Origin of the sequence: Azospirillum sp. OGB3, from assembly GCF_014192915.1 — a bacterium.
In the GTDB taxonomy this organism is placed as follows: domain Bacteria; phylum Pseudomonadota; class Alphaproteobacteria; order Azospirillales; family Azospirillaceae; genus Azospirillum.
In genome coordinates this window covers 56125-111385 of sequence record NZ_JACHYN010000012.1, presented here as the reverse complement: position 1 = coordinate 111385, position 55261 = coordinate 56125, and the positions used below count along the sequence as shown (strand labels likewise).

At 69.9% G+C, this 55261-nt stretch carries 54 protein-coding genes (2 of these 54 running past the window's edge); 20 read left to right on the top strand and 34 right to left on the bottom strand.

Going from position 1 to position 55261, the window contains the following annotated elements; all coding sequences use genetic code 11:
• On the top strand, positions 1-382 hold the final stretch of the coding sequence (locus FHW79_RS21985; RefSeq protein WP_014200239.1) for a replication initiator protein A. The gene continues 581 nt to the left of window position 1, outside the view; 382 of the gene's 963 nt are visible here — the last part of the coding sequence; its start codon lies beyond the left edge, outside the window; the stop codon is at positions 380-382.
• A 10-nt stretch (positions 383-392) separates the two neighbouring features.
• Here FHW79_RS21985 and FHW79_RS21980 read toward each other — a convergent pair whose 3' ends face one another.
• On the bottom strand, positions 393-1274 hold the full coding sequence (locus FHW79_RS21980) for a LysR family transcriptional regulator (protein WP_183180886.1): 882 nt from the start codon (positions 1272-1274) through the stop codon (positions 393-395).
• 114 nt (positions 1275-1388) lie between these two features.
• On the opposite strand from FHW79_RS21980, the gene FHW79_RS21975 reads away from it, so the two are divergent.
• Positions 1389-2429: a putative sulfate exporter family transporter gene (locus FHW79_RS21975; RefSeq protein WP_183180885.1), complete on the top strand. Its 1041-nt coding sequence runs from the start codon at positions 1389-1391 to the stop codon at positions 2427-2429.
• Here the strand turns inward: FHW79_RS21975 and FHW79_RS21970 are convergent.
• Positions 2422-2652 carry an Ada metal-binding domain-containing protein gene (locus FHW79_RS21970; RefSeq protein WP_183180884.1) on the bottom strand — a complete coding sequence of 77 codons (231 nt, stop codon included), beginning with the start codon at positions 2650-2652 and terminating at the stop codon, positions 2422-2424. The two genes, FHW79_RS21975 and FHW79_RS21970, sit on opposite strands and share 8 nt — an antisense overlap.
• Positions 2653-2812: 160 nt before the next feature.
• On the bottom strand, positions 2813-3349 hold the full coding sequence (locus tag FHW79_RS21965) for a hypothetical protein (protein WP_183180883.1): 537 nt from the start codon (positions 3347-3349) through the stop codon (positions 2813-2815).
• A 279-nt stretch (positions 3350-3628) separates the two neighbouring features.
• On the opposite strand from FHW79_RS21965, the gene FHW79_RS21960 reads away from it, so the two are divergent.
• A complete protein-coding gene (locus FHW79_RS21960; RefSeq protein WP_183180882.1) occupies positions 3629-4282 on the top strand; it encodes an HAD family phosphatase in 654 nt (217 codons plus the stop codon).
• Between the two features lie 97 nt (positions 4283-4379).
• Positions 4380-4577 (top strand): hypothetical protein, encoded by a 198-nt coding sequence (locus tag FHW79_RS21955; RefSeq protein ID WP_035683083.1) that lies wholly within the window; start codon positions 4380-4382, stop codon positions 4575-4577.
• Positions 4578-4648: 71 nt separating this feature from the next.
• Here FHW79_RS21955 and FHW79_RS21950 read toward each other — a convergent pair whose 3' ends face one another.
• Both FHW79_RS21950 and FHW79_RS21945 read right to left on the bottom strand, forming a co-directional pair.
• The gene (locus FHW79_RS21950) at positions 4649-5722 is read right to left on the bottom strand and encodes a GNAT family N-acetyltransferase (RefSeq protein ID WP_247884531.1); all 1074 of its coding nucleotides are present in this window, start codon (positions 5720-5722) and stop codon (positions 4649-4651) included.
• Between the two features lie 471 nt (positions 5723-6193).
• Positions 6194-6418, bottom strand: a complete 225-nt coding sequence (locus tag FHW79_RS21945; protein ID WP_014200230.1) for a hypothetical protein — start codon at positions 6416-6418, stop codon at positions 6194-6196.
• Between the two features lie 179 nt (positions 6419-6597).
• Between FHW79_RS21945 and FHW79_RS21940 the strand changes: the two genes are divergently transcribed.
• Both FHW79_RS21940 and FHW79_RS21935 read left to right on the top strand, forming a co-directional pair.
• On the top strand, positions 6598-7620 hold the full coding sequence (locus tag FHW79_RS21940) for an AAA family ATPase (protein ID WP_183180880.1): 1023 nt from the start codon (positions 6598-6600) through the stop codon (positions 7618-7620).
• The gene (locus FHW79_RS21935) at positions 7610-8467 is read left to right on the top strand and encodes a ParB/RepB/Spo0J family partition protein (protein ID WP_183180879.1); all 858 of its coding nucleotides are present in this window, start codon (positions 7610-7612) and stop codon (positions 8465-8467) included. Before FHW79_RS21940 ends, FHW79_RS21935 begins: the two co-directional genes overlap by 11 nt.
• Before the next feature lie 261 nt (positions 8468-8728).
• Here the strand turns inward: FHW79_RS21935 and xsc are convergent, their stop codons facing one another.
• The 15 genes from xsc to FHW79_RS21860 form a co-directional block, all read right to left on the bottom strand.
• Positions 8729-10504 (bottom strand): sulfoacetaldehyde acetyltransferase, encoded by a 1776-nt coding sequence (gene xsc / locus FHW79_RS21930; RefSeq protein WP_183180878.1) that lies wholly within the window; start codon positions 10502-10504, stop codon positions 8729-8731.
• A gap of 49 nt (positions 10505-10553) precedes the next feature.
• Positions 10554-10922, bottom strand: coding sequence for a hypothetical protein (locus FHW79_RS21925; RefSeq protein WP_183180877.1), 369 nt, complete (start codon positions 10920-10922; stop codon positions 10554-10556).
• Between the two features lie 52 nt (positions 10923-10974).
• Positions 10975-11940: a DmsC/YnfH family molybdoenzyme membrane anchor subunit gene (locus FHW79_RS21920; RefSeq protein WP_183180876.1), complete on the bottom strand. Its 966-nt coding sequence runs from the start codon at positions 11938-11940 to the stop codon at positions 10975-10977.
• A 13-nt stretch (positions 11941-11953) separates the two neighbouring features.
• The gene (locus tag FHW79_RS21915; RefSeq protein ID WP_183180875.1) at positions 11954-12709 is read right to left on the bottom strand and encodes a 4Fe-4S dicluster domain-containing protein; all 756 of its coding nucleotides are present in this window, start codon (positions 12707-12709) and stop codon (positions 11954-11956) included.
• A complete protein-coding gene (locus tag FHW79_RS21910; RefSeq protein WP_183180874.1) occupies positions 12706-15702 on the bottom strand; it encodes a molybdopterin oxidoreductase family protein in 2997 nt (998 codons plus the stop codon). The genes FHW79_RS21915 and FHW79_RS21910 overlap by 4 nt, the downstream gene beginning before the upstream one ends.
• Positions 15703-15805: 103 nt before the next feature.
• Complete coding sequence (locus FHW79_RS21905; RefSeq protein WP_183180873.1) at positions 15806-16714, bottom strand: CoA-binding protein; 909 nt, start codon at positions 16712-16714, stop codon at positions 15806-15808.
• Complete coding sequence (gene sucC / locus FHW79_RS21900; protein WP_183180872.1) at positions 16711-17835, bottom strand: ADP-forming succinate--CoA ligase subunit beta; 1125 nt, start codon at positions 17833-17835, stop codon at positions 16711-16713. The genes FHW79_RS21905 and sucC overlap by 4 nt, the downstream gene beginning before the upstream one ends.
• Positions 17836-17846: 11 nt before the next feature.
• Positions 17847-19274: an aldehyde dehydrogenase family protein gene (locus FHW79_RS21895; RefSeq protein ID WP_183180871.1), complete on the bottom strand. Its 1428-nt coding sequence runs from the start codon at positions 19272-19274 to the stop codon at positions 17847-17849.
• A gap of 46 nt (positions 19275-19320) precedes the next feature.
• Positions 19321-20844, bottom strand: a complete 1524-nt coding sequence (locus FHW79_RS21890) for a tripartite tricarboxylate transporter permease (protein ID WP_183180870.1) — start codon at positions 20842-20844, stop codon at positions 19321-19323.
• A gap of 24 nt (positions 20845-20868) precedes the next feature.
• Positions 20869-21405, bottom strand: coding sequence for a tripartite tricarboxylate transporter TctB family protein (locus FHW79_RS21885; RefSeq protein ID WP_183180869.1), 537 nt, complete (start codon positions 21403-21405; stop codon positions 20869-20871).
• A gap of 66 nt (positions 21406-21471) precedes the next feature.
• Positions 21472-22461, bottom strand: a complete 990-nt coding sequence (locus tag FHW79_RS21880; RefSeq protein ID WP_183180868.1) for a tripartite tricarboxylate transporter substrate binding protein — start codon at positions 22459-22461, stop codon at positions 21472-21474.
• 32 nt (positions 22462-22493) lie between these two features.
• Complete coding sequence (locus FHW79_RS21875) at positions 22494-23489, bottom strand: bifunctional enoyl-CoA hydratase/phosphate acetyltransferase (RefSeq protein WP_183180867.1); 996 nt, start codon at positions 23487-23489, stop codon at positions 22494-22496.
• A 14-nt stretch (positions 23490-23503) separates the two neighbouring features.
• On the bottom strand, positions 23504-24391 hold the full coding sequence (locus FHW79_RS21870; protein ID WP_183180866.1) for an IclR family transcriptional regulator: 888 nt from the start codon (positions 24389-24391) through the stop codon (positions 23504-23506).
• 211 nt (positions 24392-24602) lie between these two features.
• Positions 24603-25403 carry an IclR family transcriptional regulator gene (locus FHW79_RS21865; protein WP_247884530.1) on the bottom strand — a complete coding sequence of 267 codons (801 nt, stop codon included), beginning with the start codon at positions 25401-25403 and terminating at the stop codon, positions 24603-24605.
• A gap of 458 nt (positions 25404-25861) precedes the next feature.
• The gene (locus tag FHW79_RS21860; RefSeq protein ID WP_211108417.1) at positions 25862-26341 is read right to left on the bottom strand and encodes an Lrp/AsnC family transcriptional regulator; all 480 of its coding nucleotides are present in this window, start codon (positions 26339-26341) and stop codon (positions 25862-25864) included.
• 199 nt (positions 26342-26540) lie between these two features.
• Between FHW79_RS21860 and FHW79_RS21855 the strand changes: the two genes are divergently transcribed.
• The 12 genes from FHW79_RS21855 to FHW79_RS21800 all read left to right on the top strand — a co-directional run bounded on the left by FHW79_RS21855 (position 26541) and on the right by FHW79_RS21800 (position 38684).
• A complete protein-coding gene (locus FHW79_RS21855) occupies positions 26541-26918 on the top strand; it encodes a Rid family detoxifying hydrolase (RefSeq protein WP_183180865.1) in 378 nt (125 codons plus the stop codon).
• Positions 26919-26925: 7 nt separating this feature from the next.
• On the top strand, positions 26926-28077 hold the full coding sequence (locus tag FHW79_RS21850; protein WP_183180864.1) for a PLP-dependent cysteine synthase family protein: 1152 nt from the start codon (positions 26926-26928) through the stop codon (positions 28075-28077).
• Positions 28078-28154: 77 nt separating this feature from the next.
• On the top strand, positions 28155-28652 hold the full coding sequence (locus FHW79_RS21845; protein ID WP_183180863.1) for an L-2-amino-thiazoline-4-carboxylic acid hydrolase: 498 nt from the start codon (positions 28155-28157) through the stop codon (positions 28650-28652).
• 32 nt (positions 28653-28684) lie between these two features.
• Complete coding sequence (locus FHW79_RS21840) at positions 28685-29809, top strand: ABC transporter substrate-binding protein (RefSeq protein WP_183180862.1); 1125 nt, start codon at positions 28685-28687, stop codon at positions 29807-29809.
• 129 nt (positions 29810-29938) lie between these two features.
• Positions 29939-30856, top strand: coding sequence for a branched-chain amino acid ABC transporter permease (locus FHW79_RS21835; RefSeq protein ID WP_114861323.1), 918 nt, complete (start codon positions 29939-29941; stop codon positions 30854-30856).
• A complete protein-coding gene (locus tag FHW79_RS21830; protein WP_183180861.1) occupies positions 30837-31904 on the top strand; it encodes a branched-chain amino acid ABC transporter permease in 1068 nt (355 codons plus the stop codon). Before FHW79_RS21835 ends, FHW79_RS21830 begins: the two co-directional genes overlap by 20 nt.
• Before the next feature lie 8 nt (positions 31905-31912).
• The gene (locus tag FHW79_RS21825; RefSeq protein WP_183180860.1) at positions 31913-32680 is read left to right on the top strand and encodes an ABC transporter ATP-binding protein; all 768 of its coding nucleotides are present in this window, start codon (positions 31913-31915) and stop codon (positions 32678-32680) included.
• Positions 32670-33404 (top strand): ABC transporter ATP-binding protein, encoded by a 735-nt coding sequence (locus FHW79_RS21820; RefSeq protein ID WP_119509290.1) that lies wholly within the window; start codon positions 32670-32672, stop codon positions 33402-33404. Before FHW79_RS21825 ends, FHW79_RS21820 begins: the two co-directional genes overlap by 11 nt.
• A gap of 19 nt (positions 33405-33423) precedes the next feature.
• Positions 33424-33954 (top strand): L-2-amino-thiazoline-4-carboxylic acid hydrolase, encoded by a 531-nt coding sequence (locus tag FHW79_RS21815; protein WP_051658725.1) that lies wholly within the window; start codon positions 33424-33426, stop codon positions 33952-33954.
• Positions 33951-35150 carry a M20 aminoacylase family protein gene (locus FHW79_RS21810; protein ID WP_183180859.1) on the top strand — a complete coding sequence of 400 codons (1200 nt, stop codon included), beginning with the start codon at positions 33951-33953 and terminating at the stop codon, positions 35148-35150. Before FHW79_RS21815 ends, FHW79_RS21810 begins: the two co-directional genes overlap by 4 nt.
• Positions 35147-36451, top strand: coding sequence for an FAD-binding oxidoreductase (locus FHW79_RS21805; protein WP_183180858.1), 1305 nt, complete (start codon positions 35147-35149; stop codon positions 36449-36451). Before FHW79_RS21810 ends, FHW79_RS21805 begins: the two co-directional genes overlap by 4 nt.
• A 112-nt stretch (positions 36452-36563) precedes the next feature.
• Positions 36564-38684 carry a tetratricopeptide repeat protein gene (locus FHW79_RS21800; RefSeq protein WP_183180857.1) on the top strand — a complete coding sequence of 707 codons (2121 nt, stop codon included), beginning with the start codon at positions 36564-36566 and terminating at the stop codon, positions 38682-38684.
• Between the two features lie 6 nt (positions 38685-38690).
• Here the strand turns inward: FHW79_RS21800 and FHW79_RS21795 are convergent, their stop codons facing one another.
• The 4 genes from FHW79_RS21795 to FHW79_RS21780 form a co-directional block, all read right to left on the bottom strand.
• On the bottom strand, positions 38691-39800 hold the full coding sequence (locus FHW79_RS21795; protein ID WP_183180856.1) for an FkbM family methyltransferase: 1110 nt from the start codon (positions 39798-39800) through the stop codon (positions 38691-38693).
• A gap of 138 nt (positions 39801-39938) precedes the next feature.
• Complete coding sequence (locus FHW79_RS21790; RefSeq protein ID WP_183180855.1) at positions 39939-40181, bottom strand: hypothetical protein; 243 nt, start codon at positions 40179-40181, stop codon at positions 39939-39941.
• A gap of 109 nt (positions 40182-40290) precedes the next feature.
• Positions 40291-40719, bottom strand: coding sequence for a VanZ family protein (locus tag FHW79_RS21785; protein WP_183180854.1), 429 nt, complete (start codon positions 40717-40719; stop codon positions 40291-40293).
• 100 nt (positions 40720-40819) lie between these two features.
• The gene (locus FHW79_RS21780) at positions 40820-41020 is read right to left on the bottom strand and encodes a hypothetical protein (protein ID WP_183180853.1); all 201 of its coding nucleotides are present in this window, start codon (positions 41018-41020) and stop codon (positions 40820-40822) included.
• Positions 41021-41325: 305 nt separating this feature from the next.
• Here FHW79_RS21780 and FHW79_RS21775 point away from each other — a divergent pair, with 305 nt between their 5' ends.
• Positions 41326-42006 (top strand): response regulator transcription factor, encoded by a 681-nt coding sequence (locus tag FHW79_RS21775; RefSeq protein WP_145703390.1) that lies wholly within the window; start codon positions 41326-41328, stop codon positions 42004-42006.
• A gap of 61 nt (positions 42007-42067) precedes the next feature.
• On the opposite strand, the gene FHW79_RS21770 is transcribed toward FHW79_RS21775, so the two are convergent.
• From FHW79_RS21770 to ptsP, 5 genes are all read right to left on the bottom strand, one after another.
• Complete coding sequence (locus tag FHW79_RS21770; protein ID WP_183180852.1) at positions 42068-43669, bottom strand: GAF domain-containing protein; 1602 nt, start codon at positions 43667-43669, stop codon at positions 42068-42070.
• Positions 43670-43812: 143 nt separating this feature from the next.
• Positions 43813-44397 (bottom strand): DUF6655 family protein, encoded by a 585-nt coding sequence (locus FHW79_RS21765; protein WP_183180851.1) that lies wholly within the window; start codon positions 44395-44397, stop codon positions 43813-43815.
• A gap of 265 nt (positions 44398-44662) precedes the next feature.
• On the bottom strand, positions 44663-46396 hold the full coding sequence (locus FHW79_RS21760) for a fructose-specific PTS transporter subunit EIIC (protein WP_183180850.1): 1734 nt from the start codon (positions 46394-46396) through the stop codon (positions 44663-44665).
• Between the two features lie 35 nt (positions 46397-46431).
• A complete protein-coding gene (pfkB, locus tag FHW79_RS21755; protein WP_183180849.1) occupies positions 46432-47394 on the bottom strand; it encodes a 1-phosphofructokinase in 963 nt (320 codons plus the stop codon).
• Complete coding sequence (gene ptsP / locus FHW79_RS21750; RefSeq protein ID WP_183180848.1) at positions 47391-49946, bottom strand: phosphoenolpyruvate--protein phosphotransferase; 2556 nt, start codon at positions 49944-49946, stop codon at positions 47391-47393. Before ptsP ends, pfkB begins: the two co-directional genes overlap by 4 nt.
• 221 nt (positions 49947-50167) lie before the next feature.
• On the opposite strand from ptsP, the gene FHW79_RS21745 reads away from it, so the two are divergent.
• Complete coding sequence (locus FHW79_RS21745) at positions 50168-51196, top strand: LacI family DNA-binding transcriptional regulator (protein WP_183180847.1); 1029 nt, start codon at positions 50168-50170, stop codon at positions 51194-51196.
• Between the two features lie 190 nt (positions 51197-51386).
• On the opposite strand, the gene FHW79_RS21740 is transcribed toward FHW79_RS21745, so the two are convergent.
• The 5 genes from FHW79_RS21740 to FHW79_RS21720 all read right to left on the bottom strand — a co-directional run.
• Positions 51387-52151 (bottom strand): TetR/AcrR family transcriptional regulator, encoded by a 765-nt coding sequence (locus tag FHW79_RS21740; RefSeq protein WP_103041421.1) that lies wholly within the window; start codon positions 52149-52151, stop codon positions 51387-51389.
• 91 nt (positions 52152-52242) lie between these two features.
• On the bottom strand, positions 52243-52857 hold the full coding sequence (locus tag FHW79_RS21735) for an isochorismatase family protein (RefSeq protein WP_183180846.1): 615 nt from the start codon (positions 52855-52857) through the stop codon (positions 52243-52245).
• A complete protein-coding gene (locus FHW79_RS21730; protein ID WP_183180845.1) occupies positions 52854-53900 on the bottom strand; it encodes a 2,5-dihydroxypyridine 5,6-dioxygenase in 1047 nt (348 codons plus the stop codon). The genes FHW79_RS21735 and FHW79_RS21730 overlap by 4 nt, the downstream gene beginning before the upstream one ends.
• 27 nt (positions 53901-53927) lie before the next feature.
• Positions 53928-54743 carry an alpha/beta hydrolase gene (locus FHW79_RS21725; protein WP_183180844.1) on the bottom strand — a complete coding sequence of 272 codons (816 nt, stop codon included), beginning with the start codon at positions 54741-54743 and terminating at the stop codon, positions 53928-53930.
• Between the two features lie 12 nt (positions 54744-54755).
• Positions 54756-55261, bottom strand: partial view of an Asp/Glu racemase gene (locus FHW79_RS21720; RefSeq protein WP_149166792.1) — the 3' portion only. It continues 250 nt past the right edge of the window; only the last 506 of its 756 coding nucleotides appear in the window; its start codon lies beyond the right edge, outside the window — the gene reads right to left on this strand; its stop codon occupies positions 54756-54758.

Here is a 55261-nt window from a genome sequence, read left to right as displayed (position 1 = left end):
CAACAACCTGCTGACCTATTCGGAAGACTATTTCGCGCTGAAGCCCATCGAGAAGCGGCTCTACGAGATCGCCCGCGCCCATCTCGGCCACGGCAACGCCTTCTGGATGGCGCTGGAGCCGCTGCGCAAGCGGGTCGGCTCCGACAACGACCTGCGCAAGTTCAAGAACGCGCTCGGCCCGGTGCTTCAGGCCGACCGCATTCCCGGCTACGGCGTGCGCATCGTCGAGGCCGCGGAGTACAAGGAACTGATGACGGCGCGCGGCGCCTCGATCGCCCGCGTGCTGAACGCCGACCTGCCGGTGATCTTCTGGCGCAAGGACGCCGGCGAGCCGGAAAGCTGGATCGACATCCCCCGGGTCGAGTTCGACGAGGTGGTCTGACCACCCTCCCCTACTCCGCCAGCAGCCGATCGCGGAAGGTCCGGGCGGCGTGACTCAAGCCGCGCTCGCGGTGGCGCAGCAGGCGGAAGGGCCGTTCGGGCAGCGCGAAGGGAACGCGATGCAGGTGCCCGGCCGCCAGAGCGCCGCGCGCCACCAGATCGGACAGGGCGGTTGCCCCCGCCCCGGCCATGACCGCTGACAGCACCGCCTCGTTCGACGGCAGTTCCAGCGTCACCGGCAAGTCCTCCGGCGCCCTCCCCCGCCCGCGCAGCGCCTCCTCGAATTCGGAGCGGGTGCCCGATCCGGCCTCGCGCAGGACCCAGGGGGAGTGGTGCAGGTCTTCCACCGGAAGGTCGCTCCGCCCGCGCCAGGGGTGACCGTCGCCCACCAGCAGCAGCAGACGGTCGCCGGGCAGCCGGTCCTGGTCGAGCAGCGGGTCCGTCACCTCCCCTTCCACCAACCCCAGATCGGCGGCACCGTCCAGAACGGCCTTGGCGACTTGGGCGGTGTTGGCGGCCTTCACCGTGACGTCGACATCCGGATGGCGCTGGTGAAAGGCCACGAGCCGTTCGGGCAGCCAATAGCCGGTGATGGTCTGGCTGGCGTGGATGGCGATGCGCCCGCGCTTCAACGCCGACAGGTCGGCCAGCATGCGCTCCGCCGCCTCGGCACGGGCGAGCACCGCGACGGCCTCGTTCAGGAACAGGCGCCCGGCCTCCGTCAGCTCGATGCGGCGGCCCACCCGGTCGAACAGGCGGACGGCGTGCCGGGTCTCAAGGCTGGAGACGGCGGCGCTGACCGCTGACTGCGTCAGATTCAGGGAGGCGGCGGCCCGCGTCACATGCTGCTGCGTGGCGACCGCCACGAAGATGCGGAGCTGTTCGAGAGTCATCCGGTCCTCTGCCCCTTTAAACGTTCGTTTTTATCGAACGATTCGTCCACTATAATCTGTTGGAACGAACGGTCCAGAGGGCGCAGCTTCCCGGCATTGGAATTCGAGGACGCCATGCCGAACCACGCTCTTTCATCGCCCCGCGACACCCTGCGCACCCTATTGCCGGGAATTCTGCTTTGCTCCGGCGTGAGCGGCGCGGCGTTGGCCCTGCAAAGCCTGGAGGTGCGGGTCTTCGGGCAGGCTTGGCTGGAGGCGCTGGTCCTGGCGATCCTGATCGGGGTGGCCCTGCGCAGCGTCTGGACGCCAGGGCGGCGGTGGAAGGCGGGGACGGACTTCAGCGCCAAGACCCTGCTGGAGGTCGCGGTGCTGCTGCTGGGCGCCTCCATCGATCCGGAGACCATCCTGACCGCCGGGCCGGGGCTGGTGGCGGGGATCGCCGGGGTGGTCGCGCTGGCCCTGGCGGTCAGCTACGGCATCGGGCGCCTGCTGGGATTGCCGCCGCGCATGGCGGTGCTGGTCGCCTGCGGCAACTCCATCTGCGGCAACTCGGCCATCGCGGCGACGGCGCCGGTGATCGGGGCACACGGCGACGACGTGGCCGCGGCCATCGCCTTCACGGCGGTGCTGGGCGTTCTGGTGGTGCTGGGGCTGCCGTTGCTGGTGCCGTTGCTTGGGCTCAGCCCCATGCAGTATGGCGTGTTCGCCGGGCTGACCGTCTACGCGGTGCCGCAGATCCTGGCGGCGACGGCGCCGGTCGGCGCGCTGAGCGTCCAGGTCGGGACCCTGGTGAAGCTGCTGCGCGTGCTGATGCTGGGGCCGGTGGTGGTGGCGCTGGCCCTGATGGCGAAGCCGGAGGGGGAAGAACACAGCAGGACCCGCCCGCCCCTGCGCCGGCTGGTGCCCTGGTTCATCCTGGGCTTCCTGGCGCTTGCCGGGCTACGGGCGGCGGGGCTGATCCCGGACGCCGCCCTGGCGGCCAGCCAGACCGCGGCCGGCATCCTGACGGTGCTGTCGATGGCCGCGTTGGGGCTTGGGGTGGATGTGCGGATGCTGTCGCGGGCGGGCCTGCGCGTCACCGCGGCGGTGGTGCTGTCGCTGGCGGCGCTCGGCGCGATCGGGCTGGGTCTGATCCGGCTGTTGGGGATCATGTGAGCGTGGATGGCGGCGCGTTGGGGCGGCAGCGTTTGCAGGGGCGGAAGCCCGCCGCCTCCGCCGCCGCGGCATCGGGGTGGAACGCGACGTTTTCCCGCTTGGCCCGACGCGATGGGCAGGACGGCCGGCAATAGACGCCGGTGGTGCGCACCGCGTAGACGAAGCGCCCGTCACCGTCCCGGTCCCGGCGCGCCACCGCGCTCCACATCGCCTCCTCGTCCATGATGCCCTCCCGGTCCTGCTGCCGGGATCGTCGCGGATGCCGCGACGGAGGGCCACCCGTTTCCTGCGTCCCGCAAAAAAGACGACTGGCAAAAAAGACGGCCGGCAGAGGTCTGCCGGCCGCGAGGTTCGGGGAGGGAGGGATGCGAAGCGGGGGAGCCTTACTTCTGGATGCCGGTGACCTGCTGCTGGGCCTTGTTGCCGATGCCGGCGGCGAGGTTGGAGACGGTGCCGAGGTTCTGGTTGAACAGGGCACCCGGCGCGCCGAACTGCATCGCCTTGACCTGCTGCTGGGCGGTGTTGCCGATGCCGACCGCGCTGTTGCTGACGGTGCCGGCGTTGCTGTTGAAGCCACCCAGCGCGAAGGGCGTCTTCACCCCGCCGCCCATCCCGCCGGCCTGCACGCCAACCACCTGCTGCTTGGCCTTGTTGCCGACGCCGGCGGCGAGGTTGGAGACGTTGCCCAGGTTGGAGGCGGTGCCGAAGGGCCCGGCCAGCCCGCCGCCCGCCTGGACACCCATCACCTGCTGCTGCGCTTTGTTCTGGATGCCCGCGGCGGTGTTGGAGATGACGCCCAGGTTGCTGGCGTTGCCGAGCGGGATGCCGCCGGTCATCAGGTCGCCGGCGAAGGCCGGGCCAAAGGAGGCGGCGGAGCCCAGGACGGCGACGACGGCGGCGATCAGGGTGGTGCGGCGCATGGTGTGGTTCCTTCCGGTGTCTGGGGGAGTTGGTGTCTGGGGGCGTTGGCTGCCGGTTCCGTCTGCGTCGGGGCCCGGCCTGTTCGATGACCAGACACTACGCCCCGCCGCCCAACCCCGCTGTGGCCTGCGCCACACTGTGAGACAGCTTTTCCAAAAGGCTCTTTCTTCGGCCCGAACCGTTGAGGCACGGGGGATTTCCTGTACGATCCCCCGACGCCTTTTCCGGCACCCGCCCCTGTTCCGCGCGGGGCCACCACAACGATGCGAGACGGCGCAATGCTTCAGACACCCGACCGGCTGGACCCGGAGGTCGTGATCTTCGATTTCGACGGCGTCATCATCGACTCCGTGCCCACCAAGAACGGCGGCTTCGCCATCCTCTACGGCATCGACGATGCGGAGACGGAGGAGCGGATGCGCCAGACGATCTGGCGCAACGGCGGCCTCAGCCGCTTCAAGATGCTGGCGATCCTGGAACGGGAGATGTTCGGGCGCGACCCCGGCCCGGCGGAGATCGACGATCTGGCCCGCCGCTACGCCGAGATCGTCGATCCGCGCGTTCCCGACTGCGCGCTGATCGCCGGCGCGGAAACGGTGCTGGACCGATTGGACGGCACGCCCTGCCACCTCGTCTCGGGCACGCCGCACGAGGTGTTGATGGGAACGGTGCGCGCCAAGGGGTTGGAGCGGCATTTCCGCAGCATCACCGGCTCCCCCAACGTGAAGGCGGAGGTCTTCGCGCGCATCGTTGCGGCGGGCGGGCACGACCCGGCGCGGTCGCTCGCCATCGGCGACTCCCTGACCGAACTGGAGGCCGCCCGCAAGGCCGGCATGGGCTTCGTCGGCGTGGTGTCGGAAGGGCTGCCGAACCCCTTCCCGCCCGACGTGACGGTGGTCGGCGACCTGCACGGGCTCGCCCACCGACTCTGAGCGGGGGATTTGCGGGAAACGGTCGCGCTGGGGTATTGTTTATGGAGCCAACAATCCATAAATGATTATGGCATCCTATGACGAAAGGGAGGTCAGTATGCCCGTGCCGAAAGAGGCTGCCGAAGCCGCCCGTGACCGTTATCTGGCGATCCTCAGCGGGTACCCCGGCATGACCCGCGCCGAAGTCACGAAGCTGTCCGACGACTACGCCATCGCGGTCAATTTCGCGTCGGGCATCCCCGACGATCTTCCCAAGGATCTGGACGGTGTGCCGGTGATCGCACGCACCCAGTGACGCTTACCCGATGACACGCAAACGAAACGCCCGGTCCAAGCCATGGACCGGGCGTTTTGCGTGCGCGGCGCTTACGCCGGGTTGGAGGGGGTGGAAGCGTCGGCGCGCTCGGCCGGCCCCTTGTTCATGGCCATCGCCATCATCTGGCTGGCCTGCGCGGTGCAGGTCGCGGCGAGCGTGCGCACCGTCTGGCCGCCTTCGACGAGAAGCCGGCTGAGCATCGGGCCGGGCGCCTCGAAGGTGCCGATGAAGACCCGCTCCTCCTCCCCCTTGCCGGCGAAGCCGCGCTTGAACAGGTGGACGCCGGGGTTGGCCTGGGCATTGACGCCGTGCAGGTCGTAGCGCTTCCCGCCGTTTGCCTTCACCCACTGCATCGCCTTCCAATGGACGAGGAAGGCCGCGTTCAGCGGCAGTCCGGCCTCCGCGGTGGCCGAATTCTGCATCAGCGCGGTGTCGCCGAGCAGCGACACCACCACGCCGGCCACCGGCTCGCCGTTGTGGGAGGCCATCACGGCGTGCATCTTCATGCCGTCGGGCAGGGCGCGGTGAACCTTCGTCAGGGTGCGGCTGTCGAAGGCGCGGAAGCCCTTGCGGCGCTGCGTCTGGATGAACAGGTCGTCGATCGCGTCGAGGATCTCCGGCGAGGAGCCCTCGACGATCTCCAGCCCTGCCCCCTCGGCTTTGGCGAGGCCGCGCCGCCAGTGGCGGGACAGATCCTTGTGGATCGTCGCCTCGTCGCGGGTCAGGTCCATGATGAAGGTGCGGTAGGGGGCCTTGGCATCGCTGTGCCGCATCCCCAGCGCCTCCATGGCGGACAGCGCGCGGGCGCCCTCCCCTGCCCCGTCCTCGACGCGCGGCAGGACGCGCAGGAACAGGCCGCGCCGGACGCTGTACTCGGCCTTCATCGCTTCCATGATCGCCAGGAAGTCGGCCGGATCGGCTTGGCGGCCCTTGGGGCGCCACAGCGGTCCCCACATGACCAGCGCGATCCCACCGATGCCGGGCACCCGGCGGACCAGCAACTGCGCCGCGGCCACGGGCTGGCCGTCCCGGCGCAGCACGATGTGGCTGAGGTCGCGGCCGGGATGGGCGATGCGCCCGAAATCCCAGGTCTGGAAGATGTTGGCGTCGTCGAATCCGTTCATGACGGTGTACCAGCCGCCGCGGTCCATACGGTCGATTTCGACAGCCGGTGAAGCGTCCAGGCAATCGCCCCCAAATGCGTCGGTGTGAATCTGGCGTTTCCCCAGCGAAGTCACGTCGAGCCTCTCGCGTGGTTGGTCGAATGGGCGCAATCGGGGCGGACGTGGAACCTCGCCCGTCCCGCTTCCCTGGCCGGAGGCCAGAGCCGTCGCATCGTCGAAGGTCGAAGCTCCGCGGAAAGTTTTAGACAATTCACGCGCGGCCTACGGTCTTTGCGATCATCCACAAACAATAGGAGACGCACGGGAAAATCACACAAACCCTGATGGGTTCGCGCAAAATCCCACTGGATTATTCTCTGTGGCTAAGCGCTTTTTCTGGGGATTGTATGGGCTACGCCCGTATCGACAGCTACACCGCGGCGCAATAAGCCCAATTCGGCGCCGATCGAGTGGAAACCTGTGCTTCGGCGTTCAGAACATCGTCAATTGGATGATGCCGTCGGCGCGCGCGTGGCGTTCCGCCGCGTTGGCGGCGGCGTCCTGAGCGCCTTCCTGCGATTGGGCGATCCCGACGGCGATGCGCTCCCCGGCCACCGAGACGGTCCAGGTCCAGCGTCCATCGGTCCGCCACGACACGGCCAACTCGCAGCCATGCGCCTGACACACCAGTTGCCGCACCGACCAGTTCGCCGCCATTCGCGCAACCCCACAGCCCCGGCGCCGCCGCCGGCCCCGCATGCCTCAGTTATGCACCGGAGAGGCCATGTTCCGCCAGTGCCGGCTGCTCCGGGCCGTGGGTAGACACCCATTGCAGGGGTTGGGACGACTTGATAGCTTCCCAGACGACTCCGGCACAATGGGGCGACGAGGGGGCAATGACCGGCGACGATTTGAAGCTGCTGCGCGAGAGGCGCGGCCTCACCCAGACGCAAATGGCCGCGTTCGTGAACGAACTGACCGGCCGCCGCTATGACAAGCAGAGGCTGAGCAAATGGGAGACGGGGCGCGAGCCCCTGCCCCGCGACGTGCTGGGCCGTCTGCTGTTGCTGTCCCTGGAGCAGCCGGCGACCGCGACGCCGCGGGCCGGCACGACCATCGCCGTCGGCCTGCAAAAGGGCGGCACGGCCAAGACGGCGACCTCGATCAACGTCGCCTTCATGCTGGCCCGGTCCGGCAACCGCGTGTTGCTGGTGGACGCCGATCCGCAGGGCAACGCCACGGTCCATGTCGGCGTGCCGCAAACCGACGTGGTGGCGCTGACCGAGCAGGGCAGGGTGCTTTACCACGCGCTGATGGGCAAGGCGAAGCTGACCGAGGTCATCCGCCCGACCAGCGTGGAAGGGCTGGACGTCGTGCCGTCGAGCATCGCGCTCGCCAGCGCCGACACGGAACTGCCCGGCAACCTGACCAACGCCCAGACCGCCATGGCGGAGATGCTGGACGCGGTGCGGGGCGAGTATGATTTCATCCTGATCGACTGCGCGCCGAACCTGGGGGCGGTCACCATCAACGCGCTGACCGCGGCGGACTATGTGCTGATCCCCTGCCAAGCGGAGCCGCACGCCATCCTGGGCGTGAACGCCTTCCTGGACACGGTGACGAAGATCCAGCGGCGGTTGAACCCGAACCTGCGGATTCTGGGCGTGCTGCCGACCATGCTGAATCCCCGCCAGACCCAGGACCGCTCCTCGCTGGACGATATCGGCCGGCTGTGGGGAGAGGATTATCGGGTCTTCCCGCCGGTGCCGCGCGCGACGATCTACGCGCAGGCCGCCGGGGCCAACGTCATCACGCTGGACGCCGACATCGGCGCGCCGGGTGTGGAAAGTTACGCCGCCATTGCCGGTGCCCTTCTGAAGGCCACCGGACGCATCCGGGAGTCGTCCGATGCCGCCTAAGAAGCTGACCCGCCAGACCGCCGCCACGGTCCTGCAAGCGAAGACCGCCGCCCCGGCCCTGGAGACCGACCGGCTGTTCGGGCTGACCGGCGCCCTGCCCCGGCTGATCGAGGCCGACGTCGCCGCCATCCGCACCGACCCCAACCAGCCACGCACCGTCTTCGACGAAACCGCGTTGGCCTCGCTCGCCGCCTCCATCGAGCGGCACGGGCTTCAGCAGCCGGTGCTGGTGCAGGAGACGGTGGAGAAGGGCGTCTACCGCCTCGTGGCGGGTGAACGCCGCCTGCGCGCCCACCAGATGCTCGGCCGCCCGACCATCGCCGCGATCATCACCAAGGGCAAGGCGGAGGAGATCGCGCTGATCGAGAATGTCCAGCGTGTGGACCTGGACGCCATCGATCTGGCCCGCGGCCTGACCCAGCTCATCGACAGCCACGGCTACGCCCAGGCGGAGGTCGCCGCGGTGCTCGGCTGTTCCGAGGCCGAAGTGTCGAAGCGGCTGAAAGTTCTAGACCTGCCCGTTGACATCCTCCGCGAGTATCGGGAAAACCCCGACGCGGTGTCCCGCTCCGCCCTGGTCGAGCTGGCCTTCGTCGGCGACGAGGGGGAGGTGCGGCGGCTGTGGCAGTCGGCGCGCACCGGCGGTCTGACGGTGCAGTCGGTGCGCGCGGCGCGGGCGTCCAAGGCGCCGGGCTCGGTGGAGCCGATGCGTGTGCTCGGCCGCTCGATCAACCGCATCGAGAAGGAGCTGAAGGCCATCGACGCGGTCAGCACCGCGATGCAGAAAGAGCATCGGGAGCTGCTGCGGGACCTGCGGATGCGCATTGACGATCTGTTGGGGGAGTGAAGGGTTTCGAAATCGAAAGCGTCTTTAGGTTGTGATGTTTTATGAACAAAGCAACTTATAGGGGCTTTCGAAGTCGAAACGTGGAATGCCCCAGGGCGTCAATTTTGGGCAGTATTGCCCCCACCCCAACCCTCCCCCGCTGCGCAGGGGAGGGGGCAAAAAAAGTTCCCTCCCCTGCGTTAGCGGGGGAGGGTTGGGGTGGGGGCAAAGCCCTCGACAACTCATGCAACAAGCACCGCGTGAACGGCGCTGTGCTTCGCCTTACACGGCCTGCTGCGGGCGCATGTCCGACGGGTCGATGCCGGCAACCGCCACCGGCTTCTTCATCGCGTCGCGGCGGAACGGCTCGCCCAGTTCCTGGTTCAGGATGACCTCGACGAAGGTGGTGATGCCGCGGCCCTGGTCCTCGATGGCCTGGCGCAGGGCGGCGGTCACCTCGTCCTGGGTGCGCGCGGTGACGCCCTTAAGGCCGCAACCCTCGGCCACCTTGGCGTAACTGAGTTTGGGGTTCAGCTCCGTGCCGACGAAGTTGTTGTCGTACCACAGCGTCGTGTTGCGCTTCTCCGCTCCCCACTGGAAATTCCGGAAGATCACCATGGTGACCGCCGGCCATCCCTCGCGCCCGATGGAGGACATCTCGTTCATCGAGATGCCGAAGGCGCCGTCACCGGCGAAGCCGACCACCGGCGTGTTCGGGCAGCCGATCTTCGCGCCGACGATCGACGGGAAGCCGTAGCCGCAGGGGCCGAACATGCCCGGTGCCAGATACTTCCGCCCCTCCTCGAAGGTGGGGTAGGCGTTGCCGATGGCGCAGTTGTTGCCGATGTCGGTGGAGAGGATGGCGTCCGCCGGCAAGGCCGCCTGGATGGCCCGCCACGCCTGCCGCGGTGACATGCGGTCGGACTCGCGCTCGCGCGCCTCGGCGTTCCAGCTCGTTCCGGGATCGTCCTCCTCATGGTCGAGCGAGGACAGGAGCTGAAGCCACGCCGATTTGGTCTGGTGGATCAAGGCGCGGCGCTCCAGCCTGCCCGCGTCTCCGGCGCCGGGGGCGAGCTGCGCCAGGATCTGCTGGGCCACTTGGCGGGCGTCTCCGCAGATGCCGACCGAGACCTTCTTGGTCAGGCCGATGCGGTCGGGGTTGATGTCCACCTGGATGATCTGCGCGCCCTTCGGCCAATAGTCGATTCCGTAGCCGGGCAGGGTGGAGAAGGGGTTGAGCCGGGTGCCGAGCGCCAGCACGACGTCGGCCTTGGCGATCAGCTCCATCGCCGCCTTGGACCCGTTGTAGCCGAGCGGCCCGACCGACAGCGGGTGGCTGCCGGGGAAGGCGTCGTTGTGCTGGTAGCCGCAGCAGACCGGCGCGTCCAGCCGCTCCGCCAGCGCGATGCTGTCCGGAATGGCCCCGCCGATCACCACCCCGGCGCCGTTCAGGATGACCGGGAATTTCGCCTCCGACAGCAGGCGGGCCGCCTCGGCGATGGCCTGCCGCCCGCCCGCCGGGCGCTCCAGCCGGACGATCTGCGGCAGTTCGACGTCGATGACCTGGGTCCAGAAATCACGCGGCACGTTGATCTGCGCCGGGGCGCAGCCGCGCCACGCCTTCTCGATGACGCGGTTCAGCACCTCGGCCATGCGGCTGGGATCGCGCACCTCCTCCTGGTAGCAGACCATCTCTCGGAACATGGCCATCTGCTCGACCTCCTGGAAACCGCCCTGGCCGATGGTCTTGTTGGCGGCCTGCGGCGTCACCAGCAGCATCGGCGTGTGGTTCCAGTAGGCGGTCTTGATCGAGGTGACGAAGCCGGTCACGCCGGGTCCGTTCTGGGCGATGGCCATGGCCATTTCCCCAGTGACGCGGCTGTAGCCGTCGCAGATCAGGGCGGCGTTGGTTTCGTGCGCGCAGTCCCAGAACCGGATGCCGGCCTTGGGGAAGAGGTCGGAGACCGGCATCATGGCCGATCCGATGATCCCGAAGGCGTGGCGGATGCCGTGCATCTGAAGGACCTTCACGAACGCTTCCTCGGTGGTCATTTTCATGGTGCGCATCCTCGTTTCATGGATGGGATGAAGGGGAAGGGCGGGGCGGTCAGCCGGCGATCACGCGCGGCATGGCCCGCTCGCCGGGGCCGGGAAGAATGGCGGGCCGGTGCACGGCGATCAGAGGGGCGTAGCCGTCGGCCCCCTCCGGCATCGGCATGGCGAACCAGCGGTAATGGCGCCCGCTCCAGACGAGAAGCCCTTGACTCAGGCCTTGTCCGTCCACCGCGAAGCGGTCGAGAAGGTGCCCCGCGAGGCCGGCGGACAGCGGTTCGTAGACGATGCCCGGACCGGAGCGGAAGCCCACGCGGGGGCATGAGGGCGAGCCGCAGATGTAGAGGCTCCGAGCGTCCATCGCCTTGGCGCGGGTCATGAAGAGGGCCAGGGCGGAGCCGTGATCGATGTGGTCCTGCAACATGTCTGCTCCTTTCCCGATGGAGGGGTGAAGAGGCGGGGCCAGAGTGGCGGGCTTAGGTTTCCCCGGCGCCGTAGAAGAGGGTTACCGTGTGCTTCGCCTCGGCGAAGAAGAGCCAGCGCTCGGCGATCACCCCCAGGGCGGCGGCGGCGGCGGCCAGCAGCGCCAGCGTGCCGGACAGGGCGCCGGGACCGGCGACCAGCGCGCCGAGGCTCAGCGCCGCCGGCAGGGCGAAGGCGGCGAGGCGGGTGATGAAGCGCAGGCGGGCGGCGTGGCGGCGCCCGACGCGGAAACCCATTTCCTTGAGCAGGTAGTTGTCCTCGCTGTGGGGGGCGTCGAGCAGGCGGACCCGCCCGATGTGACCCAGCCCGGTTGCCGTCTCCGCCGTGCTGACGGGGCGGGTGGTGGCGCAGTGCCGCCAGTGCCCCTCCTTCACCGACCAGGCCAGCGCCACCGACGCCAGCGCCAGCAGGGAGGACCAGCCCGCCGCCTGTCCCGCCGCGCCGAGCAGCGCGTTCAGCAGCAGCGCCCCGGTCATCAGCGACAGCGCCAAGTACGTGCGCGGCACCCAGGGGTTGGCCCATTGGCGGATCGGCTTCAGCGAGGCGTAGATCATCGCCGTGCAATAGACGGTGACCGCCGCCATCGCCGCGGTGATCCAGCCGGCAACGCCTGCCACGCCGCTGCCGCTGCCCTCATCGCCGGTCGCCAGGACGATCCAGGCGATGGCGAAGACGCCCGCCGGCAGGAAGGTGGCGACCGCCGCCACGCCTTCGCGCGACAGCCAGGAACTGCGCCATTGCGACAGCGCCCGCCACGCCCGCTCCGGCCGGCCGAGATGGGCCAGAGAGGACAGCAGCCCGGCGACCACCAGACCCAGGGCGAGGGCGAGGGCGGCGAGGCCGAACAGCGGGCTCGCCGGCAGCAGGCCGAGCGGCGCCAGCAGGCCGAGCAGGGCGAGCAGGCCGTAGCCGGCGCCCGCCGCGCTGGTGAAGAAGATGATGGAGAAGGCCGGATGCATGGAACTCCCTCCTTCAGCGCGCCAGGATGCGGTCGGCCCATTTCAGCAGGCCGTGGAGCGGCAGATCGTCGTTGGCGCTGTCCCTGGTGACGCGCTCGTCGAGCGCCAGGGTCGGGCGGGGCCGGGGCGGCAGGTACTTGTTGGTCGGTTCGTAACCCAGCTCCGGCATCAGGTCGTAGCCGCCGCGCTCCGCCACCAGCTTCGAGACGGCGGAGGAGGGGTCGGCGAGGTCGCCGAAATGCCGGGCGGAGGTCGGGCAGACCATGACGCAGGCCGGCACCCGCTCCGATTCCGCCAGCGTCTCGTTGTGGATGCGGTCGATGCACAGCGTGCATTTCTTCATCACGCCGACGTCCTGGTCGAACTCCCGCGCGCCGTAGGGGCAGGCCCAGGAGCACAGCTTGCAACCGATGCACAAATCCTCGTTGACCAGCACGATGCCGTCCTCGGCCCGCTTGTAGGAGGCGCCGGTCGGGCAGACGGTCACGCAGGCCGGCTGTTCGCAATGCAGGCAGGAGCGCGGGAAGTTGGTGGTGCGCGACCCGCAGCCGCCTTGCTCGGAGCCGGCCTCGAAGCTGTGGATGCGGTTGAACCACACCCCGTCCGGCCCGGCGCCGTAGGCGTCGGTGTCGGTCAGCGGCGCCATATGGCCGCCGTCGTTCCACTGCTTGCAGGCGACCGCGCAGGCGTGGCAGCCGACGCAGGTGTCGAGGTCGATGACCAGCCCCAGCCGGGGGGCGCCTGGTTCGCGGTTGGGAAGGCTCGTCATGCGCGGGTCCTCCGAGACGTGGGCCGGAATACGGCGCCGGTGCGCAGGATGGCGGGCGGCGGCTCGACGCCCGGCGGCATGGCCTGGGCGGGGAAGCGCGGCATCGTCTCGGCCCGCTCCTTGGGTGGGGCCTTCTCGACGCGGACGCGCAGGTCGTACCAGGCGGCCTGTCCGGTCACCGGGTCGGCGTTGGAATGGCGGTAGCCGTTGCGCTCCGGCAGCAGTTCCGAGATCAGGTGGTTGAGCAGGAAGCCCTTGGTCCCCTCCGGCGCGTCGGTGGACAGGTTCCAGGCGCCGGAGCGCTTGCCGATGGCGTTCCAGGTCCACACCGTCCCGGCCTCCACCCCGTCCATCAGCTGGACCGGCACCCGGATGCGCCCGGTCGGGCTGGTCACCCAGGCCCAGTCGCCGTCGGCGAGGCCGAGTTGCTCCGCGGTGGACCGCGCGATGTAGAGGCTGTTGCGCGCCAGGATCTGCCGCAGCCAGGCGTTCTGCGAGCCCCAGGAATGGTACATGGGCATCGGGCGCTGGGTGACCGCGTGCAGCGGGAAGGCGCCCTCGTCCAGCCCCTCCTCCTCCAGCGGCGGGTACCAGAAGGGCAAGGGATCGAAGTAGGTCTCCACCCGCTGCCGCTTGTCGGCGGGCGGCACCACCGCGCCGTGACCGCGCGCGGCGAGGCGGAATTTCTGCAGCGGCTCGACGTAGAGCTGGAGGATCACCGGCTCCGGCTTGTCGAGGAAGCCCATGCGGGTGGCGGTTTCCAGATAGGCCTGGTTGGCGTGCTTGAAATAGTGCTGCTCCGGCGGCAGCTCGAAATGCCAGAAGCAGCCGTTGCGGACGTAGCGGTCGAGCTGGTCCGGGTTTGGCGCGCCCTTGCCGGCGTCCTTGCCGTCGGCGCCGCGCCAGCCGGCCAGAGGACCGATGCCGGGCTTGCGCTCGTGGTTGGTCATGTAGTCGGGGTAGCCGCCGGGGTAGCGCGGGCTGCCGTCCTCGCGGACGAAGGCGGGCAGGCCGAGCCGGGCGCCCAGCTCGATCAGCACGTCCTGGAAGGGCCGCACGTCGCGGTCGGGGGTCAGCACCGGCTGGCGGATGGAATCGCCGGGGCCGTGCGCGCTGCCGATCGGGCGGTCGAGCAGGGAGATGCAGTCCCACCGCTCCAGATAGGTGGTGTCGGCCAGAACGAGGTCGGCGTAGGCCACCATCTCCGAGGCGTAGGCGTCGCAATAGACGATGAAGGGGATGCGGTGCTCGCCGGTGTCCGGGTCCTTGTCGGACAGCATCCGCATCGTCTCGGACGTGTTCATCGACGAGTTCCAGGCCATGTTGGCCATGTACATGAACAGCGTGTCGACGCGGTACGGGTCGCCCTCCCAGGCGTTGGCGACCACCATGTGCATCAGGCCGTGCACCGACAGCGGCGCGTCCCAGCTGAAGGCCTTGTCGATGCGCAGCGGCTGCCCGTCCTCGCCGACCAGCAGGTCCTCCGGCCCCATGGGGTAGCCGAGCGGCATCCCGTGGATGGCCTTGCCGGGGCCGGTCTCGCCGCGCTTGCCGGCGGGCTTGGGACCCGGCGGGGCGGGGCGGGGGTAGGGCGACTTGTAGCGCCAGCCGCCCGGCACGTCGATGGTGCCCAGCAGGATTTGCAGGATGTGGATGGCCCGGCAGGTGTGGAAGCCGTTGGAATGGGCGGAGATGCCGCGCATGGCGTGCATGGCGATGGGCCGCCCGACCATCCGCTCGTGGCGCCGCCCGGCCCAGTCGGTCCAGGGCTGCTCGATGGTCAGCGTCTCCTGGAAGGCGAGGTGGGCCATCTCGGCGGCGATGCGGCGGATGGTGTCGGCGGGCACACCGCAGCGCTCGGCCACCGCCTCCGGCGCGTGCTGGGGGTCGAGGTAGCGTTCGGCCAGCAGATGGAAGGAAGGCACGGCCCGCCGCCCGTCCGGCAGGGTGACGGCGCCGACCAGCGCTGGGCGGATGCCGGCCTGCGTGGCTGGAACGGCGCGCTGCTCCACCGCGTCCCAGGCCAGCGGGGCGCCGTCGGCGTCGCGAGCGAACAGACCGTCGTCGGGGGCGCCGGGGTCCTGGATCACCAGCCAGGGGGCGTTGGTGTAGCGGACCAGATACTCGGCGTCGATGCGGTCGGCGCGCAGCAGCTCGTGGATCAGGGCGAAGACGAACAGCCCGTCGCTTCCCGGACGGATGCCGACCCATTCGTCGGCGATGGCGGAATAGCCGGTCTTGATCGGGTTGACGGAGACGATCTTGGCGCCGCGCGCCTTCATCTTCGACAGGCCGATCTTGATCGGGTTGCTGTCATGGTCCTCGGCCACGCCGAACAGCAGCAGGTATCGGGTGTGGTCCCAGTCCGGCTCCCCGAACTCCCAGAAGCTGCCGCCCAGCGTGTACATGCCCGCCGCCGCCATGTTGACGGAGCAGAAGCCGCCGTGCGCCGCGAAGTTGGGCGTGCCGAACTGCGCCGCCCAGAAGCCGGTCAGCGACTGGCTCTGGTCGCGCCCGGTGAAGAAGGCGAGCTTGCTGGGGTCGCTGTCGCGGATCTTGCCCAGACGCTCGGTCAGGATGGTCAGCGCCTCGTCCCACTCGATCTCGCGGAACTCGCCGGTGCCGCGCTCCCCGGTGCGCAGCAGGGGCTTGCGCAGCTTGGCCGGGGAGTTCTGGGTCATGATGCCGGCGGACCCCTTGGCGCAGATCACGCCGTGGTTCACCGGATGGTCCTTGTTCCCTTCGATGAAGCGGAGCTGGCCGTCCTTGATGTGCACTTTGATGCCGCAGCGGCAGGCGCACATGTAGCAGGTGGTGTATTTGACCGTGTCGGAGACGGTCGGCGAGGGGTCGATGTCCTCGCGCGGCGACTGGTAGCGGTCGAGCCAGCCGCGCGCGTCCTCGGGCGCCGCCGGCCCGCTCCTTCGCTGGAAGCCTTGGGTGAAGGCGAACCCGCGCGCACGCTGGCCGCCGACGTCGTCGATCTTCGCCATCCTGTTCCGTTCCCTTCCGGAATGCCTCCCCCGTTCCCTCCCGGCGGGGGCCGGGAGAGGGGGCGGTGCTGCCGTGCCATTCTTCAAAAGGGCGGCTGAGCGGTCAGTCCGCGAGCCGCTGCGCGCCCGACCGTTTCGCGGCCTCGGCCATCAGCGCGTCGAGGGCCGCCGGCAGGTCGCCGGGCACGTCCACCACCACGGCCCCGGCGCGTTCCAGCGCGCCGCGCTTGGAGGCGTGGCTGCCGCGGTCGCCGGTCACGATGGCCCCGGCGTGGCCCATCTTCTTGCCGGGCGGGGAGGCGCGGCCGGCGATGAAGGAGACGACGGGCTTGTCCGTCTTCGCCACCAGCTCCGCCGCCTCCTCCTCCATGCTGCCGCCGATCTCGCCGACCAGCGCGATGGCGTCGGTGCCGGGATCGTCGATCAGGACGGCCAGCGCGTCCTTGGTCGTGGTGCCGATCATCGGGTCGCCGCCGATGCCGAGGAAGGCCGACTGGCCATGGCCACCGCGCACGAGATTCAGGCAGACCAGCGTGCCCAGGCTGCCGCTGCGCGAGATGACGCCGACCCGGCCCGGCTGGAAGACGCGCGGGTTGAAGGCGGGCATGATGCCGACGAAGCCCTCGCCCGGAGTCACGATGCCGGCGGTGTTCGGGCCGATGATGCGGGTGCCATGCTCCGCCGCCGCGGCGTGCATCTCCATCACGTCGTGCGACGGGATGTGCTCGGTCAGGCAGACGACGGTCTTCGCCCCGGCCTCGATGGCGTCGATGGCGGCGGCCTTGGCGGCGGCGGGCGGGATGAACATCACCGACACGTCGAAGCCGCCGTTCGCCATGGCCTCCTTCGCGGTGGCGAAGATGGGCACGCCGCAATGGCTCTGCCCGGCCTTCTTCGGGTTCACGCCGCCGACCACGGTGGTGCCGTAGGCCTGCATCTGCTCGGTCCAGAAGGTGCCCTGCTTGCCGGTGATGCCCTGCACCAGGACCCGGTCGCTCTTGCGTACGATCATCGCGCGGCCTCCACGGCTGCCGAGATGGCGTCTTCCATCCGGTCGTAGGGTTCGATCCCCAATTCCTCCCGCACCATGCGCACGGCCTCGTCCTCGCCGGTGCCGTGGATGGAGAAGAAGACGGGGATGGTGGGGTTCAGCGTCTTCCAGGCCTGGATCACGCCGCCGGCCATCACGTCGGTGCGGGCGAAGGCGCCGCAGAAATTGACGACGAGGCTTTTGACGCCGGGGTTGGACAGCACGAGGTCCAGCGCCTCCGTCCCCTTGGTGTAGGCCTCGCCGCCGATCTCCAGGAAGTTGGCGGGGCGACCACCGGCGTGGCTGACCACGTCCATGGTCGTCATGGTCAGCCCGGCGCCGTTCGCCAGGACGCCAACGTTGCCCTCCAGCTCGATGTATTTGAGGTCGAGCGCCCGCCCGCGCTCCTCCAGCGCCGACAGCGGCTCCTTGGCGCCCAGCCCGGCGATGTCGGCCTGCCGGTAGAGCGCGGCGTCGTCCACCGTCAGCTTGCAGTCCAGCGGCACGACGCGGCCGTCGGCGAGCAGGGCCAGCGGGTTGATCTCCAGCAGTTCGGCGTCGTGCTGGCGGTAGACGCGGTAGAGATCGACCAGCATCGCCGCCACTGGCACGGCGGCCTCGCCGAGATCCAGCCCCAGCAGCAGGCGGCGCGCGTCCGCCGGGCCGAAGCCCTTGCGGATGTCCACCGCCATGCGGCGCAGGGATTCGGGGCGGGTCGCCGCGACCTCCTCGATGTCCATGCCGCCCTCGGTGGAGAACAGCACGAGCGGGCTGCGGCTGGCCGGGTCGTTCAGCACCGCGGCGTAGAATTCGCGGGCGATGGCCGCTTGCTCCTCGACCAGCACGCGGGCGACCGGAAAGCCGCCGATCTCCATGCCCAGGATGGCCTGCGCCGCAGTGGCGGCCTCCTCCGGCGTGGCGGCCAGCTTGACGCCGCCCGATTTGCCGCGCTTGCCGGCCGGCACCTGCGCCTTGACCACCACCGGCCCGATGGCGCGGGCGGCGTCCTCCGCCTCCTGCGCGCTGGCGCAGAGGCGCCCCTGCGGGACGCTCACCCCGGCGCGGGCGAGCACGGATTTTCCAGCCTGTTCCTCGAAGTTCATCGTCGCCTCCGTCAGCGTCCGTGGCGGGACCAGAAGGGGCCGAACAGGGCCTCTTCGCTCGGCTTGTCCTCCGGGATCGGGCGGACGAGGTGGGTGATGTTGACGAAATGCTTCCAGTTCAGGTTCTCGGAGATGGAGTTCTTCTGCCAGCTCCCGCAGCCCATGGAGAGGGTGAAGTTCAGCCCGCTGTCGAAGCCGCCGCCGTTGCCGAAGGTGTGGGCGAAGTTGACCAGCACGCGCACCACGTCCAGCTCGTCGGCCAGCCGCTTGGCGTGCGCCTCGTCCCGCGTGTGGATGCCGCAGGAATGGCCGCGCCCCTGGTGGTCGAGGATCCGGCGCACCTGATCGACCGCCGCGTCGAAGTCCGGCACGCGGTAGACCGCCAGCACCAGCGACAGCTTCTCGCCGGAGAAGGGATGCGCCTTGCCGACGCCCGTCTCCTCGACCAGGAAGAAGCGGGACTCGCGCGCCTTGGGCGCCAGTTCGAACGCCTCGGCGAGGATGGCGGCGTCCTTGGCGATCAGCTTGCGGTTCAGCTTGCCGTTCTCCCACAGGCGGGACTGCACGCGCTCCCGCTCCTCCGCGGTGCAGAGATAGGCGCCGGCCTCCCCCAGCGCGGCGATGGTCGCGTCGTAGACGGAGTCGAGAACGACCAGCGCGTTCTCCGACGAGCAGGAGGTGGAGTTGTCGAAGGTCTTCGACGCGCAGATCTTGCGCGCCGCGTCGGCCAGATCAGCGCTTTCGTCCACGATGACCGGCACGTTGCCGGCCCCGACGCCGATGGCCGGGGTGCCGCTGGAGTAGGCGCGGCGCACGTTGTCCTGCGAGCCGGTGACGACGACCAGATCGACCGCCTCCATCAGCGCCTGGGTCAGGCCCTTGGTGATGGGGGTGGGGATCATCTGCACCAGATCCTCCGGCGCGCCGATGCGCGCCAGCTCGGCCCGCATCAGCTCGACCGTGCGGCCGGTGGCGGCGGAGCCCATGGGGGAGGGGGCGATGATGATGGCGTTGCGGCCCTTGACGGCCATCATCGCCTTGTTGACCGGCGTCGCCGCCGGGTTGGTGGAGGGGGTGACGGCGCCGACGACGCCCAGCGGCTTGGCGATCTTGACGATGCCCTTGGCGGTGTCCTCCTCGATCACACCGACGGTGCGCACCCGCATCAGGTCGCGCAGCGTGCCGAAGGTCTTGCGCTGGTTCTTGGTGATCTTGTCCGTGACGTTGCCGAGACCGGTGTCGGCCACCGCCAGCTCCGCCAGGGCGCGGGCGCGGCCCGGCTCGTAGATGGCCCAGGCGAGGGCGGCGACGGCGTCGTCCACCCGCTCCTGCGTCGCGTCGGCGAAGGCGCGCTGGGCGGCGCGGGCGCGGGCGACGAGGGCGGCGACGGCCTCCTGGTCGGCGCTGGCCGGCGTTCGGTCGAGCATGATGTTGTCCATGGTTGCTTGTCTCTCTCCCTGAAGGTTCGTTCGTTGGTTCGGACGGTCAGGCTTTGAGCACCCGGTGGGGCGGCTCCTTGGGCGGGCGGCGGAGCAGCGGCTTCACCACCGGCCACATCGACCAGGCGAGGAAGATGGCGGACAGCGCCAGGATGGTGCCGCTGATCGGGCGGGTGAAGAACACCGCCATGTTGCCTTCGTAGTTGGCGAGCGAGGTGAGGAAGTAGCGCTCGCACAGCGGCCCCAGGATCACGCCGACCACCAGCGGGGCCGGCGGGAAGTTGGTGCGCTTCATGAAGTAGCCGACGACGCCGAAGGCCAGGCAGACATAGACGTCGAAGAGGTTGTTGCGCACGCCGTAGGCGCCGACGACGCTGAGCACGATGATGAAGGCGCCGAGGATGGCCGGCGGCACGCGCATCAGCGTCGAGAAGACCCGCGCCACGCCCATCGCCGCCACGATCATCAGCAGGTTGGCGATCAGCATGCTGGCGAAGATCGTGTAGACCAGCGTGGTGTTCGAGGTGAAGAGGAGCGGGCCGGGGTTCAGCCCGTGGATCAGCATGGCGGCCAGCATGATCGCCGTGGCGGCGCTGCCGGGAATGCCCAGCGTGAGCAGCGGGATCATCGCGGTGCCGGTGGTGGCGTTCTTGGCCGCCTCCGGGGCCGCCAGCCCCTCCTCCATGCCGGTGCCGAAGCGGTCGCCCTTGCCGCAGGCCTGCTTCTCCACGCTGTAGGCGATGACCGCCCCCACCGTGGCCCCGGCGCCGGGGATGACGCCGATGGTGCAACCGAGGCCGGTGCCGCGCAGGATGGAGGACTTGACCCGCCACAGATCGGACAGGCCGACCTGCTTGCCGGGCTTGGCGGTGATGGAGCGGCCGCCGCCGGCCCGCTTGCAGATCAGGTCCACAACCTCGCCGATGGCGAACAGGCCGATCATCACGACGGTGAAGTTGATGCCGCTCTCCAGGTCGGGAACGCCCAGCGTCAGGCGGGGCATGCCGTACATCGGATCGACGCCGACCGTGCCGATCAGCAGGCCGAGGAACATCGAGACGGCGCTCATCAGCGGCGCGTCCTTGGCGATGGCGATGACGCTGACGAGGCCCAGGATGGTGGCGGCGAAGAATTCCGGCTGGTCGAACTTCAGCGCGAAGCTGGCAAAGGGCGGGGCGCCGAAGGTCAGCAGCAGCGCGCTGACCAGCCCGCCGAAGGCGGACGCGGTGATCGCGATGCTCAAGGCCCGCGAGGACAGGCCCTTGCGCGTCATCGGGTAGCCGTCCCAGCAGCTCGGCAGCGAGGCCGGCGTGCCGGGGATGTTGATGAGGATCGAGGAGATCGAGCCGCCGAACACGCCACCCACATAGATGCCGCCGAGGAAGGACATCGCCGTGACCGGCGGCAGCAGGTAGGTGAAGGGCAGGGCGATGGCCATGGCGTTGACGAAGGAGATGCCCGGCAAAGCGCCGGCCACCACCCCGAGCATCAGGCCCGAGACGAGGAAGACGAAGTTGTACGGATCGAGGGCGCCGGCGAAGCCACCGGCCAGATTGGCGAGGATATCCATGGGACGATCCTTCCGGTGGCCGGCTCAGTAGATGCCGAGCAGGCGGTAGAGCGCGACGGTGAAGCCGTCGAAGACGCCGTGGCCGCGGTTCAGCGGCATCTGGGCGAGCAGGACGAAGACGTACAGCAGCACCACGCAGCCGATGCCGGTGACCAGCGCCAGCGTCAGCGGGCGCCGGATGCCCCCGATCAGGCACCACAGGGCGACGAAGGCCGCGGTGGCGATGGGAAAGCCGAGCTGCGGCAGGGCGATGCCGTACAAGACGACCAGCCCCAGCCCGATCATGGCCCGGCCATAGGCGTAGCCTTCGTATTCCTCATCGATCGGCGTGTGCCGCTGGGCTGCGCGGCGCAGCGCCAGGAGTTCCTTGGCCATCCAGATCAGGGCGCACAGCCCGACCGCGCCCAGCATCAGCCGGGGCCATCCCGTCGGTCCCACCGGGTCCGGCAGGCTGGCGATCATGGTGCTGTCGCGCACGATGTGTTGCGAGAGAAGAAGCGACCCGAGGAGCAGGGCCGCGGGTGTCGCCAGCCGGCGAAGACCGTGGGACAGGGGAGTCACGGTTCCCTCCCTGAAGAGCGATGAAACGGGTGGGGCGATTCCGGAGCCGGGCTCAGCCCGCCGGACTTAACCCGGTGTTTGGCCGACCGTCTTGGTCGCGAAGCGGTCCAGATAGCCTCTCACCGTCTCGTAGAAGGCCTTGACCTCCTCCTTGGCCTGGTCCGGCGTCACCAGCGTGTCGACGCAGGTGAAGGTGTCGGCGCAGAAGGTCTTCCATTCCGGGCTCGCCAGCACCTTGGCGGCGGCCTCGTGCAGCTTCTGCACGCGCTCCGGCGGCGTGCCGGCGGGCACCGCCAGCGTGCGGAAGTTCGGCAGGTCGCCGATGTCCAGACCCAGCTCCGCCGAGGCGGGCACGTCGGGGAAGGAGGGGTGGCGCTGCTTGTCGAACACGACGATCGGGCGCAGGTCGCCGGACTTCAGGAACTGCGCGACGTCGCCCGGCTCCTCGTAGATCGCGTCGGTGTGGCCGCCGATCGGCGAGGCGTAGCGCTCCGACGGACGGGCGAAGGGGACGTTGGTCACCGGCACTCCCTGGCTTCCCAGATATTTCAGCGTGATGTCGTCCTGCGTGCCGTAGCCGGAGGTGGCGACGCGCAGCTTGCCGGGGTTGGCCTTGGCGTGGGCGGCGAAGTCCTCGTAGGTCTTGAAGGGGCTGTTCTTGGAGACGTAGAGCATCGACGGCGAGTTCTGCATCATCGCCACATAAACGAAATTGTCCGGCTTCGCCGTGCCCAGCCCCGACGCCCAGGAGGAGACGGACAGGGCGATCAACGTGCCGACCGTGTAGCCGTCGGCCGGGTTGGTCAGGACCCGCGTCAGGCCGGCGTTGCCCGACGCCCCGGAGACGTTCACGACGGGCATGGCGACGCGGAGATGCGGCTCGGCGAGGCGCGCGAACTGGCGCGCCATCAGGTCGGCGCCGCCGCCGGCCCCGAAGGTTGCGATGACCTCGATGGGGCGCGACGGGTAGTCGTCGGCGCGCGCGGGGTCGGATGACAGGACCGGTGTCAGCAGCGCGGCCACCGCCGCGGTGAGCGTCAAGGCGTTGCGGAGCATTTGCATTCCCTCCCAGGATTTATTTTTGACCGTCAGGCGTGCAGGCCGGGTGCGGCGCCTCCCTTGGCTGCGGTGGCGGGATAGGGCGCGCCCGGCGTGGCGGAGCGGCGCCCGGCGACGATCTGGGCGATGGCGGCGGCGGCGATGCGGGCCGCCGGCGGGTCGGCGCGCGAGGTGAGGACGATCGGCACCGCCGCACCCAGCACGATGCCCGCGGCGACCGCGTCCAGGAAATGCACCAGCGCCTTGAACAGGGCGTTGCCGGTCTCGATGTTCGGCACCACCAGGATGTCGGCGGCCCCGGCGCAGGGGTGGGACAGGTTCTTGATCCGCGCCGCCTCGGCGGAGACCGCGAGATCGAGCGCCAGCGGCCCGAACACCGTAGCACCCGGCACCTCCTGTTGGCACAGGCGGGTCAGCCGGTCGGCGTCCAGGCTGGAGGGCACGCGCTCGGTCACCTCCTCGGTGCAGGACAGCAGCGCCACGCGCGGGTCGTTGCCGCCAACCAGCCGCCACAGCTCCACGGCGTTGCGGATGATGTCCAACTGAGTGTTCAGCGACGGCGCCACGTTGATCGCCGCGTCGGTGATGACCAGCTCGCGGCTCGAACCGGGCAGCGTCATGTGGAAGGCATGGGTGAAGCGGCGCCCGGTGCGCAGTCCGCTCTTCGGGTCGAGGGCCGCGAGCATCAGCGTGTCGGTGTGGATGTGCCCCTTCATCAGCGCGCCCACGTCGCCGGAGCGGGCGAGCGCCACCGCGACCCGCGCCGCCGCCGCATCGTCTCTTGCCGGAACCACGCAGGCGCCGTGGAGCGTCCAGCCGATGCGGCGGGCGCTGTCGGCAATGGCCGTGGGATCGCCGACCAGCACCGGCTCGATGAGGCCGAGGGCGGTGGCGCGCCGCGCGCTTTCCAGCGCGACCGGCGATCCCGCGGCGACCACGGCGGTGGGAACCGGCTCCAGCGCGGCGCTGCGCGCCATCAGCCGGGCCGGGCATCCGGCGGCGGTCGTTTCAAGCGTCCTTGCCATGGCGTCCGTCGTCCTTAGGGTGAGAGGGCCGGCTCGGCCGGGGCGGCGTCGATGCCCAGCGCGTGGGCCATGTCGCTTGCGGCGCGGTGCAGGACCGGCAGCCGGTCGGCCACCGATTCCCGCGACAGCCGGACCTTCGGCGCCTGCACGGCCAGGGCGGCGACCATCCGTCCCGCGCCGTCGCGGATCGGCACCGCCGCGCAGAAGACGCCCGGCATGTACTCCTCGTCGTCGAAGGAGTGGCCGCAGGCGGCGATGCTGTCCAATTCCGCGCGGAACAGCGCCGGGTCGCACAGAGTCGCCGCCGCCATCCGGGGCAGCGGCAGGCAATCCAGCAGGCGCCGCCGCGGCAGTTCCGGCAGGAAAGCCAAGAAGAGCTTGCCCATCGCCGTGCAGTGCAGCGGCACCCGCGACCCGACGCCGAATTCCAGGCGCAGCGGCCAGCCTTCCACCTCGACGCGGTCGAGATAGACGACGTCGCCGCCCTCCAGCACGCCGATGTTGCAGGTCTCCCCCAGTTCCAGGCTGAGCGCCCGCAGCCGGGCATGCGACGGCGCCTGGCCCAGGGAGCTGCGCAGCGTGTTGAGCGCCAGGGTGCGCAGTTTCGGGCCGACGGTCACCAGCCGGCCGTCGAACGGGCGGGCGAGGAAGCCGCGCTCCTCCAGCATGGCGATCAGCCGGTGCGCGGTCGGCTTCGGCAGGGCCAGCTTCTCGGCGATGTCCTTGACGGCCATCGGCTGCCCTGCCCCGGCCACCGCGTCCAGCAAGGCCAGGACGCGGTCGGCGAGCGGCCGGCGGTCACCGGAGTTGGCGTCACCAGCGTTGGTGTCGGCGGCGTATTCGGTGGTCGGTTCGCGGGGCTCCCGCAACGGGGCGGAGCCCAAGGCGATCTTCCGCGTCATCGTTCCTCCCCGTGACTGGAAGCGTATCGCTCGGCCTCTTGGTCTCATTCAGCGATACGATTTGTATCATTAACTCACAGGACCCTGGGTCGCGCAAGCCCAAAAAGTTCGTGTACCCAATTATCCATGCATACGGGGGCATGCCCGGCCGGCATCCTGCGGCTCGGGCGATGAAACGTCTGGTTTTGAAGAACGATGGGGGTAGGAGGGACTATCCGAACTGCGCGGACAGGGCCTCGGCGCCGCGGCGCAGGATGGGGAGGACCTGTTCGACGCGGTCGTGCGACAGCCGGACCTTCGGCGCCTGCACGGCGATGGCCGCCACCGTCCGGCCCGTGGAGGACAAGATCGGTACGGCCACGCAGAACACGCCCACCACATACTCCTCGTCATCGAGCGAGTAGCCGCGCGCGCCGATGCGCTCCAGCTCGGCGGCCAGCGCGTCCGGATCGGTGAGGGTGTGGGCGGTCTGTGCGGAGAAGGGACCGGAGGCCAGCAGGCGGCTCCGCATGCCGTCCGGCAGGGTGGCGAGGAACAGCTTGCCCATGGCCGTGCAGTGCATTGGCACCCGCGATCCAACGCCGAACTGGAGCCGCAGGGGCCAGTGCTCGACCTCCACGCGGTCGAGATAGACGACGTCGCCGCCATCGAGGACGCCGACGTTGCAGGTTTCCCCCAACTCGGCGCTGACCGCGCGCAGGACGGAGCGGACCGGCGCGCGGGACAGCGAGGCGCGCAGGATGCCGACCGCCAGCCGCGCCGCCTCGACGCCGATGATGACGTCGCGCGTTTCCAGGTCCCGCGCCAGAAGCCCCTTGTCGATCAGGCTGTTGACGAGGCGGTGAGCGGTCGGCTTGGGCAGGCCGAGCGTCGCCCCGATGGTCTTGACGGCCAGCGGGCCGGAGGCCGACGCGACCAGTTCCAGGATGGCGAAGGTCCGGTCGGTGGCGGCGGCTTTCGGCTTGGCCGCGTCGTCCGACGTGTCGGGGAGCTGGGTGCTGCGCGTCTTCAAGGTTCGCCCGTCCTGGCGGTTTCAGCGTCTCATTGAGTGAGACGTTACGCATATAGACCGGCCGCTTTGCGCAAGCAATAGGCAACGGGGGCTGGGCGTAGGGTGACAGCATTTGAAGTCCCCTCTCCCCCCTGGGGAGAGGGTTAGGGTGAGGGGGTTGTGCTTTTGCCGGACGTGACGCCAAGCGCAACCCCCTCACCGGCCCTCCGGGCCACCCTCTCCCCAGGGGGGAGAGGGTTATAGAGGCCAAACGCCCGATCCTCTTGCTCACCGGCAGCCATGAGAAATGAACTTCTATGAAATGCTTCTAACGTGGAAATATTTTCTACAGCGAAGCACCTTCTCGGCCAAAAAAGTAAAAAATTCTCATACGAACCATGCGATATTGAGAATCACTACAGGGGCTTCGCAAAAATTGCCGAAGCGTGAGTCTAAAAAGAAAACCAGCAAGTAAAATCCTAGGTATTCTGGGTTTTTACGTAAGAAAGAGGGACTTCCGTTGTTGACTTCATTTCCTCCATGGCGAACATTGACGAGACATCCTGAAGCTCGATGCGCTCGATGAGCTTTCGGTAGAAGGCGTCGTAGGCCTTGATGTCCGGAATGACCACACGCAGCAGATAATCGATTTCGCCACTCAGCCGGTAGAGATCGACAACCTCCGGTATGTCGGCCACCACGCGGCGGAACTCCTCCAGCCATTCCGCCGAGTGTTTGCTGGTTCGGACGGCCACGAAGACGGTCACGTCGACGTTCAGCTTGGCCCGGTCCAGCAACGCCACGCGGCGGCGGACATAACCTTCCTGTTCAAGGCGTTGCACGCGGCGCCAGCAGGGGGTGGCGGACAGGCCGACCTGCTTGCCGAGGTCGGCGAGCGACAGCGTCGCGTCGGCCTGAAGGGCGGCCAGGATCTTCCGGTCGGTGGCGTCGATGGTCATCGGGGTTGCTCGGGGCCTTCGCGGTTGGGACGGATGATTTTGCTCGTTTGGCCCTCCGGGAGAAAAGCTTTTTCGTTTTGAGGATTTCGCATGCATCCGCATGCCGTCCCCGCGGGCAGACCGCCCAGCCTTTGAGCACTCCAACCTTCGAGCAGGCGACGGTCGCCACCACAGGGCCAAACCAGGAAAGATCAGGAAGATGAGCGACACCATCGCCACGGACAAAGCCCCGGCCGCCATCGGCCCCTACGCCCAGGCCCGCGTCGCCGGGGGGCTGCTGTTCGTCTCCGGCCAGCTGCCGATCGACCCGGCCACCGGGGCCTTCGCCGGCCCGGACGCGCCGACCCAGGCGGCGCGCAGCCTGACCAACATCGCGGCGATCGCCGATGCCGCCGGCACCAGCCTGGCGAAGGCGGTGAAGATGACCGTCTACGTGACCGACCTCAGCCAGTTCAAGGCGGTGAACGAGGTCTACGCCGGCTTCTTCCAGGCGCCGTTCCCCGCCCGCTCGACCGTCGAGGTGTCGGCGCTGCCGCTCGGCGCGTCGGTCGAGATCGACGCCGTCATCGCGCTTTGAGGGTGACATGACCGCTTCCGCGCAGACCGTAGCGCTGCAACCCGGCGCCGGTTCGATCCGTCAGCCGCTCCGCCTCGACTACACCCCGCTGCCCGAGGTTGCCTGCCGCGACTGGACCCGGCGCGCGATCGAGCTGCTGGAGACCGAGGCGGCGCGGTCGCCCGACACGCCGCTGCTGAAGCTGGACGTTCCGGAGCTGTCCGGGATCGACGTCTACCTGAAGGACGAATCGACCCACCCCACCGGCAGCCTGAAGCATCGCGTCGCGCGTTCGCTGCTGCTGTTCGCCATCTGCAACGGGCGGATCGGCGAAGGCACGCCGGTGATCGAGGCGTCGTCGGGCTCCACCGCGGTGTCGGAAGCCTATTTCGCCCGGCTGCTCGGCCTGCCCTTCCACGCGGTGATGCCGCGCGGCACCTCGGACGAGAAGATCGCCGCCATCGAGCTGCACGGCGGGCGCTGCCACTTCGTCGAGTCCTCCAAGGCGATCTACGCCGAGGCGGCGGGGCTGGCGGCGCGGCTGGGCGGCGTCTATCTCGACCAGTTCACCTACGCCGAGCGGGCGACCGACTGGCGCACCGACAACATCGCCCAGTCGATCTTCGGCCAGATGCGCAGCGAGCGCCATCCGGTGCCCGACTGGATCGTGATGAGCGCCGGCACCGGCGGCACCGCCGCCACCATCGGGCGTCACATCCGCTACCGCCACCTGCCGACCCGGCTGTGCGTTCCCGACGCCGAGCATTCGGTCTTCTACGACAGCTTCGTCAACCGCGACGCCGCCATTACCTGCGAGCGCGGGTCGGGCATCGAGGGCATCGGGCGGCCCCGCGTCGAACCGTCCTTCATCCCCGAGGTCGTCGACCAGATGATCAAGGTGCCCGACGTGGCCTCACTGGCGGCGATGCGGGTGCTGTCGCGGCGGCTCGGCCGGATGGTTGGCGGGTCCACCGGAACGAACTTCTTCGGGCTGTGCTGGATCGCCGGACGGATGCGCGACGCCGGGCGGGCCGGCTCGCTGGTGACTCTGATCTGCGATTCCGGCGAGCGCTACCGCAACACCTACCACGACGACGCCTGGATGGCGCGGTCCGGTTTCGACACCGCCGCCGACGAGGCGCGGATCGAGGCCTTCCTTCAGGGCGGCCCATCCCTCTGAAGCAAAAAGAACAAGCGCTTTAAAAAACAAAAATCGCCACCGCAAAACAATTGGCAGAAAAACAGGAGCATTCACCGATGGACGAGTTTCGCACACTTCTGCGCAACGCGATGAAGAGCCGCGCGATGGTCTATGAGGCGGCCTTCGACGAGATGCGCAAGGAGATCGGCGAGGAGAAGGCCCGGGAGATCATGGCGCGCACCATCTATCGCCGGGGTGCGGCCATCGCCCACAATTTCGCGCCGCACGCCCCGGCCGATCTGACCGGCCTGCGGGACTCCTTCCTGAAATTCATCCCCGACGCCGAGGTCCAGTTCGGCCCCGAGGTCGTGCGCTGCACCGACGAGGTGCTGGAGATCCGCTTCCACACCTGTCCGCTGAAGGAAGCCTGGCTGGAGGCCAACCTGCCGGCTGAGACGGTTGAGACGCTCTGCGAACTCGCCGGCGCGGTCGACAAAGGCACTTTCGAGACCGCCGGCTTCGAGATCGAGGTCGACACCTGGAAGCCGGGCCGCAGCACCTGCTGCCACCTGACGATCACGCCGGGCGCCGCTGCGCCGGCCGCCGCGAACTGACCGTCCAGCCTCGCCGACAGGGGAATCGAATCATGAGGAAGAACGCCATTCTCGGCGCCGTTCTGGGCGCCATGCTGGTCACCGGCACCGCCGTCCAGGCCGCCGACCGCGAGATCGTCATCGGCTATCAGGCGCCGCTCAGCGGCGACCGCAGCCAGTACGGCGAGATGTTCCGCAACGCCGCCCAGATCAAGCTGGAGGAGTTCAACGCCTCTGGCAAGCTGACCGGCGCCAAGGTCGCCATCACCTTTGAGGACAGCAAGGACGATCCCAAGGAGGCGCGCAACATCGCGCACAAGTTCCTCGACAACTCCAAGATCGTCGGGGTGATCGGTGACTTCTCCTCCACCGTGTCGATGGCGGCGGGCGAGATCTACGCGGCGGAGAAGATGCCGCAGCTCTCCCAGACGGCCTCGCACCCGGATTTCACCAAGCTCAGCCCCTGGCAGTTCCGCAACATCACCACCCAGGCCTTCGAAGGCCCGTACAACGCCGACTGGATCATCGCGGCGGGCATGAAGACGGCGGCGGTGATCTACATCCAGAACGACTGGGGCATCTCGGCGCTCGACGGCTTCGTCAGCGGTTTCAAGGCCAAGGGCGGCAAGATCACCGCCACCGAGGCCTTCAACCCCGGCAACCGCGATTTCCGCTCCATCCTGACCAAGGTCGCCCGGCAGAAGCCGGACGTGATCTACCTCGCGATGTTCTACGAGGAGGGGGCCGCCTTCGCCCAGCAGCGCGAGCAGCTGGGCATCAAGATCCCGCTCTACGGCACCAGCTCCCTCTACTCGCCCAAGCTGATCGAGCTGGGGCGTGAATCGGTGGAGGGGCTGCATCTCGCCACCACCTTCACGCCCGACAACCCCGACCCGGCGGTGCAGACCTTCGTGAAGGAATACGCCGCGCGCTTCAAGTCGGAGCCCGGCATGTTCGCCGCCCAGGCCTACGACGCGGTCGGCATCATGCTGGACGCCGTCGCCAAGGCCGGCCCGTCGGTGACGCGCGAGAGCCTGCGCGACGCGCTGGCCGCCACCACCGGCTACCCCGGCGTGACCGGCGCCACCAGCTTCGACCCTGTCACCCGCGAGCCGGCGAAGGCGCTGGCGAAGATGATGGTGAAGGACGGCCGCTTCCAGGTCGTGACCGGTCCCTGACCGGTACCGTCTAAGGACGCCCCGGGGACGCCCCAAGGGCTTTCCACACGATCCTCCTTTCGGGACACACGCCGTGGTGCGCGCTCCGCCGGGACCGGCGGGCGCGCTCCCCGAAGCCTGGAGCACGCCATGGTCTTCGATGTCTTCTTCCTTCAGCAGGTCATCAACGGCCTGTCCATCGGGTGCGTCTACGCCCTGATGGCGATCGGCTTCACGCTGATCTTCGGCGTCCTGAACGTCGTCAACTTCGCCCATGGCGAGGTCTACACCATCGGCGCCTTCGTCGGGCTGATGGTCATCACCGCGATGGCCCCGCCGCTGCTGGCGGTGGTGCCGCTGGTCCTGGCGGTCGGCGCGGTCTCCGGCGTCGGGCTGGAGCGCATCGCCTTCCGCCCCTTCCGCCGCTTCACCGACGAGGCCAGCCAGAAGTCCCGCGCCATGCGCGAGGCGACGCTGCTCTCCTCGCTCGCCGTGTCGATCGTGACGCGCGAGATCATGATGCACATTTTCGGCGGCGACATGCAGGGCATCCCGTCCGGCTACCTGCTGCAGCAGCCGGTCGCCATCGGGCCGATCATGGTCGCCAGCGGCAGCCTGGTCATCTTCGCCACCTCCGCCGTCATGCTGGGCGCGCTGCAGTTCCTGCTCTACCGCACCCAGACCGGCCTCGGCATCCGCGCCGTGTCCAACAACCAGCTCGGCGCCCGCTACGTCGGCATCAACACCGACCGCACCATCGTCACCACCTTCGCGGTCGGCTCGATGCTGGGCGCCACGGCGGGAATCCTGGTCGGCCTCTACGACGGCGCCATCTCGCCGCACATGGGCTTTGCGCCCGGCGTGAAGGCCTTCGTCGCCATGGTGATGGGCGGCCTGTCGAGCATCCCGGGGGCGGTCGCCTGCGCCCTGCTGCTCGGCGTGTCGGAGAGCATCGCGACCGAGTTCCTGTCGAGCGGCTGGAAGGACCTGATCACCTACAGCCTTCTGGTCATCACGCTGGTCTTCTTCCCGCAAGGATTGTTCGGACATGGACGTGAACGTGCCTGACGCCCGGCTGATGCCGGCCACCCTCGCGCCGCCCGCCGCGTTTTCCGGGCGAGGCCGGCGGTTTGCCTGGACCCTCCTCCTGCTGGCGGTCGCCTTCGGCGCCGTGCCCGCCGCGATCGTCGGCACCGGGTCCAGCTACCTCGCCCAGATCGCCATCACGACGATGATCTTCGTGATCCTGTCGGCCAGCCTGAACCATGTGACGGGCACCGCCGGGCTGCTGTCGATCGGCCACGCCGCCTTCTACGGCATCGGCGCCTACGCGGCGGCCCTGCTGTCGACCAGGCTCGGGCTGCCCTTCATCGTCACGCTGCCGGCGGCAGGGCTGATCGCCGCGCTGTTCGGCTTCCTGGTGGCACTGCCGACCATGCGGCTGGTCAGCATCTACTTCGCCGTCGCCACGCTCGGCATCGGCGAGATGATCTACGTGGTCCTGCTGAACTGGGTGGACGTGACGCGCGGCCCGATGGGCATCCGCGGCATCCCGCCGATCTCGCTGTTCGGCTGGCAGGCCGACACGCTGCTCAGCCGCTATCTGGCGGTCGCGGTGATCGCCGTCGCCTGCGTCTGGGTGCTGCACCGGCTGACCCACTCCTACTACGGCAACGCGCTGCGGGCTCTGCGCGAGGACGACCAGTGCGCCGACAGCATGGGCATCAACGTGGAGCGGCTGAAGATCGAGTCCTTCGTCGTCGCCACCTTCTTCGCCGGCATCGCCGGGGCGCTGCTCGCCCACACCTCCGCCTACATCGCGCCGGACAACTTCCGCTTCATGGAATCGATCCTGATCCTGGCGATGGTGGTGGTCGGCGGGCTGGGCAGCCTTCCCGGCGCCGTCGTCGGCGCCCTGTTCATGATCGTCCTGCCGGAGGCGCTGCGCGACATCGGCGATTACCGCATGATCGCCGTCGGGGCGACCATGTTCCTGTCCATCCTGCTGCTGCCCAAGGGCATGCTGGCCGAAGGCACCGCGCTGGGCTTCGTCCGCCGTTCCTTCTCCCGCGGCTGGGCTACCATCGCCGGCGGCACGCCCGTCGGCTGGAAGTGAGGCGGATCATGAGCAACACGCTTCTCTCCATCCAGGGGCTGACCCGGCGCTTCGGCGGCCTGCTGGCGGTCAGCGACGTCAGCGCCACCATCGCCGAGGGCGAGCTGGTCGGGCTGATCGGCCCCAACGGCGCTGGCAAGACCACCCTGTTCAACCTGATCACCGGCTTCACCCCGCCGTCGGACGGCACGGTGACCTTCGACGGGCAGGACGTCACGGGGCGCAAGCCCTGGCAGATCGCCCGCATGGGCATGGGCCGCACCTTCCAGAACCTGCGCGTCTTCCCCAACATGACGGTGTTCGACAACGTGTCCGTTGGGGCGGTCGGCGCCTTCGGCCAGTCGCCCTGGCGGGCGTTGGTCAACGGCGGCGCCCACAGCCGCGCGGTCAGCGAGCGGAGCTGGGAGGCGCTGGAGCGGGTCGGGCTGACCGCCCAGGCCGGGGACATCGCCGCCAACCTGTCCTACGGCAAGCGCAAGTATCTGGAGATCGCCCGCGCCCTGGCGACCGCGCCCCGCCTGCTGATCCTCGACGAGCCGGCGGCCGGCCTCAACGACACCGAGACGGCGGAACTGGCCGACTTCATCCGCCGCCTGCACGCCGGCGGCGTCACCGTTCTGCTGGTCGAGCACGACATGGGGCTGGTGATGGGAAGCTGCAGCCGCGTCATCGTCCTGGCGTCGGGGCGCAAGATCGCCGACGGCACGCCGGAGGCGGTGCAGCGCGACCCCGCCGTCCTCGAAGCCTATCTGGGAGTGGAAGACGATGCCGCTTGACGGAGCACAAGCCACCACTCGCCGCATTCTTGAGGTCCGCGACCTGACGGTGCGCATGGGGCCGCAGGAGATCCTGCGCGGCGTCTCGCTCGACGTGGCGGAGGGGGCCATCGTCGCGGTGCTGGGCGCCAACGGCGTCGGCAAGACCACGCTGATGCGGGCCCTGTCGGGCATCTACCGCACCACCGGCGGCGCCACCGTCTTCGACGGCCAGGACATGACCGACAGCCCCAGCCACGAGGTGGTGCGCCGCGGCCTCGCCCAGGCGCCGGAGGGGCGGCAGATCTTCGGCACCATGACGGTGCGGGAGAACCTTCTGCTCGGCGGGCGGACGCTGCGCCACGACCGCGCCGCCCGGATGGAGCGGATGCTGGAGCTGTTCCCCCGCCTGCGCGAGCGGCTGACCCAGAAGGCGGGGTCGCTGTCGGGCGGCGAGCAGCAGATGCTGTGCATCGCCCGCGCTCTGATGTCGAAGCCACGCCTGCTTCTGCTCGACGAGCCGTCGCTCGGCCTCGCGCCGATGGTGGTGAAGCAGATCTTCGACCTGCTGGTCCAGATCCGCGGCGAGGGCACCTCGATCCTGCTGGTGGAGCAGAACGCCCGCGCCGCCCTGCGCGTCGCCGATCACGCCTATGTCATGGAGGCGGGAAGGGTGACACTCTCGGGCAGCGCCGCCGATCTGGCCGCCGACCCGCGCGTGCGGGCGGCCTATCTCGGCGGCTGACGGAAAAAGGATCGCAGCGATGACCACCGACACCGAAAACGCCGCTCCCGCGTCTGCTCCCCTGCCCATCCTGGAGCGGCGGCGCATCGAGGCGGCCTTCGCCAAGGCGCTCTACGACCAGCTCCTGCCCGAGATCGGGCGGGAGCGGGCGCGCGCCGTGCTCGCCCGCGCCATCGAGGTGATGGCCCGCGAGGCCGGCGCCGCCATGGCGGCGGAGGACCGCGCCACCCGCGGCACCGCCGATCTCGCCACCTTCCACGAGCGGCTGGCCCTGTGGACCGCCGGGGACGCCCTGCGGCTGGAGGTGATCGAGAGCGCGCCCGACCGGCTGGGCTTCAACGTCACCCGCTGCCGCTACGCCGAAAGCTACCGCGCCATGGGCGTGGAGGAGATCGGCGACATCCTGTCCTGCAACCGGGACGGCGAGTTCATGTGCGGCTACCGCCCCGACGTCCGCTTCACCCGCACCCAGACCATCATGCAGGGCGCCAGCCACTGCGACTTCCGCTACAGCCTGCCGGCGGGCGGACCCCAGGAGTCCCCGGAATGACCATCCCCGCGAACGTCCGCCTGCATCCCGCCGCCGAGGCCCTGGCCCCGGAGATGCGGCAGTGGCGGCACCATCTGCACGCCCATCCCGAAACCGCCTTCGAGGAGCACGAGACCGCCGCCTTCGTCGCCGACAAGCTGCGCGCCTTCAGGCTGGAGGTGGCGACGGGTCTGGGGCGCACCGGCGTGGTCGGCACGCTGAAGGGCCGCCGCCCCGGCGGCCGGGCCATCGCGCTGCGCGCCGACATGGACGCGCTGCACATCCACGAGGCCAACGACTTCGCCCACCGCTCGGTCAATCCCGGCCGGATGCACGCCTGCGGCCACGACGGCCACACCACGATGCTGCTGGGGGCGACCAAGGTCCTGGCCGACGATCCGGACTTCGCCGGAACGCTGCACGTCATCTTCCAGCCGGCCGAGGAGAACGAGGGCGGCGCCCGCGAGATGGTCGCCGAGGGGTTGTTCGAGCGGTTCCCGGTGGACGGCGTCTACGGCATGCACAACTGGCCGGGCCTGCCGCTCGGGCAGATCGCGCTGCGGCCGGGGCCGATGATGGGCAGCTACGACATCTTCGAGGTGACGGTCCACGGCAAGGGCAGCCACGCCGCCATGCCGCATCTCGGCCACGACCCGATGACCGCGGCCGGCCATCTGCTGACCACCCTGCAGACCATTCCGGGGCGCAGCCTGCACCCGCTGGACAGCGCCGTGGTCTCCACCACCTGGATCACCGGCGGCGACACCTGGAACGTCATCCCGGCGGAGGTGACGCTGCGCGGCACCGTCCGCGCGTTCAAGGAGGGGGTGCAGGACGTGGTCGAGGCGCGGTTGCGCGCTCTGGCCGAGCACACCGCCGCCGCCTTCGGCTGCACCGCCAGCGTGCGCTACGAGCGGCGCTACCCGGCGACGGTCAACAGCGCCGCCGAGACCGCGCTGTGCGCCCGCGTCGCCGCCGCGCTGGTCGGCGAGGCGAACATCGACCACGATCCGATGCCCTCCATGGGGGCGGAGGATTTCGCTTTCATGCTGAAGGAGCGGCCGGGCTGCTACGTCTGGCTGGGCAACGGCCCGACGGACGGCGGCTGCCTGCTGCACAACCCCGGCTACGACTTCAACGACGCCAACCTGGCCATCGGCGCCAGCTATTGGGTGGCGCTGGCGAAGACGCTGCTGGTGGAGGAGGGGACGCGATGAGCGCGCTTCTCAAACCCTTGCTGGACGCGCCGATGCCGGACTCCCACTGGGCGGCGAGCGCCGTCGCCGGGCCGGAGACCGGTCCGCTGGACGGGGCGGTCCGGGTGGATGTGGCGGTGGTCGGGGCGGGCGTCACCGGCCTGTCCACGGCGATCCATCTGGCCGAGCAGGGCGTGCGCGTGGCGGTGCTGGAGGCGCGCGAGCCGGGCTTCGGCGGGTCGGGTCGCAACAACGGCCAGATCATCCCGACGCTGTCGCGCCTCGACCCCGCCAATCTGATGGCGGCCTACGGCGAGGCCAAGGGATCGGCGCTGGCCCGCATGGTCGGCGGCTCGGCGGCGCTGGTCTTCGACCTGATCGAGCGTCACCAGATGCGCTGCGACGGCGTGCAGAAGGGCTGGATCCAGCCGGCCCACCGGCCGGGCCGTATGGCGGCGGCGGAACAGCGCGTCGCGCAGTGGCGGGCGCTGGGGGCGGAGGTCGCGCTGCTTGACGCGGCGCAGACGGAGCGGGCGCTGGGCACGCGCTTCTGGCACGGCGGCATGGTCGCCCCGACCGGCGGGCATGTGAACCCGCTGTCGCTGGCCCGCGAGATGGCGCGGGCCGCCCTCGGGCTGGGTGTCGTCCTCCACAGCGACACGCCGGTCTCCGCCATCGACCGCGTCGGAACCGCTTGGCGGCTCACCACGCCGCAGGGCTGCGTGACCGCCGACCGCGTCGTTCTGGCGACCAACGCCTACACCGACGACCTGTGGCCGGGGCTGCGCCGCTCCGTCGTGCCGGTGCTGAACTTCCAGATGGTGACGGAGCCGCTGCCCGCCGCCCTGCGCGCCAGCGTGCTGCCCTCCGACATGGCGTGCAGCGACACCCGTGGCGACCTGCATTTCTTCCGCTGGACCGCCGACAACCGGCTGGTTTCCGGTTGCACGCTGGTGCGGTCGGCGGACGCCGAGCGGCGGGCGCGGGAGCGCACGCGGGAACGCATCCGCCGCGTCTTCCCCCAAATCGGCAATCCGGCCATCGCGCGGAGCTGGAGCGGGCATCTGGCGATGACCGCCGATTTCCGGCCCCATTTCCACGAGCTGGCGCCCGGCGTGACCGGGGCGGTGGGCTACAATGGGCGCGGCATGGCGCTGGGCACCGCCGTGGGCCGCGAACTGGCCCGCCATGCCATGGGAGCGGGCGCGCCGGAACTGGCCTTGCCCTTCACCCCGGTGAAGCCGCTGCCGTTCCACGATCTGGTGACGCGTTTCTCCCGGCTCTACATGCTGCATCTGCGCCGGCTGGACCGCATGGACTGAGGGGTTAGAGCAGGCGATGGCCTTGGACAAAACCTCCGGCGGTTGACAGTCCGGGGTGGCCCGGCCACTGTGGCGCCATCCTGAAGCGGCCCCACGCGGATTGTCCCGGCCCATGGCCACCGTCTCCGAAGCTTTGTCCATCGCGCTCGACCATCACATTGCCGGGCGGGTGGCGGAGGCGGAAGCCCTCTATGGCCGGATCCTGGAGGCGGTCCCCGGCCATCCCGACGCCAGCCATCTGATGGGCCTGCTGCTCGCCCAGACCGGGCGGGTCGCGGCGGCGCTCGCCCATCTCGACGCCGCCGTGGCCGGCGATCCGGCATCGCCGACCCACCATCTCAACCGTGGCAAGGTTCAGGATGCGCTCGGACGGACCGCGGACGCGGCGGCGAGTTGGCGCGCCACGCTGCGCCTGCAACCGGATCACGCGGAGGCGGCGGAGCGGCTGGCCCCGGCGCTCCGCGTCCTGGCCGAGACCGCGTTCGATTCCGGCGCCCTGGCCTCCGCCGCGGCGCTTTACGAACGGGTGCTGGCCCTCGATCCGCAAAACCTGTCCGCCGCCTTCGACGCGGCGATGGCCGCCAAGGGGCTTGGATGGTTGCAGGAGGCCGCCCGGCTGGCCGGGATCGCGGCCCGGCTCGACCCGACGCTGTTGCGCGCCCGCATGGCCGAGGCAGAGGGATGGGGGGCGCTCGGTCAGACGGGACGGGCCGTCGCCGCGCTGCGTCCGGCGGTGGCCCTGGACCCGGCGCAGGCAGGCTGCTGGGCCAGCCTGTGCCTGCTGCGCAGCGACCTGAGCCAGCGCGGCGCGGCGGTCGTCGCCGGCCGCCGCGCCGCGCTGGCCGCGCCCGCCGACACCGCGCTTCTGGTCCGGCTCGCCGCCGCCCAGCAAATCGCCGAGAAGCCGCGCGCGGCGCTGGCGGCGGCGCGGCGCGGGCTGACGCTCGACCCGGCCTCGGCGGATTTGCAGCTGGCCCTCGGCACGGCGCTCGACGCGGTGCACGCCTTGGAGACGGCCGGGCAGGCGCTGGAGCGCGCCGGCCGGCTGCGGCCCGGCGATGCGGCGACGCTGGCCGAGCGGGGGCGGCGGTGCGAGCGAGTCGGCATGGCGGAATGGGCAGCGGCGCTGCTGAGGCGGGCGCTGGCCGTGCGTCCGGACGACGCGGAGTCCTGGGTGGCGCTCGGCCGCGCGGCGCTGCGGCGGGGCGATGCGGCGTGGGCCGGCCGCTGCGTGCGTTGGGCGCTGCGGCTGGCTCCGGGCCTTCCTGTGGGCCTGCTGCTGGCCGGCGCGGTCCGCGAGGCGCAGGGCGCGGACGGCGATGCGTTGGCCCTCTACGACCAAGCGATCGCCGCCGCACCGGGCCTCGGCACCGGCTTTTCCCGCCGGGCGATGCTGCTGCTGCGCCAAGCCGTGGGCGCCGCGCCGCCGCCACGCCAACCATCGGGCAAGCGTCGGCTGTCGGTGTCCACGCTCGGCCATGCGGGACGCTTCGGCAACCAGCTCCTCCAGTACGGTTACCTGCGCGTCTGCGCGGAGCGGAACGGGATGGAGCTGGAAACGCCGGAGTGGATCGGTCGCCATCTTTACGGCCTGGACGACCCGCTTCCCGGCCCGCCGCTGCCCAGCCTGCACGAGGAGGACTGCGGCGTTCCGGCGCTGCTGGACGGGCGGGCGCTGGCGGGCACGGACGGTCACGACGTGGTTGGCTATTTCTGCGGTGACACCACGCCCCTGGCGCCGGACCGCGCGCGGTTCCGCGCCCTCTTCACGCCGGTCGGCGCGGTGGCGGAGCGGGCGGCGGCTGCGCTGGACGGGTTGCGGGCGCGTGGGCGGACCCTGGTGGCGATCCATCTGCGCCGCGGCGATTTCGGCCTGAACGACCGGTTCTGGATCGCGCCGGAGGGCTGGTATCTCGACTGGCTTGCCGGGGTGTGGGCGACGTTGGACCGGCCGGTGCTCTATCTCGCCACCGACGCGCCGGAACTGGCGGACCGCTTCGCCCGCTACCGTCCTGCCCTCGCCGGCGATCTGGTGGCGCCGCTGCCGGGGGCGGAGTTCTTCACCGACCACTGGATTCTGTCGCGGGCCGATCACGTCGCCGTGTCCAACAGCTCCTTCTCGGTGACGGCGGCGATGCTGAACCCGGCGCTGCGCGCCGCCCTGCGTCCCGACCGCGAGCGGGCGCGGCTGGTGCCCTTTGATCCCTGGAAGGGGCCGGTCCTGCTTCCGTGACCGGTGTCAGCCGTGACGGCGGACGTAGAGCGCGTCGCCCCAGCTGTGATGGTAGGGGCTGGTTTCGGCGGCGCGGTCGAAGCCGTGGGCGAACAGGATGTCGTCCACATCGGCGGCGAGGCCGGAGCCCTCATACAGTTCCGTGTAGCTCACCTCGGTCACCACCGCGTCGAACCGGGGCAGCAGGCTACGGCAGCCGTTGAGAATCCGGCATTCCGATCCCTGCGCGTCGATCGCCAGCACGTTGAACCCTTCCGGCGCGAGGCCGTTGGACGCCAGCAGGTCCGGTAGGGTCCGGGTCTCCACCTCGATGACCTCGTCGACGGTGATGTGGGGATAGACGGTCAGATGGCCGGTCGGCTCCAGCAGGGAGCTGGACTGCCGGCTCGACATGCGTGAAAAGCGCGCCCGTCCGGCCCGGTCTGACACCGCGGCGTTCAGGCAGACGACGCCGCCGTTTCCGGCGAATCGGGCTTGAAGCGTGGCGAAGGTCGCCGGGTCCGCCTCGACGAACAGGACGCGGGAACAGCCGGCTTCCTGGTAGTTGACGTACTCCTCCCCCTCATGGGCGCCGACATGGATGATGCCGCGCGGCACGATTCCATGGCGGGGGAACAGGTCCTTGTAGCGGAACATGCCCTGGCTGCGCGCGAACAGCCGGTTCCAGTGCCGCGGGGCGACCGCCATGTGCGTGCCGCCGCGCCCGTCCTCCGGCGGCTTGGCGCGGAATTCCAGATTGCGGTCGGCGAAGCGGAACAGCGAATAGCCATGGGTTTGCAGGCGCGCGTAGAGCGCGGCCAGTTGCCCACCGGCCTCAGACTCATCGAATTGAAAAAAGTCGATGCGGCGCAGGCGCAGCAGTTCGGCGGCCCCCTCCAGCATCGCCAGGGCGTCGCCGCAGCCGTCCAGAACCAGCCAGTCGATGTGGCGCGGCCCGACCGGACCGCACCACGCGTCGAGTCCCGGCGCGGAGGATGGTGGGGCAAGGCACGCCCGGCCAGCGGCGCCGTCCGCCCAACGCCCGGCACCGGCTCCGACCGCCACCAGAGTGGCCTCGGGCGGCAGGAAGGCTTTTTGAAGCGGGAGTCCGGGAAGGGTGGGGGCCTCGTGCTGCATCTCATCATCGTCCTGGGCCTGATTGACAATCCCAAGGGATGATCGCAGACGCTTCCCGTCGCCTTGGCACGGTGGCCATTGTGGAAGCGGACGCGGGGCGGGTCAACGGCACCGCCCCGATCGCATCGCTTGGCGGCGTCAGGCCGCGCGGTGGAGGAAGCCCAGATGCTGCGGCGCCAGGGTGGAGGCCCACTCCTCCGCCGCTTCCTGCGCCTCGCGGCGGGTGGCGAACCAGCGGGCGTCGGGGGTCCAGCTCAGCCCCTCATGCTCCGCGTGCCAGTTCCACCAGCCGTCGGTGGCCTCGCAGACCGTCAGCATCACGCCGAACGCGGATTCCAGGGCGCGGGCGCCGGTCTTAGCCTTTTCGTTATGCCAGTCCATAAGCGTTACTCCAGATGTCCTGCCTTTCGGCATAGCATAGTTCGGTAGACGAACAAAACCAAAAACGGAGGAGGCTGCTTGGGATTGTCGATCCGGACGCTGCGTCCCCTCACTCCGGTAAGGACGCAAACGCCGCGGGCTGCGTGACTATTCCATGGCGCGCGCGGCGCGCGCGTTGGATGGCGCGATGTCCCAGCCGGACGGTCGTGATTCCCAGGGCGACTCCCACGGCGTTCCCGGCCAGGTCGGACAGGCTGGCCTCGCGTCCTGGAACGAAGGATTGCGCCACCTCGATGGCGGCGCCGAGCGCGAAGACGGCCAGCACCGCCAGGACGGCGGCGCGCCGGCCGGCGCTGGCCAGGATGCCGAGCAGGGTGAGGAGCCCGAAGGCCCCGGCGTGCACCACCTTGTCGAAACCGTAAAGGCCGCTGGGCGCCAACCGCGGTTGCAGCGCGGCCCAGAAGGCGATCCCCATGAGGCCGAGGAGGGCGCAGAGCGCGAGCCGGCGCCAAACAAGGGGAAGTGGGCGGAACGTCATGACGGCCTCCTGCGACGAAGGCCATCCTGCGCGGAACAGTCTCAAGAGCCGGTTAACCGCCTAATGTCCGCGCTGTGACATCAGGCGGGCAAGGCCCGTTTCAGGCCACGGTCGCCAGCCCCATGGCGATGCCGCGCGCTTCGGTGAAGGCGGCGCGCTGCTGCACCAGCGTCCCGTCGGCGTAGACCCCCCAGCCGCTCTGCGAGCCGGTGGCGTGGTAACGGATTTCGATCCGGCGGTGACAGTCCTGCATCACGAAGTGACAGGGACTGATCTTTTTCCACATGGACACCATCGGCATGTCGGGCACCCATCCAAGCGATGAATTACGATGACTGTACCAATGGCCGATTATGGTTGCCGTGATATTAACGAGACGGCCTCCGATTCCCGCGCAAAATGGGTAGTGGCCTGTTCAGGCGTGGTTTTTCGGAGTTTCCGGGCATCCGGGAGCGTCCTGGACCGGCTTTCCGGGGAGGGCATATGCCCGATGGGAGGACGTGCCTCGGACTTCATTGGTTAATATTCTACTAACGGACGGGTAGCCGGCCCGCCAACGATAGGGTAGGGTTGCTCATCTCAATCACCTTCGAGAGTGACTGGACGATGCAATCGGTCTCCATCTTTCTGATCGACGCCAACAAACTTTTCCGCGAAGGCATGAAGGCCCTCTTCTCGGAAGGGGAGTTCCGCATCACGAAAGAGGCCGCCAGTTTCAGCGACGTACCGCCGTCGGCCATGATGGAGGGCGACACGCCCGAACTCATCATGATGGACCCGGCTTCCGCCAACGGCACGGTTCAGGCCGTGACCGTCCTGCGGGAGCAGTATCCGACCGCGCGGCTCGTCCTTCTGGCCAGCCACCTCGACGCCCAGGAAATGGCCAACGCCATCCAGGCCGGCGCCGACGCTTTCCTGATGAAGGACATTTCTCCGGCCGCGCTGGCGCAGTCGCTGCGTCTGGTGATGATCGGCGAAAAGGTCTTCCCGACCCACCTCGCCGCTCTCCTCATCACCGGCAAGGCCGGCGCCAACACCAGCGCCAACGGCCCGACCGCGGCCAAGGGCCTGTCGCAGCGCGAGACGCAGATCCTGGAGCGCCTGCTGCAGGGTGACAGCAACAAGATGATCGCCAATCATCTGAACATCACCGAAGCGACGGTGAAGGTTCACCTGAAGAGCCTGCTGCGCAAGATCAACGCCTCCAACCGCACCCAGGCCGCCATCTGGGCGCTGGAAAACGGGTTCGGTGGCAAGGTCGAAAAGCCGATGGAAGCCGTCGCCTAAGGATCAGGACGCCGCGCCATCCCGGAACCTCGTGGCTTCGACGCCCGACACGCTGGACGGGTCAGGCTGGAAAAGTCAGAACGAAGCGGGTTCCGGGGCGGCCGCCCTGATCGGGGCGGTCGATCTCCAGCTTTCCGCCGAGTTGGCGCACCAGACCGTGCACCAGCGTCATGCCCATGCCCTGCCCCGACCCTGCGGGCTTCATGGTGCCGGCGCCGTCCGGCAGGCCGGTCCCGTCGTCGGTCACCGTCAGCCGGCGGTCGTTTTCGACGGCTTCGAAGCGGACCGTCACCGTCCCCTGCTGGTGCGCGCCGAAGGCGTGCTTCAGGGCGTTCAGCACCAGCTCCGTCACGATCAGCCCCATGGACGAGGCCTGCGCGGCGGGCATCGGGATTCCGTGCGCGGCGTCGATGACCAGGGTGCAGCGGCTTGAATCGATGAAGGCGCCGGTCAGGCTCTCCCCCAGCCGTTGCAGATAGTCGGCCGCATCGAGCGTGGCGAGGTCGTTGCGCGTCGCCTCGAACAGACGGCGCTGCACCAGCGCCATTGCCTGGATTCGGGAGAAGGCCTGCTCCACCGCCTTGCGCGCCGCAGGATCGGTGACCGTGGCGGTTTGCATCGACACCAGCCCGTGCAGAAGCTGGAAGCTGTTCATGATGCGGTGGCTCATCTCGTGGGCCACCAGCTCGCTGCGGCGGGCCTCGTCCAGCGCCGCGGCCAAGCCCTGCGCAGCCCGCTTTTCCGCGTCGATGTCGCTGACCACGGCGACCACGCCGGTGATCCGCCCGTCGCCGTCGCGCAGCGGGGCCGCCGACACGCGCGTCCAGTGCTCCGTTCCGTCGGCGGCGCGGTGCAGGAAATCCATGCCGGGCACCACGATTTCGCCCCGCAAAGCGCGCGCGCCCGAGAAATCCTTGCGTTCGACCGGCCGCCCGTCGGGGTGGAAGGCATGCCAACGCGACGCCTCCCGGTCGTCGGCGGACGGCAGGGAACCGTTGGTGTAGTCGCGCATCAGCCGGTTGTTGCGGGTGGTGCGGCCATGCGTGTCGTAGACGGCGACGCCGACCGGCAGATGCTCCAGCACGGAGGACAGCAGCGCTTCGCTGGACTGGCGCTCCCGTTCCGTCCGGTCCCGCTCGATCAGCAGGGCGGCGGTGCGGGTCAGCCGATCCACCGCGTCCAGATCCTGCGGGCCGGGCGCGCAGGGGGTGGCGTGATAAATGGTGAAGGCGCCCAGCACCGTTCCGGTGGCGGTGCGGATCGGGGTGGACCAGCAGGCGGCGATGCCATGGTCCAGCAACGGCGCTTGGCCGCATGCCCAGCGCGGGTCCTGCGCCACATTCGCGATGACCACCCGCTCTCCGCTGTGGGCGGCCAGAGCGCAGGGGAAGTCTTGCGGACCGATCGCGGTCCCATCCACCGCCCGCCGGTAGGACTCCGGCAGGCCGGCCGCGACGCCGAAGCGCAGGGAGCGACCGTCGTCGCTCATCAGGACAATGGCGGCGCGCCCGCCGAACCGCTCGGCCCCCGCTTGCACCAGAAGTTCCAGCGCCTCGTCAAGCCCGGCGCCGCCGATGGCTTGCTCCAGGGCGGTCGTCTGGGCCAGCAGCAGCCGTTCCGATCGCCGGACGCCGCTGTCCTGTTCCGCCCCATGATCGTCCACTGTGCCGTCGCCTTTGCGCTTGATGCCGCGCCCCGCGGGGCCACGGCATGGTACGCGTCCACCCCCCGCCGCGCCAGAGAATGCGGCTATGGCTTTGGGTGAACGCAAAATCCGCGCGGACATGTCCGCGTCGGTCGGGGTTGTCAGTTGGTGTCTTCGGGGTAGGGGGGCGAGGTGCGCCAGGAGAACAGCGTCATCGCCCGGTAGCTCTGCTCCCCCGACAGGCCGTAGGCCGGTTCCGTCGAGGCGACCAGTGCGCCGCTCTGGTTGTCGTAGGCGAAGGCGGAGAATTTCGCGACCGCCTGGTTCTCGGTGGAGCTGTAGACCGACGCCTCCGGCAGGGTGATCGCGCCGGGCAGGGTGATCGGGGGAATGCCCAGCACCGTCTTGCTCTGGTTCACCGACAGGGCGCCCAGCCGGATCTCGATGATCGTGTCGGCGGCGGCCCGGTCGGGGACGAGGCGGACGCCCTGGCGCAGCAGCGATTCCTTGATCGCGCTGGCGGCGTATTTGGCGTCGGTGCCGTCGAAATTGCCGGTGTCGAGGAAGGCCCGCTTGTCCGTCGGCAGCTCCAGCCGCAGGCGGTTGGCGGCGTTGTCCGCGGCGCTGGAGATCAGAAGCTGTTCGGTGGCGGTCCGGGACGGAAGGCTTTCCTTCACATCGGTGCATCCGGCGGCCAGGGCCGCGGTGGCCGCCAGCGCTGCGATGATCGGTCTGTTGCGGGGCATTCGGGTCCTCGTGCTTTTCGTCTCCGGCTTCTCAGGTTCGCCCGATCCGGGCAAGGGAGAGATTTGGGACCGGCCCGCATCCTGGGCGATCAAACAGATCGGACAAAAAAAAGCCACGCATGGAAACCATGCGTGGCCTGAGTCTAGGGAGGAAACGCCCTATAGAGCGTGCTGCCGAGGCAGCAATAGAAAGATAGGGCTGACGAGGCGTTCTGTCCAGGGGTTATGTAAACGTTTTCATCTCAGCGACGCTTTCGCAGCGCTGTTACGCCGTCACCACGCTACTGACCGGACGCTTCAGGAACCGCAATGCGACCGCCGTGGTGACCGTCCCGGCGACCAGCGCCACGACGTAGCCCGCCAGATGGGTGACGGCGTTGGGGATGGGCAGCACGAAGATGCCGCCGTGCGGGACCTTCAGCTCCGCCCCGATGCCCATGGAGATGGCGCCGGTCAGCGCCGCGCCGAGCACCAGCGCCGGGATGACGCGCAGCGGGTCACGGGCGGCGAAGGGGATGGCGCCCTCGGTGATGAAGGCGATGCCCAGGATGCCCGCGGCGTTGCCGGCCTCCCGCTCCTCCCGGGTGAAGCGGTTCGCGAACAGCTTGGTGGCGAGCGCGATGCCGAGCGGCGGCACCATGCCGGCGGCCATGGCGGCGGCCATCGGGGTGTAGACCTGGGAGGCGATCAGGCCGGTGGAGAAGGCGTAGGCGGCCTTGTTGACCGGCCCGCCCATGTCGAAGGCCATCATGGCGCCGATCAGCAGGCCGAGCAGGATCGCGCTGCTGCCCTGCATGCCCTTCAGCCAGGCGCTGAGTGTCGCCAGAGCCTCCGCCACCGGCGCGCCGACCACGTAGATCATGGCGAGGCCGGTGATCAGCGAGCCGAGCAGCGGCAGGATCAGCACCGGTTTCAGCCCTTCCAGATTCTTGTGCAGCTTGATGTTGCGGTTGAGGAAGCTGGTGGCGTAGCCGGCGATGAAGCCCGCGACGATGCCGCCGAGGAAGCCGGCGCCGAGGTTGGCGGCCAGGATGCCGCCGACCATGCCCGGCGTGATGCCCGGCCGGTCGGCGATGGAGAAGGCGATGTAGCCGGCCAGCGCCGGCACCATCAGCGCGAAGGCGCCCTTGGCCCCGATCTGGAACAGCGCGTTGCCCAGCGTGCCCTGCTGGCTGTCCTCGAACACGTAGATGCCGCCGAGCGCGAAGGCGATGGCGATCAGCAGGCCGCCGGTCACCACGAAGGGCAGCATGAAGGACACGCCGGTCATCAGATGCTTGTAGGGGCCGCTGCGCTGCGCCGCCGCCGGCTCCGCCTTGCCCGCCGCCACGCCGTCGGCCGGCGCCGGGGCGGCGCCGTGCGGCTGCGCCTCGGCCAGCGCGCGTTCGACCAGGGCGCGGCCGTCGTTGATGGCGGGCTTGGTGCCGCTCTTGAAGACGCGCTTGCCGGCGAAGCGGGCGAGGTCCACCTGCGTGTCGGCGGCGATCAGCACCACGTCGGCCTCGCGGATCTCCTGCTCGGTCAGCGTGTCGCGGGCGCCGACCGAGCCCTGCGTCTCGACCCGCACGGCGTGGCCCAGCGCCTGGGCGGCCTGCTGGATGCCCTCCGCCGCCATGAAGGTGTGGGCGATGCCGGTGGGGCAGGAGGTGATGGCGACGATCTTCTTGGTGCCCGGTTGCGCCGGAGCCTGGGCCGGGGCGGTTGCCAAGGCCTGCTCCAGCACGGCCCGTGCGTCGCGCAGCACGGCGTCGAGCGCCGCGGCGCTGCGCTTCAGCCCGGCGAAGCGCTCCTCACCCAGGTCGCCGGAGCCGACAAGAATGACCCCTTGCGCGCCCTGCGCCGCCCCGGCGGGCAGCGTGTTGCGCACGCCGAGGCTGGAGCGCACCTCCACCTGGATGGTGTGGCCGAGCGCCGCCGCGGCCTTGCGCAGCGCTTCGGCGGCCAGGACGGCCTGGGTGCTGAGATCGCCCGCCGCGATCACGGCCAGCATGTTCGCCATGGTTTCCTCCCGAGCGGTCGCCCGCTCCCCGTTCATTAAAGCGTTGATATCTCGACCTGCCCGGCCAGCGCGCGGACCGCGTCCGCCCCCGGCAGGTTGGGTCCGAAGCAGCCGAGCTTCGCCGTGGCGAAGGCCACGGACAGGCGGGCGATGCCCTCCAGCGGCGCGTCCGCCCCGAAGGCGGCGATCAGCCCCGCCACCATGGCGTCGCCGGCCCCCACCGTGCTCAGCGCGTTGACCGCCGGCAGCCGGGCGTGCAGCACCGGGCCGTCGGCCACGAACAGCGCGCCGTCCGCCCCCAGCGAGACCACCACGACCGCGACGCCGCTGCGGTGCAGGCCGCGCGCCGCCTCCAGCAGGTCGGCGGTGGAGGGCAGGGGCGCACCGGCCCAGGCCTCCAGCTCGTGCCGGTTCGGCTTAATGCAGAAGGGCAGGTCCGGGGCGGCCAGCGCCGCCGCCAGCGGCGGGCCGCTGCTGTCCAGCACGACGCGGGCGCCCTGGGCGCGCAGGTCCGCCGTCAGCGTCGCGTAGCTGTCCGCCGGCAGTCCGTCCGGCAGGCTTCCCGCCAGCAGGACCGGCGTGCCGGGCAGGACCAGCTCGCGCAGGGTGCGGCGGACGCGGTCGAGCGCGTCGGCGTCGGCGGTCAGGCCGGGCAGGTTGAGGTCGGTGGTGTCGGCGGCGGCGCGGTCGGCAATCTTGACATTGACGCGCGTCTCGCCGGGCAGCCGGACGAAGCGGTCGGCGATGCCCTTGGCGGCGAACAGCGCCTCGAAGGCGGCGGCGTTGCCGCTGCCCAGCAGGCCGGTGGCGACCACCGGCGTTCCCCAGTCGGCGAGGCAGCTCGCCACGTTCACGCCCTTGCCGCCGGCGTTGCGCCGCACGGCGCTTGCCCGGTGGACATGGCCGGGGCGCAGCGCCTCCACCGTGATGGTCTGGTCGATGGCCGGGTTCAGCGTGACGGTGACGACCGGCCGGATGTCCTCTTCGGGCCTGCTCATGCCGGGCCTCCGTCGAGCGCGCGCACCGCGTCGGCGGTCTCGCAGTCCAGCGCCCGTTGCGCGGCGTCCTTCAGGGCGGACAGGTCGCTGCCGCGCAGCCGGTCCTTCACGGCAGGGATGTCGCGCGGCGTCATGGAGAGTTCCCGCACGCCGAGCCCGGTCAGGAGCGCGGCGCCGAACGGGTCGCCGGCGATGCCGCCGCAGACGCCGACCCAGCGCCCGTGCCGCTCCGCCCCCTCCACCGTCAGGCGGATCAGCCGCAGGACGGCGGGGTGCAGGCTGTCGGCCTCCGCCGCCAGTTCGGGGTGCTGGCGGTCGATGGCCAGCGCGTATTGCGTCAGGTCGTTGGTGCCGATGGAGAAGAAATCGACATGGCGGGCCAGGACGTCGGCCTGGATGGCCGCCGCCGGAACCTCGACCATGATGCCCAGCGGCACGGTGGGGGCATCCAGCTCCGCCCGGATGCGGTCGCAGGCGGCGCGCAGGGCCTGCACCTCGCCCAGCGCCGTGATCATCGGGAACATGATCGACAGGGCTCCGCCGTCCTTGCTCTTGGCGTCCTTGCCCTTGGTGTCCTTGGCGGCGCGGTAGAGGGCGCGGAGCTGCGTCTCCAGCAGGTCGGGCCTGCGCAGCAGCAGGCGGGCGCCGCGCACGCCGAGGAAGGGGTTCTCCTCGTGGGGAAGCTGGAGGTGCGGCACCTGCTTGTCGCCGCCGATGTCGAGCGCGCGGACGATCAGTGGCCGGCCCTCCAGGGCGGTCAGCATGCCGCGGTAGGTCTCGTACTGCTCGTCCTCGCCGGGGGCGTCGCCGCGCTCCAGGAACAGGAACTCGGTGCGCATCAGGCCGACGCTCTCCGCGCCCTGCGACAGGGCGACCGCCACCTGATCGGGGCGGTTGACGTTGGCGCCGATCTCCACCTCGTGGCCGTCGCGGGTGCGGGCGGGCAGGCCGCGCCGGGCCTCCTCCTCCGCCTTGCGGGCCTCCTCCCGCGCGATCCAGGCGCGGGCGTCGGCGGTGTCGGCCTCGGCGGGGGAGAGGTGCAGGCGTCCGGTCTGCCCGTCGAGGATGGCCGGGGTGCCGTTCGCCAGCTCCATCAGCGCCGCCCCGCCCGCCACCATGGCCGGCAGGCCCAGCGTGCGCGCCAGGATGGCGGTGTGGGAGGTCGGGCCGCCCTGCGCCGTCGCCAGCCCGATCACCCGCGCCATGTCCAGCGCCGCCGTGTCGGAGGGCGACAGGTCCTCGGCGATCAGAATGCAGGGGGTATCCGGCAGATCCGGCGCGCCGCCGGTGCGCAGCGCCGGGTCGATCCGCGACAGCACGCGCTGGCCGACGTCGCGCAGGTCGGCGGCGCGGGCCGCCAGGACGGGGTTGTCGAGCGCGGCCAGCCCGGCGGCGGTGCGCTCCACCGCCTGATGCCAGGACCAGGCGACCCCGTGCCCCTCGACCATCAGCTGGCAGGCCAGAGTCACGAGGTCGGTGTCGTTCAGGATTTCCGCCTGGGCGGTGAAGATGGCCGCTTCGGAAGGCCCGAGGCGCCGGGCGGTGTCGTCGGCCAGCGCCTTCAGATTTTGGCGGGTCAGGCTCAGCGCCTCGTGCAGGCGGTCGCCGCCTTCGATCAGCGGGACCGGCTCGTCGGGCACGGACACCGTGGCGCGCGGCAGCACATGCACCGGGCCGATGGCGAGGCCGGGGCTGGCGGCGATCCCCGGCACGGCGGGCAACGGGTTCGGCGGCGTCCAGCCGCGCACAGGCATGCGGACCTTCTGCGCCGCCGCGGCGGCGTCCGCCTTCTCGCGCGCGGTCAGGCGGGTGATGGTCGCCTTCATGCGGGCCAGCGCCGCCACGGCGTCGTCGCCCTCCGCCGAGACGACCACGCTGTCGCCGGCGCGCAGGCCGAGCTGGAGCAGCGCCACCAGCGCCTTGGCGTCGGCCACCAGATCGCCGTGGCGGACCTGGATGCGGGCGGCCGACGCGCGCGCCGTCTCCACCCAGGCGGTGGCCGGGCGGGCGTGCAGGCCGGTGGGGTAGTCGACCACCCAGTCGAACCGCTCCGCCAGATCGCCGCCCGGCATGGCCGGGGCGGCAACAGGCGCGTCCTCGCTGAGGGCGGCGGCGAGGGTGGCGGGGTCGGTGACGGTGAACAGGGCGGTCAGCCGCGCCTCGTCCTGCATCAGCCGGGTCAGGCGGCGCAGCACGGCGATGTGGGCGTCGGACTGGGCGGCGATGGCGACCACCAGATGGGCCGTCTGGCCGGGATTCCATGCGATGCCGCCCGGCACCTGGAGGACGGCGATGCCGCTGCGGCGGACCATGCCGCGGTCCTCGACCATGCCGTGGGGGATGGCGACGCCGTGGCCGAGGAAGGTGTTCGCCACCGCTTCCCGGCGCAGCATGCTGGCGGCGTAGGCCGGATCGATGCAGCCGGCGGCGATCAGGAGTTGGGCGGCCTCGCGGATCGCCTCCTCCTTGCCGGCGGGGCTGGCGTTCAGTCGCAGCAGATCGGGCCGCAGCAGATCGGTGGGCATGATGGCGGTGTTGGTGTCGGGGGCCATGGCGGGTCCGTCTCCTCCGTTCGGTGTGGCGCCGGGCGGTCTTGGGTGTCGTCCTTGCAGCGCTGTTATTGAAAACGATTACATCGGCCTCTGTCAACGGAGTTTGCATTGAATCCGCGGACTCCTTCGGGCAGACTGTGCCGTATGGGGCGGTGGATTGGCCCTAATGGATGGAAACGATTTCAAAAACGGTTTCAAGACGGATCGGTGACCGGATCATCATGAGCGACAGCGTCAAAGCCACCGGAATCAAGGCCGTCGGAATCAAGGACGTCGCCCGCGAGGCCGGCGTCTCGGTCGCCACGGTGTCGCGGGTGCTCAGCAACGGCCCGGTCAGCGACGCGCTGCGCGCGCGGGTGGAGGACGCGGTGCGGGCCACCGGCTACCGCCCGAACCTGTCGGCGCGGCGGCTGCGCTCGCAGCATTCCCAGACCATCGGGCTGATCGTCTCGGACATCCGCAACCCCTTCTTCACCGCGGTCAGCCGCGCGGTGGAGGACGCCGCCTTCCAGGCCGGCATGCGGGTCATCCTGTGCAACACCGACGAGAATCCGGAGCGGGAGGCCATGTACCTGCGGCTGATGCAGGAGGAACGGGTGACCGGCCTGATCTTCGCGCCGACCCGCGCGACGCTGGCCCAGCTCGACCGGGCCGACCTGGATTTCCCGGTGGTGCTGATCGACCGCAGCGCGCCGGCCGGGCGCTTCGATTCGGTGGTGCTGGACAACCCGCAGGCCGCCGCCCTGCTGGTCGATCACCTGCACGCTCAGGGCTACCGCCGCATCGCCGGCCTGTTCGGCAACACCAGCACCACGGCGGTGGAGCGCCACGCCGGCTATCAGGCGGCGCTGGCCGCCCACGGTCTGCACGCGGAGGCCCGCTTCGTTCCCCCGACGGCGGAGGCGGCGGAGGCGGAGATCGCCCGCTGGCTGGCGGAGGCCCGGCGCTCCGGCGCCATGCCGGACGCGGTGATGGTCAGCAACAGCCTGCTGCTGATGGGGGTGGTGAAGGCGACGCGGACGCTGGGGCTGACGATTCCCGGCGATCTGGCGGTGGCCGGCTTCGACAACGAGCCTTGGACGGAGCTGGTCGGCCCCGGCTTGACGGTGATCGAACAGCCGGTCCATGAGATCGGGCGGGCGGCCATGACGCTGCTGTTCGAGCGGCTGGACGATCCGGAGCGGGCGACGCGCAAGGTGGTGCTGTCGGGGACCTGCGTGGCGCGGGGGTCGACGGGTGGGGGGGGATGAGGGTGGTGAGTGGTTGCGGCGGTGCCCCCCTCCCGACCTCCCCCCGCTCTCGGCGGACCGAAGGTCCGCCTGCCCCGTCAGCGCAAACCTCTGGTTTGCGCGAGAGCTTCGCGGGGGGAGGAGTTAAGCCCTCCCCTGCGGAGCGGGGGAGGGTTTGGGTGGGGGCGCACCGCAGCCACTTTCCAAAAAACTAGCCCCGCTTCCTCCGCCCCGGCGCCCGCGCCGGTTCCGGCACCGGAGCCAGCATGCCGGCGCTGACGAAGCTGCTGATCTCCGTGATGATCTCGTCCGGGTCGCCGGGGTTGCAGATGCCCGGCGCCAGTTCCTCCAGCCGGTGGGTGTCGGAGAAGGCGTAGAGATAGGCGCCGATCATCAGCGTCATCCGCCAGTAGACGTCCCGCTCCGACAGATGCGGCAACGCCTCCTTCAGCGCGGCGGCGAAGATGCGGGTCGAGGCGTCGTAGGCCTCGTTGCGCAGCTTGTAGGAGATTTCCGGCGGCTCGGTGTGCAGCCGGGCCTGGAGCCGCATGAAGGTCCGCCCCCCCTCCGTCTCGCGCATGGCCAGCGCCGGCATCAGGAAAGCGTAGACGATGTCGCGCACTGGTGGCGGCGCGGGGCCGCGGCGCAACGCCTCCAGCCGCTCCATGCGCTCGTCGGCGATCTTCCGGCCGCGGCGCAGGAAAACCTCCTCGAACAGCCCGTGCTTGGACCCGAAATAGTAGCTGATGAGGGCCTGGGTCACCTCGGCCCGGTCGGCGACGTTGCGCAGGCTGGTGCCGGCGTAGCCGAGGTTGGCGAACTCCAGCTCCGCGGCGTCCAGGATCTGGTCGCGCACGTTGCTGGTGCCCTCCGGACGGCCCGGGCCGGCGCGGCGGCCGCGCGCGGGCCGGCCCCGCGCCTGCCCACTCTCCGGCGCGGTGTCGGCGACGGGCGCGCTGTCCTGGACTTTGCTCATCGGTCGGCTCATCTCACTCCCGGCGGCACTCTTCGGATGGAAAGTCTAACATGGTGCAACGCCTGATCCTCTTTTCAACCCCGACCGCGTCTCACAAGGCGAGAATGCGCTCCGCCGGAACGACGTCGCCGTATTTCTGGCCGATGTCGAACAGGTTGGCCTCGTGCGGCGCCAGGGCGCGGTCGCCCACGCAATCGGCCATGACGACCGGGCGGAAGCCGTGGCACATGGCGTCCACCACGCTGGCCCGCACGCAGCCGCTCGTCGTCGCTCCGGCGATCAAAAGAGTCTCGACGCCGCGCTGTGTCAACCACGGCGCCAGCCCGGTCCCGAAAAAGGCCGACGGAACCGTCTTGCGCACCACCAGCTCCCCCGGCACCGGAGTCAGCTCCGGCACGATGGCGCTGATGGCGGCGTGCTCGGTCAGGGTCTGCATGCCCGGCACCTTGATGGAGAAGACGTTTCCGTCCGATCCGTCCTCGGCGTAGACGATCCGGCTGTGGGCGACGAACCAGCCGCGCTGCCGGGCCTTCTCCAGCACTTGCGCCGTGCGGGCGATGGCCGGGGCGATGTTGCCGCCGCCGAACACCGCCGGGTCGGCGAAGCCGTTGACGAAATCGACGATCAGCAAACCGATTTGGCCCTGAATGCCCAGCGACCGGCCGAAGCCCTGCCGCTCGTAGACGGCCTGTTCCGAAACACTCATGCCAGTTCCTTTCCGGCGAGCAGCTTGCCGTCGCGGACGACGTCGCGCCCGTCCAGGCTGACCGTGCAGTTCCGCATGGGGATGTCGATGTGGCAGGCGGTGGTGCGCGACCCGCCCGCCTCGTTGTTGGGGCCGAGCGAGAAGAGGAAGTTCCCGGCGAAGGCCCGCGCGTCCATGCCCAGCGTCTGCTCGCGGTCGTAGAGGCCGAGCGTCGACCAGCGCGCCCGCTTCTGCGTGCCCCAGCCGATGTGGGAGATGGCGTAGGCCTCCGGGTCGGCGAAGGCGTCCATGTAGTCGTTCAGCAGGTCGGCGTCCAACCCGCCGGTGATGGCGGTGACGTAGCCCTTCTCCACCGTCATCTCGATCTGCGAGGTCAGGTAGGACTTCATCGGCAGGAGGATATCGCCCTTGTCGAGCACGATCCGCCCGCTCGCCTGCCCCTCGTTGGGGAAGGTGAAGCCGAAGCCGCTCGGCCAATGATCCCAGCGCCCCGGCTCGTCGACGAAGCCGTATTCCTGCACCGTCGGGAACTCCCCGATGGGCAGGCGCAGGTCGGTGCCGGCGCGCGAGGTGACGTGCATCTCCTTCGCCGCCTTCAGAAGCGCGGTCGCCTCGCCGACGGTCGCCTTGTCCTCCAGGCTGGGCAGCAGGCGGACCAGAACCTCCGGCGGTTCGACGGCGAGCAGGATCTTGGTGCCGCTCTCCAAAATCTCCATCTGCTCCGGCGAGAAGAGGAGGGTCATCAGGTCCAGCACCAGATCGCTTTCCTTCAGCGCGGCCATGGCGGCGCGGTTTCCGGTCAGCGGGGTGGTGCCGAGATAGGCGAGGCTGTCGCGGCTGTGGGCGTGCTCGGCGTTGACCGGCGGCAGGTCCAGCCGGTTGACCCGCGCCCCCAGGGTGGAGGCGGCGATCAGGGCGGTGCGCAGGGTCTGCGGGTGGGTGCCGTCGCTGGTCAGGACGGTGACCACCTCCTGCGGCTTCAGCTTCGACAGGGTCAGAACATGGGTCCAGGCGCGGACCATATCGGCGTCACTGACGGGCATGATGCGTGTCCCTTTCCGGATGGGCGGTCAGACGGCGGTGCCGAGGAAGGCGCCGAAGGCGCGGTAGAAGCCCTCCTCGTCGTCCCAGGGGATCATGTGGCCGGCCCCCTCGACGCGGGTGACGGCCAACTCGGGCTGGAGCTTGCGGATCTCCGCCTCTTCCTCGGGCCGGATCACGTCGCCGCGCCCGGCGGCAATCAGCAGGGCCGGGCAGAGGATGCGCGGGAAGTCGGCGTGGATGTCGTCGGTCTGGAAGTCGTTGAAGGCGGTGACGATGGCCCGCTCGTCGCAGGTGTGCAGCCATTCGGCGCGCAGGCGGAGCTGCTCCTCCGTCCAGGTCGGGCAGAAGGGCCGCATCGCCTCCAGGTCGGCGCCCTCGCGCATGAGGCGGATGGAATCCACGTACCAGGGAAGCTGCGCCGGGTAGGGGCGGCGGCCCGGTCCGGAGACCGGCGGATCGACCATCACCAGCCGCGCCGGGGCGGCGCCATGGCGGCTGACCGCGCGCAGGCCGATGCGCGCGCCCATGGAATGGCCGACCAGTGCGTAGTCGCGCAGGCCCAGCGCCTCGGCGAAGGCCGTCACGTCGGCGGCCATGGCGTCCAGCCCGTAGTCGAGCGCGTCCGACGCTTCCGACAGGCCGCGGCCCCGCACGTCGAGCACGTAGGTGTCGAAGGTGCGCCCGAAGCGCTCCGCCACGAAGCCCCAGGTGACGGCGGGGCTGGTGATGCCCGGCACGATGACGACGGGACGGGTTTTCCCCTCGCCGCCGTAGCGCAGGTAATGCTGGCGGATGCCGTTGGCGCGGACGTTCGCGCCGTAGCGATAGGTGCTGCTGGTCATGGCATCCTCCGCTCAGTAGGCGCCGGAGAGCAGGGCGCCGGCCCCCGGAACGCGCGTCGGCAGGCCCAGCGCCTTCAGCTTGGCGTAGGTGGTGGCGACGGCGGCGCTCAGCACCGGCTTGCCGGTCATCGCCTCGACCTGCGCGATGGCGGGCAGCGAGGGCATCTGGACGCAGGCCGACAGGACGACGGCGTCCACCCCGGCGGTGTCCAGGCCGGCGACGATCCCCGGCAGGCGGGACGGGTCGTGGCGCCCGACCTCCAGATTGTCGGGGATCTCCAGCGCGCGCCAGTCGACGACCTGCACGCCCTCATGCTCGATGTAATCGACGACGAGCTGGGCCAGCGGCTTCATGTAGGGGGCGACAAGGGCGATGCGCTTGGCGCCCAGCACGTGCAGCCCGTCGACGAGCGCGCCCGCGCTGGTGATGACCGGGGCGGCCCCGCCATTCTCCACGGTGCGCCCGTGCAGCCGCTCCTGCGAGACGCGATGGTAGCCCTTGCCCATGCTCATGATGG

Bases quoted from the DNA above. Each gene is read 5' to 3' on its own strand.
- FHW79_RS21980 (WP_183180886.1), bottom strand. From the start codon at position 1,274: ATGACTCTCGAACAGCTCCGCATCTTCGTGGCGGTCGCCACGCAGCAG.
- FHW79_RS21975 (WP_183180885.1), top strand. From the start codon at position 1,389: ATGCCGAACCACGCTCTTTCATCGCCCCGCGACACCCTGCGCACCCTA.
- FHW79_RS21970 (WP_183180884.1), bottom strand. From the start codon at position 2,652: ATGGACGAGGAGGCGATGTGGAGCGCGGTGGCGCGCCGGGACCGGGAC.
- FHW79_RS21965 (WP_183180883.1), bottom strand. From the start codon at position 3,349: ATGCGCCGCACCACCCTGATCGCCGCCGTCGTCGCCGTCCTGGGCTCC.
- FHW79_RS21960 (WP_183180882.1), top strand. From the start codon at position 3,629: ATGCTTCAGACACCCGACCGGCTGGACCCGGAGGTCGTGATCTTCGAT.
- FHW79_RS21955 (WP_035683083.1), top strand. From the start codon at position 4,380: ATGCCCGTGCCGAAAGAGGCTGCCGAAGCCGCCCGTGACCGTTATCTG.
- FHW79_RS21950 (WP_247884531.1), bottom strand. From the start codon at position 5,722: ATGAACGGATTCGACGACGCCAACATCTTCCAGACCTGGGATTTCGGG.
- FHW79_RS21945 (WP_014200230.1), bottom strand. From the start codon at position 6,418: ATGGCGGCGAACTGGTCGGTGCGGCAACTGGTGTGTCAGGCGCATGGC.
- FHW79_RS21940 (WP_183180880.1), top strand. From the start codon at position 6,598: ATGACCGGCGACGATTTGAAGCTGCTGCGCGAGAGGCGCGGCCTCACC.
- FHW79_RS21935 (WP_183180879.1), top strand. From the start codon at position 7,610: ATGCCGCCTAAGAAGCTGACCCGCCAGACCGCCGCCACGGTCCTGCAA.
- xsc (WP_183180878.1), bottom strand. From the start codon at position 10,504: ATGAAAATGACCACCGAGGAAGCGTTCGTGAAGGTCCTTCAGATGCAC.
- FHW79_RS21925 (WP_183180877.1), bottom strand. From the start codon at position 10,922: ATGTTGCAGGACCACATCGATCACGGCTCCGCCCTGGCCCTCTTCATG.
- FHW79_RS21920 (WP_183180876.1), bottom strand. From the start codon at position 11,940: ATGCATCCGGCCTTCTCCATCATCTTCTTCACCAGCGCGGCGGGCGCC.
- FHW79_RS21915 (WP_183180875.1), bottom strand. From the start codon at position 12,709: ATGACGAGCCTTCCCAACCGCGAACCAGGCGCCCCCCGGCTGGGGCTG.
- FHW79_RS21910 (WP_183180874.1), bottom strand. From the start codon at position 15,702: ATGGCGAAGATCGACGACGTCGGCGGCCAGCGTGCGCGCGGGTTCGCC.
- FHW79_RS21905 (WP_183180873.1), bottom strand. From the start codon at position 16,714: ATGATCGTACGCAAGAGCGACCGGGTCCTGGTGCAGGGCATCACCGGC.
- sucC (WP_183180872.1), bottom strand. From the start codon at position 17,835: ATGAACTTCGAGGAACAGGCTGGAAAATCCGTGCTCGCCCGCGCCGGG.
- FHW79_RS21895 (WP_183180871.1), bottom strand. From the start codon at position 19,274: ATGGACAACATCATGCTCGACCGAACGCCGGCCAGCGCCGACCAGGAG.
- FHW79_RS21890 (WP_183180870.1), bottom strand. From the start codon at position 20,844: ATGGATATCCTCGCCAATCTGGCCGGTGGCTTCGCCGGCGCCCTCGAT.
- FHW79_RS21880 (WP_183180868.1), bottom strand. From the start codon at position 22,461: ATGCTCCGCAACGCCTTGACGCTCACCGCGGCGGTGGCCGCGCTGCTG.
- FHW79_RS21875 (WP_183180867.1), bottom strand. From the start codon at position 23,489: ATGGCAAGGACGCTTGAAACGACCGCCGCCGGATGCCCGGCCCGGCTG.
- FHW79_RS21870 (WP_183180866.1), bottom strand. From the start codon at position 24,391: ATGACGCGGAAGATCGCCTTGGGCTCCGCCCCGTTGCGGGAGCCCCGC.
- FHW79_RS21860 (WP_211108417.1), bottom strand. From the start codon at position 26,341: ATGACCATCGACGCCACCGACCGGAAGATCCTGGCCGCCCTTCAGGCC.
- FHW79_RS21855 (WP_183180865.1), top strand. From the start codon at position 26,541: ATGAGCGACACCATCGCCACGGACAAAGCCCCGGCCGCCATCGGCCCC.
- FHW79_RS21850 (WP_183180864.1), top strand. From the start codon at position 26,926: ATGACCGCTTCCGCGCAGACCGTAGCGCTGCAACCCGGCGCCGGTTCG.
- FHW79_RS21845 (WP_183180863.1), top strand. From the start codon at position 28,155: ATGGACGAGTTTCGCACACTTCTGCGCAACGCGATGAAGAGCCGCGCG.
- FHW79_RS21840 (WP_183180862.1), top strand. From the start codon at position 28,685: ATGAGGAAGAACGCCATTCTCGGCGCCGTTCTGGGCGCCATGCTGGTC.
- FHW79_RS21835 (WP_114861323.1), top strand. From the start codon at position 29,939: ATGGTCTTCGATGTCTTCTTCCTTCAGCAGGTCATCAACGGCCTGTCC.
- FHW79_RS21830 (WP_183180861.1), top strand. From the start codon at position 30,837: ATGGACGTGAACGTGCCTGACGCCCGGCTGATGCCGGCCACCCTCGCG.
- FHW79_RS21825 (WP_183180860.1), top strand. From the start codon at position 31,913: ATGAGCAACACGCTTCTCTCCATCCAGGGGCTGACCCGGCGCTTCGGC.
- FHW79_RS21820 (WP_119509290.1), top strand. From the start codon at position 32,670: ATGCCGCTTGACGGAGCACAAGCCACCACTCGCCGCATTCTTGAGGTC.
- FHW79_RS21815 (WP_051658725.1), top strand. From the start codon at position 33,424: ATGACCACCGACACCGAAAACGCCGCTCCCGCGTCTGCTCCCCTGCCC.
- FHW79_RS21810 (WP_183180859.1), top strand. From the start codon at position 33,951: ATGACCATCCCCGCGAACGTCCGCCTGCATCCCGCCGCCGAGGCCCTG.
- FHW79_RS21805 (WP_183180858.1), top strand. From the start codon at position 35,147: ATGAGCGCGCTTCTCAAACCCTTGCTGGACGCGCCGATGCCGGACTCC.
- FHW79_RS21800 (WP_183180857.1), top strand. From the start codon at position 36,564: ATGGCCACCGTCTCCGAAGCTTTGTCCATCGCGCTCGACCATCACATT.
- FHW79_RS21795 (WP_183180856.1), bottom strand. From the start codon at position 39,800: ATGCAGCACGAGGCCCCCACCCTTCCCGGACTCCCGCTTCAAAAAGCC.
- FHW79_RS21790 (WP_183180855.1), bottom strand. From the start codon at position 40,181: ATGGACTGGCATAACGAAAAGGCTAAGACCGGCGCCCGCGCCCTGGAA.
- FHW79_RS21785 (WP_183180854.1), bottom strand. From the start codon at position 40,719: ATGACGTTCCGCCCACTTCCCCTTGTTTGGCGCCGGCTCGCGCTCTGC.
- FHW79_RS21780 (WP_183180853.1), bottom strand. From the start codon at position 41,020: ATGCCGATGGTGTCCATGTGGAAAAAGATCAGTCCCTGTCACTTCGTG.
- FHW79_RS21775 (WP_145703390.1), top strand. From the start codon at position 41,326: ATGCAATCGGTCTCCATCTTTCTGATCGACGCCAACAAACTTTTCCGC.
- FHW79_RS21765 (WP_183180851.1), bottom strand. From the start codon at position 44,397: ATGCCCCGCAACAGACCGATCATCGCAGCGCTGGCGGCCACCGCGGCC.
- FHW79_RS21760 (WP_183180850.1), bottom strand. From the start codon at position 46,396: ATGGCGAACATGCTGGCCGTGATCGCGGCGGGCGATCTCAGCACCCAG.
- pfkB (WP_183180849.1), bottom strand. From the start codon at position 47,394: ATGAGCAGGCCCGAAGAGGACATCCGGCCGGTCGTCACCGTCACGCTG.
- ptsP (WP_183180848.1), bottom strand. From the start codon at position 49,946: ATGGCCCCCGACACCAACACCGCCATCATGCCCACCGATCTGCTGCGG.
- FHW79_RS21745 (WP_183180847.1), top strand. From the start codon at position 50,168: ATGAGCGACAGCGTCAAAGCCACCGGAATCAAGGCCGTCGGAATCAAG.
- FHW79_RS21740 (WP_103041421.1), bottom strand. From the start codon at position 52,151: ATGAGCAAAGTCCAGGACAGCGCGCCCGTCGCCGACACCGCGCCGGAG.
- FHW79_RS21735 (WP_183180846.1), bottom strand. From the start codon at position 52,857: ATGAGTGTTTCGGAACAGGCCGTCTACGAGCGGCAGGGCTTCGGCCGG.
- FHW79_RS21730 (WP_183180845.1), bottom strand. From the start codon at position 53,900: ATGCCCGTCAGTGACGCCGATATGGTCCGCGCCTGGACCCATGTTCTG.
- FHW79_RS21725 (WP_183180844.1), bottom strand. From the start codon at position 54,743: ATGACCAGCAGCACCTATCGCTACGGCGCGAACGTCCGCGCCAACGGC.